Below are 43731 nucleotides of genomic sequence, written 5' to 3'. Positions count from 1 at the left end.
GCGGCCCGGCACGCTCCCCCGTGGCGTGCCGGGCCGCCGTCGTCCAGGTGGACGATGCCAGTGCGCGGGCCGGCCGTGTTGGCGCTGCGTCGACAGGTCGTTGGCAGTGCGTCGACGGGTCGGTCATCCGTCCGTGCCGCCGGCCAGTGCCAGGCGGCGGTACTCGCCGGGCGGCAGCCCGTACGCGGTGCGGAAGGCGCGGCTGAAGTCGGAGGGGCCGGGGATGCCGCAGCGGGCGGCGACGGCGTGGACCGGCAGGGTGCGCAGCGCGGGGTCGGCCAGGTCGCGGTGCGCCCGCTCCAGCCGCCGGCGGCGGATCCAGGCGGCGACCGTCTCGCCCTCGGAGTGCTGGGTGAACAGGCGGTGCAGGTAGCTGACGGAGATGTGGTGGGCGGCGGCGATCGCGGCGGGTGTCAGCTCGGGGTCGTGGAGGTTGCGCCGGATGAAGGCGTGGACGTTCTCCACGAGGGCGCGCCGGCGGGTGTCGTCGGGTAGCGCGGTCTCGGTGTCGAGCTCCCGGGCCAGCCAGGCGGCGATCAGGTCGACCACGACCGTGCCCAGGCGGGGCGCTTCGGCGGGTCCGAGGAGGGCGGCCTGCCGGTCCAGGCCGACGAGGAAGTCCGCGAGCAGCGCGCCGGTGCCCTCCCGGCCGGAGAACCCCCGGCCCCGGACGGTGCGCAGCCGCTGCGGCGGGATCGGCAGCAGGGCGGTGGGGAAGTCGACGCCGACGGCCTCGACTCGGCGTTCGGCCCGGTCGGGGGCGGAGGAGGGTGCGGAGGCGGGGGAGGCGAAGGCCCGCAGGTCGAAGGGGTCCGAGCCGTCGAGCAGGTGCAGGTCGCCGGGGGCGAAGGCCTCCGTGGGGTGCCGGGTGTCGCGGCTCAGGGCCATGTCGCCGTCGAGCAGCAGCGTCAGGTGGTGCACCCCGGCGTCCGAGCGCCGGGCCATGCGCTCGGTCCGCCAGAACCGCGCGGAGGGGAACGAGGTGCGCAGGAGGGTCACCGGACCGAGCTCCAGGCGCCGCATCTCGGCGCGGAAGTCGTCGGCGTGGGCGCTGGCCACCTCGCTGGCCCGGGTGCGCCCGATCAGTTCCCGCCAGTGGTCGAACCGTTCCCTCGCGGTCGCGTTCACCGCCGCTCCTTCGTGTTCCGCCCCGCCGGCGGCGGGGGAGTCCTGCCGATTTTCCTCTCCCGATCATCAGCTGGTAACTTCTTCCTCGTCGGCGGGACAGGATCGCGGAAGCGGTCGAAGACCCGGCCGGACAGGCGTCGGTGGTGCAGCGGTAGCACGCCCACTTTCAGTGGGAGGGGTTCGTTCGATTCGGGCCCGGCGCTCCAACGGGCAGGGGCGGAAGTCGTTTTCGACTTCCGCCCCTGTTGCTTTTCCGGTGACCCCGCTTTTCGGTCCCGCTGTTTCGCCACTTTCTCGGTGACACTCCCTCAGGGCAGCCGGTCGTAGGTGTAGACCGAGGAGATGTCGAGGACGGAGCCCGGGGTCGTGGTGGCGGCGCGCCGCCGGGCTGCGGGCGCCGTCCGTCTTCCAGCGTCGCGCCGCGCGGAGGCCCGTGCAGCTCGGGCTGCCGGGCGGGTACGCAGCGCGACGGGGAAGGCCGGTGAACGGCGGCGGCGCGTACGCACGGTGGCTCCGGGCCGTTCTCGCCGGTCAGCCGGCTGCGCGCCTTGCCGACCGGTTCCTGAGCGCCGGTTCCTGAGCGGTCCTGGGGTGGTGCTCGTCTCACGAAGCCGGCATCTGGGGAAGCGCCGCCTACGGGCCCGCCAGTACAGAGGTTCACCCGAAGAGATGGTTTGCCCTCTCAAAGGGGTGTCCGGACGGCGCACTGCGCTGGGGTGGATACGGCTTCGCCGCTCGCACAAGCAGCGCCCCCTCATCTCAAGGAGAGCAGATGCCCGACCCGAACCCGCCAGGCGTCTTCGTGAAGGAGCTCCCCAGCGGAGTACGCACGATCACCGGGGCGAGCACCTCGGTCCCGGCCTTCCTCGGCTACACCAAGGCCTCCGCCAACGACCCTCGGGATGCGTCCCCCACGCCGTTCACCGACGCCGAGCGTGCCGTCCCGCAGAAGATCGGCAGCTGGCGGGAGTTCGCCGCCCGCTACAGCATCGAGGGAATCGCCAAGGACCTCGCGGACGCGACCGACCCGGCCACGATCCATACGCTGCAACGGTGCCTGCCCCTGGCCGAAGCGGTCCACGGGTTCTTCGCCAACGGCGGGAGCACCTGCTACGTGGTGGGCTTCACCAGCCCGCAGAGCGCCGTCTCGCCCGAGGCCCTCAAGGGGAACGCCGACGCCCGCACCGGCCTCGCCGCACTGGCGAGCGTTCCCGAGGTCACCATGGTCGCCGTGCCCAGCCTCTGGGACATGACCGCGGACGTCTCCTCCGAGAAGGAGGTGCCCGCGCCCGACGACGCCGCGGGCGTCAGCAGGATGGCCGAGGTCGTGAAGCACTGCACCGAGCAGCGCAACCGGCTGGCGATCCTCGACCCGCCGCCCGGCCTGCCCCCGGGCCAGGCGGGCGCCTTCGCCGACACGCTCGCCTCGCCCGACTCCGACGACGCCGCCTTCACCGCCCTGTACTACCCGTGGATCACGGTCCGAGGGGTCGACGCCGTCGAGCGCACCGTGCCGCCCTGCGGCCACATGGCGGGCGTCTGGGCCCGCACCGACGCCGAACGCGGAGTCTTCAAGGCCCCCGCCAACCAGAACCTCCGCGGCGCCCTCAAGCTCCAAACCCTTGTCACGGACGACGAGCACGGTGAGCTGAACGCGAAGGGCGTCAACTGCCTGCGGGCCTTCCCGGACCGGGGCCTGCTCGTCTGGGGCGCCCGCACCAGGTCCACCACCCGCGACTGGCGCTACCTCAACGTCCGCCGCCTGGTGTCCTACCTCTCCGACTCCATCCGCCAGTCCTCGACCTGGGCGGTGTTCGAGCCCAACGACGAGCGGCTGTGGGCGACATTGCGGCACTCCGTCACCTCGTTCCTCACCGACCAGTGGCGACAGGGCGCCCTCGTGGGGCGCACACCGGACGAGGCGTTCTACGTGATCTGCGACGACACCAACAACACACCCGAGACCATGGACGACGGCAAGGTCATCTGCGACATCGGCGTCGCACCCGTGCGCCCCGCCGAGTTCGTCCACTTCACCATCACCCAGATCGCGGGACAGCCCGGAGAGGCAACCAAGGCCACCTGACGGGCCCGCTGTCTGCCCCGCCCGGGCGGGGCAGACAGCTCCCGACGCGAGAACCGACCACGGCCGCCGCGTACGGCCGTCCGCTCGGGAACACCGCCCCCGCCGGCGCCTCGGGTGACACCGGCCGCGGCCGCCCGTCCACCCACGGGCCGGCGAAGCGGTCGTGGTCGAGGACGAGGCGCCGCGGATCGGCCAGGACGGCGTCGACGGCGCACTCGGTCAGGGCGACGCCGTGCTCGGCGGCGGTGGTCGTCGCGGTCTCCCGGAGCGCGGTGACTGCTGCGACGGGCGGGTGCGGGGACCGACGTACGGGCCGGTCCCGACAGTTGGAGCCCGCAGCCCCGGACCCGGACCCCGGACCCCGGGCCCCGGGCCCCGGGCCCCGGGCCCCCGGCCCCCGGCCTCAGTCGGTCAGCAGCGCGCAGACGAAGTCCTCCTCGACGTCCCGCAGGTGTGCCAGCAGGTCCGGGTTGCCGCGCTGGTTGACCTGCGTGGTGACGGAGACGGTCAGGCTGCGGCGGCCGTCCGGGGTGCCCGCGCCGAGCTGGGTGTAGCCCGCGGTGTTGCCCGTGTGCCCGTACACCACGCCGCACCGGGTGCGGTACTCGAAGATCGCCAGTCCGGCGCGGTTGGCCCCCGGGCCGGCCGGCTCGGAGGCGCCCGCGACGAAGTCCCGTTGCTGGCGGCGGGTCGCGTCGTCGATCAGCGGGCCGCCCGCGTACCCGGCCGCGAACGCGCTGAAGTCCCTCGGGGTGGACACCAGGCCGCCCGACGCCCAGGAGCCCGAGGCGCCGAACCGGGTGCTGACGTCCTCCGGCGGGTCGGGCGGCTGGACGTCGTAGCCGTGCAGGTACGGCGCGGGCAGCTGGTAGCCGGAGGGCAGGCTGGTCCGGGTGAGCCCGAGCGGCCGGTAGACCTGCGAGTCCAGCAGGTCCTCGTAGCGCTGGCCGGTCGCGGCCTCGGCCATCAGGGCGACGGCGATGTTGTCGGAGTTGGAGTACTGGTAGCGGGAGCCGGGGGCGAACTCCAGGTCCCGGTCGGCGACGAAGTCCAGCAGGTGCCGGGAGTCGAACACATGGTGCGGGTCGGCGCGGATCACGTCGAGGAAGTCCGGCGCCGCGCTGTAGTCCGGCAGCCCGCTGGTGTGGTTCAGCAGCTGGCGCAGGGTCACCGCGCCCCAGGCGGCGGGCAGCGCGGGCAGCCGGCCGGCGACCGTGTCGTCCAGCCCGAGCAGCCCGCAGTCGACCAGGCGCAGCGCGACCGCGCCGCTGAACGCCTTCGCCGCGCTGGCCAGGCGCATGTGGTCGTCGGTGCGGGGCGGACGGGTGGTGCCGGCCTCGGCGACCCCGGCCCGGAACACCCGCACCCGCTCGCCCTCGCGCAGCACCGCGATCGCGCCGGGCGGCCCGTCCGGACGGTCGACCAGCTCCTGCAGCCGGGCACGCAGCGCGAGGTCACCGTCGTCGTGGGGCGTGACCGCGGCTGCCGATGCCGCGGCGGGCCCGGCGGGCGCCAGCGCCAGCGCGGCGGCGAGCAGGACGGCGGCCGCGCGGCCGGGGCGGCGGGGGTGCGGGGACGGGCGGGGGTGCAGGGACACGGCGGGGCCTCCGGACGACGGCTCGGGGTGCTCAGGGTGACTCGGCGACGGGCGTCGGACCGCCGCTCCGGCCGCAAGGGATCACCCGCCGGCAGCCCGGGGAAACCGCCGCGGGCCCGCCGTGACCCACCCAGCCGAGCACCCCGCCCCGAGCACCCCGTCCGGGCCGGCCCGCCGCGGGTCCTCAGGCGGGCGGGGCGCCCAGGGCCAGGGTGAAGCTGAAGCGGTCGCCGCGGTACAGGGTGCGGACCTGCTCCAGCGGGCGGCCGTCGGCGTCCAGGCTGCGGCGGTGGAGCAGGAGCATCGGCAGGGCGGGCGGGGTGCCGATGAGCAGGGCCTCGCGCGGGGTGGCGAGCACGGTCTCGATGCGTTCCTCGGCGGCCCCCAGGTGCACGCCGTGGTCGCGCAGGTAGCCGTAGAAGGAGTCCTCGGGGACGAAGTCGTCCGCCAGGTCGGGCACCCGGGCGACGGGCACGTAGGTGGACTCCAGCCCGACCCGCTCCTCGTCGGCGCGCAGCACGCGTTCCAGGTGCCACAGCGGCTCGCCCTCGGCCACGTCCAGGCGCCCGGCCATCGCCGGGTCGGCGGGCAGGCGGTCCAGGCCGATCAGGGTGCGGCCGGGGCGCAGGCCCTGGCGGGTGACGCCCTCGGTGTAGCTGGTGAGGGAGAGCGGCTGCTCGATCTTGGGCCCGGCGACGACCGTGCCCCGGCCCTGGCGGCGAAGCCGGCCCTCCAGGAGCAGCTCGCGCAGCGCCTGGCGGACGGTGGCCCGGGCGACGCCGTGACGCTGGGCCAGGTCGGCCTCGGTGGGCAGGCGCCCGCCCGGGCCCAGGTCGCCGATGAGGTCCTCGAGCCGGGACTTGACCAGGTAGTACTTCGGCACCCGGCCGTGCTCGGGGACGCCGGCGCGGGCGGGCTCGGGGCCGGCCGGGGGGATGGGGTGGATCACCGGGCAAGCCTACCGAGCGGGCCCGGACGGGAAGCGGGCGCGGAGGGAGCGGACCCGGAGGTGTGGGCGGGAAGCGGGCCCGGGGGAGCGGACCCAAAGGTCACGGAACGATAACCGGTCTGGACTGAATTTCGGCGGTTGTTCATACAACCGTGGATTCGCCGAGGGCCCGTCCTCGCCCGGCCGCCCCATCCTCGGTGCCGGTGCAACTGCACCGCGCCGCCGCCCCGTTGGGAGCCCCCCTTGCGTACCTCCCGGTCCGCCCGCACCGTCGCCCTCGCCACCGCGACCGCCGCCGCCGCCGCGCTGATCCCGCTGTCCGCCGCGGCCGCCTCCGCGGCCACCGCCACCGCCACCGCTGACGCCACCGCCACCGCCGACGGCTCGTACCAGGGCCTGCCGAACGGCACCAAGCAGGCCAAGACCCTGGTCATCGGCGTCGACGGCACCCGCTACGACAAGCTGCTCACCGCCGACGCGCCCAACCTCAAGGCCCTGATGGCCGGCGGCCTGACCGCCACCAGCAACCTCTACGCCAACCCGCTGGCACCCACCCTGTCCGGCCCCGGCTGGTCGACCATCGCCACCGGCGCCTGGCCCGACAAGCACCAGGTCAAGGACAACGCCTTCACCGGCGCCCGCTTCGACCTGTTCCCCGACTTCGCCACCCGCCTGGAGAACGCCGACCCCACCAACTCCACGCTGGTCATCGGCTCCTGGAACCCGATCACCGCCAACGTCTTCAACGGCCGCGCCGACCTGCGCATCCCGGAGAGCGAGAACGACACCAAGACCGCCACCGACGCCGCCGACTACCTCGCCCACGGCAACCCGGACACCACCTTCCTGCACTTCGACGAGGTCGACGAGGCCGGCCACGCCCACGGCGGCACCAGCCCCGAGTACGCGGCCGCCATCCACTCCGTCGACGCCCTCGTCGGCCAGGTCGTCCAGGCCGTCAAGTCCCGCCCCACGTACGGCTCCGAGGACTGGCTGATCGTCGTCACCACCGACCACGGCCACACCGACGCCGGCGGCCACGGCGGCAACAGCGCCAACGAGCGGCAGACCTTCCTGATCGCCGACGGCACCGGCTACACCCCCGGCTCGCGCCGCTACGACGTCAAGCCGGTCGACATCGCCCCCACCGTCCTCAAGCACCAGGGCGTCCCCGTCGACCCCGCCTGGAAGCTCGACGGGCAGCCGATCGACGAGATCACCCCCGACGCCTTCGACGCGCTGCGCCCGAGCCTGCAGACCCGCGTCGACGAGACCGGCATCCCCGCCGCCGTGAAGGGCTGGACGCACACCCCGCCGGCCGGCTGGAGCATCGACAACTCCCGGATGCCCAGCGGCGGCGTCACCGAGTGGCGCGGCTGGGCCTTCGCCACCGACGAGTTCTGGACCGCCACCCAGCTCGGCCAGTCCCGCGAGACCAACGTGCGCGCCCGCAACGTCTTCGCCGTCGCCGACTCCGACGAGTGGGACGACAAGGCGCACGGCGCCGGCCAGTTCGACTCCACCCTGGTCAGCCCCGCCTACCCGGTGACCGGCCGCAGCCGCGGCACGCTCTCCTTCGCGACGAACTACAAGATCGACGGCCCGCAGACCGGCGACCTGTACGTGGTCTTCGACAACGGCGCCCCGCAGCTGGTGAAGTCCTACCGCAGCGACCTCAACACCGTCGAGCAACTGCCCGTCACCATCCCGGCGTCCGCCACCACCGCCCGCTTCCAGTTCCGCTACACCGGCACCAACAGCGCCTTCTGGACCGTCGACCAGGTCACCTTCACCACCTCCTGACACCGGTCACCAACCACGGGCACGACGGGGCCCCGCACCGGCGTCCGGTGCGGGGCCCCGTCGTCGAGCGTGTGGTGCGGCGGTCCTACAGCAGGCCGTACTCGACGGTCGTCGCGTCCGTGCCGGCGGTCAGCAGCAGGCCGTACTCCGTCGCGGACGCGTCCTGGCTGACCGCGACGGAGGCGGGCCCGGCCTGCGCCGCGGCAGAGGCGGTGCCGGAGGCGCCGCTCCCGGTGCCGGCGGAGAGCAGGATGGCGACGAGCAGACCGGTGCCGAGCATGGCAGAAGTGCGGAGCTTCATCAGTTCCCCCGTGGACGAGTTGGGCTCAGGCTGCGCGAAGTCTATTTCCTGCCAGGAGAGTTGACCACTCATTACTCGGCAGCGCGCGGCCCCCCGTCCGTATGGCGGTGTGACAGAACCGCGACGGACCTGTGCTTCTGGTCGTTCCGAGGCCGCCCCTACCATGATGCATCGTCAATTCCACTGCGCATCACACGCATTCACGTCGATCATCGATCGGAAGTGGGGACCGTGCCGGGGAGTCGGAGTGTCGAGGAGTCGGAACGGCAGATCGCGTCGTGGGACGACCGGGTGGTCGCCGGGATGTGCATCGTCGCCTGCGGCGCGTCGGCCGTGGCGGGGGTGTTCGGGGTCTCGCTGGCCTGGCAGATGCCGTTCCTGTTCCTCGCGATCTACGTGATCATGCGGGCGCTGGTGCCGCTGCGGAAGTCGAAGGACGAGCTCGCCCGGATGCGCGACGAGCTCCGGTCCCTGCGCGAGAGCGTCGACCGGTCGGCGCCGAGCCGGATCGAGCACTACCCCAACGCCGCCGCCTTCTACGGGGCGGCGACCGCCTACCTGCTCCAGCGCGGGGTGCGCAACCTCGACACCTGGTACGTCCGGACCGGCACCCCGGACGACTTCAGCCAGTCGACCCAGGAGTTCGCCGACTACTTCCGCCGAGTGCTGGACTGGGCCCGCGCCGGCGGCTCGGTGCGGCGGCTGTTCTGCTCCGGCTCGTCCGCCGAGTTCGCCGACTGGACCGCCCGGCACCGGGCCGAGACCCGGGACCTGACCCGCTACGAGATCAGGGACGTGCGCTGGTCGATCCGGGCGGACCTGCTGAGCATGGCCATCATGGACGACCGCGCGGTCTTCCTGGCCTTCACCGTCGGCGCCCGGGTGTCCGGCATGCGCCTGGAGGGCCCGGAGGCGGCGAAGTACTTCAAGGAGTACTTCGACCGCCACTGGGAGAACGCCGACGTCGTGCGCTGACGCCGGCGTCCGTCCCGCTTGCCCGGGGCCGTCAGGCCTGGGGCAGGTGGGCGGCGACCAGGGCGGCGAACTCGTCGGGGGTGAGGATGCGGATGCCGAGGTCTTCGGCCTTGGCGCGCTTGGAGCCGGCCTTCTCTCCGGCGACGAGGAGGGTGGTGCGCTTGGAGACGGAGGAGGAGGCCTTGCCGCCGGCGCGTTCGATGAGCTCGTTCACCTCGTTGCGGGAGAGCGCGGCGAGCGGGCCGGTCATGCTGCCGGTGACGACGACGGCCTCGCCGGCGAGCGGGCCGGTGCCCTCTATGGTCGGCTCCTCGGCGCTGGCGGTGGCGGGTGCCTGCGGGGCGGTGACGGCGGTGCCCACGCCGCGGTCGGCGAGGCGGTCCAACAGGGGTGAGAGGTCGGCGAGTTCGGCGACGATGACGCGGGCCTTCTCGGTGCCGATGCCGTCGACCTGCGCCAGCGTCTCGGCGTCGGCGGCGCGGATCGCGGCCATCGAACCGAAGTGGGCCGCGATCCGGCGGGACATGGTGCGCCCGGTGCCGCGCACGCCGAGCGCGCAGAAGACCCGGTTGAGCGGGCGGCTGCGGGCGGTCTCGATCGCGGCGAGCAGGTTGTCGGTGCTGGTGTCGCCCATCCGCTCCAGGGCGAGCAGCTGCTCACGGGTGAGGGTCCACAGGTCGGCGAGGTCGCTCACCAGGCCGGCTTCGACCAACTGGACGGCGCGGGTGCCGCCCAGGCCCTCGATGTCCAGCTGGTCGCGGCCGACGGCGTAGCTGATGGACGCCACGAGCTGGCAGTCACGGCCCCGGACGCAGCGCCAGCGCTGCTCCTCCCGGTCGATGGCGTCGCCGCAGCGCGGGCAGACCTCGGGGAAGGCGATCGGCCGCTCCTCGCCGGTGCGCTCGTCGACCAGCGGCGCCTCGACGCGCGGGATGACGTCACCGGCCCGGTAGACGAAGACCCGGTCGCCGAGCATCAGGCCTCGCCGGGTGATGTCGGCGGGGTTGTGGAGCGTGGCGTAGGTGACGGTGACCCCGTCGATGACCACCGGCTCCAGGACGGCGCGCGGGGCGATGATGCCGGTGCGCCCGACGTTCCACTCCACGTCGAGGAGCCGGGTGACCTTGTGCTCGGCGGCGAGCTTGCGGGCCACGGCCCAGCGCGGCGCGCGCGAGCCGGAGCCGGCCTCCCGTTGGTCGGCCGCGGAGTCGGCCTTGACCACCACGCCGTCGATGCCGAACGGCAGCTCGGAGCGGAGCGCGGCGATCTCGTCGACCCGCTGCTGGGCCTCCTCCAGCGTCGCGCAGCGCAGCGGGTGGGCGGCCGTGGTGGCGGCGGTGTTGGCCCCCAGGGCGGCCAGGCGCTCCAGCAGGGCGCTGTGGGTGAGGCCTTCGCCTTCGCCGGGCCCGTCGCCGATTCCCCCGTCGGGGCTTTCGTCGAGGCCGACCGCGCCGTAGCCGAAGAAGGTCAGCTCGACCCGGTAGGGGCGGTCCTTGGCGCGCAGAGTGCCGGCCGCGCCGTTGCGGGGGTTGGCGAACGGGACGGCGCCGTGGGCGGTGCGCACCTCGTTGGCGTGCTCGAACTGCTCGCGGGTGAGCAGGACTTCACCGCGCAGCTCGACGTCGACCGGCTCGGCGAGCACGGCGGGCAGGCCCAGGACGGCGTCGGCGGCGTGGCTGATGTCCTCGCCGGCCAGGCCGTCGCCGCGGGTGATCAGCTGGTGCAGCCGCCCGGCGCGGTAGCGGGCGGCCACCGCCAGCCCGTCCAGCTTGGGCTCCACGCACCAGGCGTCCACCGGGCGGCCCAGGCGGCGCTCCAGCCCGGCCGCCCAGTCCGCGAGCTCCTCGGCCGAGAAGACGTTGTCCAGCGACAGCATCGGCACGCTGTGCGGCACGTCGCCCCCGACCGCGCCGCCGGCGACCTTCCCGGTGGGGGAGTCCGGCAGCACCTCCTGCGGGTGCGCCTGCTCGTAGGCCGCGACGGCGCGCAGCAGGGCGTCGTACTCGTCGTCGCCCAGCGGGGTGGCGCCGTCGGTGTAGTAGGCGGCGGCGGCCCGTACGGCGGTGGCAACGGCATCGGCGTAGTCGCCGGGGGTGAGCAGAGCGGCGTCGTTCATAGGCAGCATCATCGCCACTGGCACTGACATTCGACCGGTCGGACCGCGCCGGGGTCACGTCGGGGGCCGCGCCGGTCGGGTCCGCCGGGGCGGGGCGGGCGTACCACCGGCGCGCGGGCGGGCGCGCCCCGCTTCCGTCGGGGTGGCGGTGCGCGCGGTCTGCCCCCGGCCGGGGGCGGGCGGCGTTGACGGCCGGTCACGCCGGGGTGGAGCGTGGCCGGTGACGGGGCGCCGCCCGCCGGGCTGGTCCGGTCCGGCCCGTGACGATCAGCGCCCCGTCCTCGTCCTCTCCCCTCTCTCCTGTTCGCGTCCGTGGTCCCGCCCCGAGCATCGAGGAGTCCCCATGCGCTCCAGCGCGTCCGTCCGAAGAACCCCCGTCCTGGCCGCCTGCGCGCTCGCGGCGGCCGCCCTGCTGTGGCCGGCGGCGACCGCGGGTGCGGCCGCCGCCGCGAACCCGCCGTTCGGGACGCAGACCAAGATCGGCCTGTACGCCCCCGTCCCGGCGGGCTGGGCGGCGATCGCCCAGGACCAGGCGGCCGGTCAGAAGACCATCGAGTACCTCGGCGGAGCGCCCTACCTGGCCCGGGTCGGCGTCCTGGCCAACACCACCGTGCCCGCCGGCTGGGTGCTGGTGGGGGTGTCCCTCGACGCCCGGACCTCCTCCGTCGCCTACCTCGGCGGCGCGCCGCACGGCGCCGTGGTCAGGACCGACGTCGGCTGCACGATGCCCGGCGGCCGGGTCTACGGCTACCCCGTGCCGGCCGGCTGGACGATCGCGGGCAGGGGCACCGACTCCTCCTGCTCGTGGCAGGACCTGCGCTTCCCCTGAGACCCGCCCGGGTTCGGTGTGGCGGTTCCGGCTCAGCGGTCCGGCTCAACGGCCTGGCTCGGCGGTCCGGTGGCGGCACCACCGCCGGACCGCCTCCGCTCAGGGGAGGTAGCGCTCCAGTGCGGCGGCGCCCTTCTGCTCGATCTCCTGGCGCGCCCACTCCAGACGCCCGGGGGTGACGTCGCGGCCCGACGCCATCACGAGGTCCTCGGGGTCGAAGGGGCGCTCGCCCCCGCTGTAGAGCTGCCGCCGCATCCCGGACGCCGACTCCGGCACGCCGCCCTCGGTCATCGGTTCGCGCATGTCCATCACCTCATCGCCTGGTGGCCCGTACGCACGGTCCTTCGATGGTCGTTCCGACGGCCGGACCATGACGGGTGGAGTACGACCAAGTTACTCCGTCCGGGTGAATGTGCCTCCTGTTCGCGATGCGTCGCCCGCCGTGTGTCGTCCGGCCGGGCGGGTTGCCGGGGGCGGCTCCGCCCCGCTTTAATAAATGAACAGGCATTTATTAATGGGAGGTGGCGATGGCCGGACGTCCCCGCGGGGTCGACGACCTGGCGATCCTGCGCGCGACGGCACGGGTCATGGGGCAGGTGGGGCCCGCCGGGCTCACCCTGGCCGTGGTGGCGCGCGAGGCCGGCGTCGTACCGGGCACCCTCGTGCAGCGGTTCGGCTCCAAGCGGGGCCTGCTCCTGGCCCTCGCCGACCGGTCCGTCCAGGACGCCGACGAGCTGATCCGACGGGTGCGCCGCGCCCACGACAGCGCCGTCGAGGCCCTGGCGGCACTGCTGACAGAGACGGTGGCGGTGATGGCCACGCCGGAGGCGTTCGCCAACCACCTGGCCTTCCTGTGCGCGGACCTCGCCGACCCGCAGCTCCACGAGCGCGCCCTGGCCGTCCACCGCGCCCAGGCCCGGGCGGTCGCCGAGCTGCTGGCGCAGGCCGCCGACGCCGGCGAACTGCGTGCCGGGACCGACGTCGCCGCGCTGACCCGCACCGTGCAGGCGGTCACCGTCGGAGCGGGCCTGACCTGGGCCCTGGAGCGCGAAGGCGCCCTCGGCGAGCGGCTGCGCGGCGAACTCGACGCGGTGCTCCGCCCCCACCTCCCGCCCGCCGACACCCCGGAGGAACAGCGATGACTGACGTGACGACCGACGCGACCACTGACGCGACCGCCGACGAGCGCCGCCCGCTGGCCGGGAAGGTGGCCCTGGTCGCCGGCGGCACCCGGGGCGGAGGGCGGGGCATCGCCGTCGCGCTCGGCGCCGCCGGTGCCACGGTGTACGTCACCGGCCGCAGCAGCGCCGGCGGCCGCTCCGAGCTGGACCGCCCGGAGACCATCGAGGGCACCGCCGAGCAGGTCACCGCCGCCGGCGGCCGGGGCATCCCCGTCCGCACCGACCACAGCCGCCCCGAGGAGGTCCGGGACCTGGTGGGCAGGATCGCGGCCGAACAGGACGGACGGCTCGACCTCCTGGTCAACTCCGTCTGGGGCGGGGACCCGCTCACCGACTGGGAACACCCCCTGTGGGAACAGGACCTCGACACCGGCCTGCGGCTGCTGCGGCAGGCGGTGGAGACCCACGTGATCACCAGCCGGTACGCGCTGCCGCTCATGGTCGCCCGCGGGAGCGGCCTGGTCGTGGAGGTCACCGACGGCAACACCGCCCGCTACCGCGGCTCCTTCTTCTACGACCTGGCGAAATCGGCGGTCATCCGCCTCGCCGTCGCCCAGGCCGCCGAACTCCGGCCGCACGGCGTCGCCGCCGTCGCGCTCACGCCCGGATTCCTGCGCTCGGAGGCGTTGCTGGAGCACTTCGGCGTCACCGAGGACGACTGGCGCAAGGGCGCCGAACAGGACCCGAACTTCGCCCACTCCGAGAGCCCCGCCTACCTGGGCCGGGCGGTGGCCGCACTGGCCGCGGACCCGGACGTCATGGCCAAGACCGGGCGGGCACTGGCGACCTGGGGCCTGTACCGGGAGTACGGGTTCACCGACGCCGACGGCACCCAGCCGGATTTCGCCGCGCACTGGGCCGCGAACCTGGAGGAGCAGTACGGTCCCCTGGGCGAACCGCTGTCAACTTGACCCGGCCCTGAAGGACCAGGCTTGGAGGTAGGGCGTGGCTGGCTGCCACGTGGCCTCCTCCGTCCGGACACCCTTATGGGGTGGCTGGGACGCGTGACTCACGCCCCGAGGTCCACGCGGTCTCGCCCCTGCGGGCGATGTTGTGGGACGCGTTGTCGTCCGCGTGCAGCAGGGTGCCGCAGGCGCGGCACGCGAACGTTGCCTGATCGACACGGTTCTTCCGGTCGATGTGGTGGCACTGGGAGCATTCCTGGCTGGTGTACGCCGGATCGACGTACACCAGCGGAACCCCGGCGCGCTTCGCCTTGTACTCCACGAAGGTGGCGAGCTGGTGGAAGCTCCACGAGTGCAGAGTGGTCCGCTGGTCCTTGCGGAGCCGTACCCGGCTGCGGATGCCCGTGAGGTCCTCCAGGGCGATCCCGCGTCCGGTGCGTTCAGCGGTCGTGACGATGGTCTTGGAGACGACGTGGTTGACGTTGGCCGTGTGCCGGGCTTCCTTGCGGGCGCGCTTCTTCAGCAGGCGCTTCGCGGACTTGGTTCCCTTGGCCTGCAACTTCTTCCGCAGGTCGAGCTGCCGCTCGCGGTGCCGGTTCAGGCCGCGCCCGGCCGCCCGGTAGCCGGTGGAGGTGGTGGCGATGTTGGCGATGCCCAGGTCCACACCGACGAACCCGGCAGGCTCGTACACCTGCGGCTCGGGGATGTCGCAGGTGGCGATCAGGTAGAACACGCCGTCACGTTCGATCAGGTCGCTCTCGCCCTTGCGGTCCTCGCGGAGCATCGTGAGCGCGTCCGGCGAGCACGCGAACCGCACACCCTTGAGCCGCCCGGCGACGGTCCAGATCGACACCGTCCGCTGGTCGTACTGCCAGGACAGGCAGCGGTCGTCGTACGGCTGCGCGGCATCCAGCCGGAAGGCGACGGGCCTGGACTCGGCCCTGGCCCGGCGCTTCGAACCCGGCTTGCCCAGATTCCCGGCCTTGAGGTTGCCCTTGAGCGTGGTGTAAGCATCGCGGACCTTCTTGATGACGTGCTGCGCGGCCTGCGCCCCCAGTCCGCGCGCCTTCAACTCGGCGTAGGTGTGCTTGCGCAACTCGTACTCACGCGGAACCCCGCGCTCGAACGCCACCACTGATACCCAGTTCGCCGACTTGTTGACCGTGCGCAGGGTCGCCCGGAGCGCGGCGGCCTGGTCGGCCTCCGGCATCAGCTTCACCTGCGTCACGAGCTTCACACCACCGACGCTACAGCGGGGGTCTGACAACGCACTTGGCTCCGGCGCTCCGCCCCTCCTGGCCAAGGACGCGATTCCTCCCGGGCGTAAACGCCCGGGGCTCCTCGCAAGATCATGCTGACGCCTGCTCGGGCGCCCGGTCTGGCGCCTGGTCGGGGCAGGTGGGCGGGCCCGCCGGGTGGTCAGCGGGGCCGGTGGGCGACGGCCGCGAACATCGTCACCGACAGGTGGAACGCGCCCCGCCCGGCGGCCTCGTCGAGACCGGCCAGGAGCCGGTCGCGCTGCTCCTCGGTGATCAGGTCCTTGGCGCGGGCCGCGGCGGCGATCCCCTGCACGATCGGTCGGCTGACGGTGCGCGGGTCGTGCAGCAGGACGTCGGAGCCGAGCTCGTCGACGCTCAGACCGGCCCCGGCCAGCCAGCCCGTCAGCCGGCGCCCGGCGTCCGGGGTGGCGGCGGCGGCCCGGACGGCGGTGGACAGTGCGGGGCGGATCTCCGGGTCGGCCGGGTGCAGGACGAAGGTGGCCCAGTCGGTGTCGAGCAGGGCGACCCGGCCGCCCGGGCACAGCACCCGGGCGATCTCGGCGACGGCCCGCGCCGGGTCGTCCAGGTGCTGGAGGACGCGCTCGCACCAGACCACGTCGACGCCGGCGTCGGGCAGCGGCAGCGCGAGTGCGTCGCCGTCCAGGAACCGGGCCGGGCTGCCGGCCTCGGCGGCGCGCCGTTCGGCCACGGCGCGCAGCCCCGGGTGGGGTTCGACGCCGGTCGCACTGCCGTCCGGGGCCACCGCGTTGGCGAGCACCCGGGTCTCCGAGCCGGTGCCGCAGCCGACGTCCAGCGCCCGCTCGCCGGGGCGCGCGGCCAGCCGCTCGTGCGCCCACGCGCGCAGCCGCCGCACACCCGGATTGGCGGCCTGGACGTCCAGCGCGGCGGTCAGCCGCTCGGTGGCCGCGAGGTCGACGTTGGCCGTGTGGAAGGCCGAGGTGGGGCGCGGGTCGCTCATGGCGCCCCACTATAGGCAGCGGTTCGGGCACCGCCGGTCACCGGTTGCGGGGCGTGGTGGCCGACTGACCGTCAACTCTGCTGTTTGGTATGGCGGTTGTCGCTCCAGGGCGGGAGGTGACGCAACGTCAGGGTCGGTGGGCGGTCAGGCCGGGACGAAGGTGCGGCGCAGGTGGGCGACCAGGCGGGCCGGGTCGGTGGCGGGCAGGCGGGCGGCGAGGTGGCCGTCGGGGCGGATGAGCAGGGCCTCGCCGTCGCCGGGCCGGTAGGCGGCGCGGAAGGCGGCGCCGGTGTCGCGGAGGACGGGCAGGCGTAGGCCGTCGGTGGCTGTGGGGGAGCCGGCGGATTCCGGGGGGAGGACGGCGTACGCGTCGAGCAGGCCGTGGGCGGCGGCGTGGGCGGCCGCCGCGCAGGCGTGCAGGGTCGGCGCGTCGGTGGCGGGGCCCGCGGCCAGCAGCAGGACGTGGTGGGTGCCGCGCAGCAGCTCGTGCAGGCGCTGCGGGTAGGCGGTCAGGGGCCGGGTGAGGCCGGGGCAGTCGGGGGCGCGGTCGCCGGGGGCCGGGCCGGTGCCCGGGGCGGGCTCGGTCAGCGGGCCGTCGCGGTAGCCGACCAGGAGCTGGGCCTCGCGCAGCAGCGGGGTGGCCGGGTCCGCGGGGTCGGTGCCGAAGCCCGCGCGGGCGTGGCGCACGGTGCGGGAGACGACCTCCTCGCCGACCGGGTGGCGTTCGGCGTGGTAGCTGTCGAGCAGGTCCGCGGTGGCGGCGCCGTGCACGGTGAGGGCGAGCTTCCAGGCGAGGTTCCAGGCGTCCTGGATGCCGGTGTTCATGCCCTGGGCGCCGGTCGGCGGGTGGATGTGGGCGGCGTCGCCGGCCAGCAGCAGCCGGCCGGCGCGGTAGTGCTCGGCGAGGCGGTGGCTGATCCGGAAGACCGAGGACCAGCGCAGCGCGGACGCGGTGACGGGCCGGGGCGACAGCCGGTCCAGGGCCTGCTGGAGGTGCCGCAGTTCGGGGGCGCGGCCGCCCTCCAGGCCGTGCGCGACCCCGCGCACCGGGTCGGCGTCGGTGGCGAGTTCGGGCGGGACGGTCATGGACACCCGGTAGCGGCGCCGCCCCGGCAGCGGCACGCACACCAGCGTCTCCCCGGGGGTGCCGGCGGCCCCGTCGGCGCCGCCGCGGGTTCCGTCGCGGGCTCCGCGGGCCCCGTCGCGCGTTCCGCCGCGGGTGGCCCGCACCGCGTAGCCGGGCGGCAGGTCCCAGTCCAGCTCGACGTCCCCGAGCATGAACTGCTCGGGGAAGGCGGAGCCGCCGAAGCCGATCCCGGCGGCGTGGCGCACCGTGCTGTGGGCGCCGTCGCAGCCCACCACCCAGCGGGCGGACAGCTCGCGCGGACCCCCGGGGGTGGCCAGGGTGACGCGCACGCCGTCCTCGTCCTGCGTCAGGCCGAGCACCTCGGTGCCGCGCTCCACGACGGCGCCGCGGCCGGCCAGGTGCTCGGCGAGCAGCCGTTCGGTGGCGTTCTGGGGCAGCGCGGCGAAGCGGTACGGCACCTCGGCGGGCAGGTCGAGTCCGAGCGTCGGTCCGGGGGCGCCGTCGACGAAGGAGAGCTGGCCGAGCAGGGGCACCGCCTCGTCCAGGACCCGGCGCACCAGCCCCATGGCGTCCCAGATCTCCAGGGTGCGGGGCTGGATCCCGACCGCCTTGGCGTACGGCTGCGGGGCGTCCAGCCGGTCGACGATCCGGCACCGCACGCCGCGGCGGCACAGCTCGGCGGCGGCGGTCAGGCCCACCGGTCCGGCCCCCACGACCAGGACGTCGGTGTCGGTGTCGCCCATGCCCGCTCCTCGGTCGACCGGCACCGGCGGTGCCGCCGTACTCCCAGGCTGCCCTCCGCTGCCCCGTACCGCCCGGCGGGGAATGGCGTACGGTGTCGGCTTCAGAGGGTGGTGTCAACGGTCGGCGTCAAGGGTTCGCGGGCTGGTCCCTCGTCCGGGGCGCTAGTGTTTGCGACCGGCTGACCCCGGGCACGCCTGCTCCATTGATCCGCAGCTTCCACCTCACCACCCGTTAACCCAGCAGCCTTGTGCGGTCCCTACATTCGGGCCACTGCCGGTGGTCGGCCGCCGTCGGTGCGTGCCCGTCCGGTCCGCCCGGTCCGCCCGGCCCGTCCGCACCTGAGCGAAAGGCCCCCGATGGCCCCCCGCCTGTCCGTCGTCGTCCCGATCTACAACGTCGAGCGCTACCTCCGGGAGTGCCTGGACTCGATCGCGGCCCAGACCTTCGAGGACTTCGAATGCGTCCTGGTCGACGACGGCTCGACCGACGACGGCCCCGTCATCGCCAAGGAGTACGCCGCCCGGGACCGGCGCTTCCGGCTGGTCCAGCAGGAGAACAAGGGCCTCGGCGCCGCCCGTAACACCGGCTGGCGCCACCTCACCCCCGGCACCGAGTACCTGGCCTTCGTCGACAGCGACGACACCCTGCCCGCGCACGCCTACCAGCTGATGATCAGCACGCTGGACGAGACCGGATCCGACTTCTGCACCGGCAACGCGCTGCGCCTGCGCACCACCGGCCTCACCCCCTCGCACGGCCACCGCCGCGCCTTCCGCGAGACCCGGCTGCGCACCCACGTCAGCGAACTGCCCGCCCTGGTCACCGACCGCACCGCCTGGAACAAGGTCTACCGGCGCTCCTTCTTCGACACCGCCGGCATCCTCTACCCCGAGGGCATCCTGTACGAGGACGCCCCGGTCAGCGTGCCCCACCACTTCCTCGCCGAACGGGTGGACGTGCTCTCCGAGCCCGTCTACCACTGGCGGGTGCGCGAGGACGGCAACCTGTCCATCACCCAGAAGAAGACCGACCCGCGCGGCCTGGTCGACCGGGTCCGCTCGATGGAGCTCGTCCGGGAATGGCTGCTCGCCCGCCCCGAGCCGGTGTTCGCCGACCACCTGAGCGCCTACGACCGCAACTGCCTGGTCGAAGAGATCCCGATGTTCTTCTGGTCCGTCCCGGACGGCGACCGCGCCTACCGCGAGGCCTACCAGCAGCACGTCAGCCGGCTGCTGACGGCCATCGGCCCCCAGCGGATCGCCGGGCTGAGCAGCCAGCTGCGGCTCAAGTACCGCCTGACACTGGCCGACCGGATGCACCGCTTCGTCGCCGTCCAGCGCCTGCACCGCCTCGCCCGCCGCACCCGCCAGGCCGCCGCCCGCGGCTGAGCCCGGGGCCGGGGAGCGGCGAGGACCCGGGAGACGGGCCGGGGCGGGCGGGGCGGCGCATCATGGAGGCATGACCGACCACGACGACTTCCTGCGCTGGGTCGGGACCGACCTGCGCGCGGCGGAGGTGGCCCTGCACAACGGTGACGCGGGCCCGCGCCGGGCCCTGTGGTCCCGCAGGGAACCGGTGAGCCTGTTCGGGGCGTGGCGCAACGCCACCGGCCGGCAGGAGGTCGACGACCTCTTCACTTTCCTGGAGGAGAGCTTCTCCCACTGCACCTCGTACGCCTTCGACCTGCTGGCGGCCGACGTGGTGGGCGACATGGCCCACACCGTCGCCCTGGAGCACGTCACGGTGTCCGTCGACGGGCGCCCGCGCAGCTACACGCTGCGGGCCACCCAGGTCTACCGCCGCGAGGACGGGCAGTGGCGGGTGGTGCACCGCCACGGGGACACCGTGACGCCCTGAGGCGCTTTGAGGACGGGCCCTAGCGGGAGGCGAGGCCGTCGATCATCAGGCCGAGGGTGAAGTCGAAGCGGTCGTGGCCCTCGCCCGCGGTGAGTTCGGCGGCGAGGCGGGTGGTGTGGGGGAAGGCCGCGGCGGGCAGCGCGGTGACGCGGCGCAGCAGTTCGTCGCGGTCGACGACCCAGGCGGTGTCCTCGTGCGCCGCGCGCTGGTGCGCGATCGACAGTTCGAGGCAGTAGGCGGCCACGTACAGCAGGAGGGCGTCGACGGCCCAGGCGGCGGCCTGCGGGGCGACGCCGCCGGTGAGCAGGATCGCCAGCAGGCCCTCGCCGACGCGCAGGATCTCGACGTCGGTGGGCGCCGCGGCGAGCGTGGCGCGGGAGATGCCGGGATACCGGAGGTACTGGTCGCGCATCCCGGCGCACACGTCGCGCAGCTGTTCGCGCCAGGCCGCCGGGTCGGGTTCGGGCAGGGCGAGTTCGGCGAACAGCCGTCCGATGAGCAGCTCGTCGAGGTCGGCCTTGTTGACCACGTGGGCGTAGAGCGAGGCGGGGCCGGTGTCGAGCTCGCCGGCCAGTCGGCGCATGGTCAGCGCCTCGTAGCCCTCGGTGGCGATGACGCCGAGTGCGGTGTCGACGACCTGTTCCACGGTGATCGGGGCCTTGCGGCGGCGTGGCCTGGGGGCGGTTCCGGCGTCGGGGTTCGGTGGCTGGTGGCGGGCCTCGCGTCGCTCTCTCGGGTTCACCCGGCCATCATAGCTCGATGCGAACGCCGTTCGTTTATGGAACACTGTTCGTTATGGATGTGGACCAGGACGTGGAGCAGGGCGTGGACGTGGCGGAGACGAACGCGGACGTGACGGTGGTCGGGGCCGGACCGGTGGGCCTCGTGCTCGCCGCGGAACTGGCGCTCTGCGGCGTACGGGTGCAGGTGCTCGAACGGCTGACCGAGCCGGAGGCGGGGATGAAGGCGGGCGGGATCAACGTGCCGACGGCCGAGGCGCTCGACCGCCGAGGCCTGCTGCCGGCCGCCGAACGGGTGCAGCGGGACCTGCTGGAGCGGTTCGGGCCCCTCGTCCGCACCCCCGAGGACCGCCAAGGCGACCGGCCGGCGCGCGAATCGCGCTTCACCGGGCACTTCGCCGGGATGGTCCTCGACCCCGCCCTGGTCGACTGGTCCGACCCCGACCTCGCCGCCCACACCGCCGTCGACGGAGCGCGGATGGTGCCGCAGCGCGAACTGGAGGAACTGCTCGCCGCCCACGTCGCGCGGCTCGGCGTACCGGTGCGCCGCGGGGTGGAGGTCACCGGGCTCCGGGACACCGGCGACGGCGTGCTCGTCGACACCACCGCCGGCCCGCTGCGCACCGGCTGGCTGGTCGGCTGCGACGGCGGACGCAGCACCGTGCGCCGCCTCGCGGGCATCGGCTTCCCCGGCACCGACCCCGAACTCACCGGGCGCATGGCCGTCGCCGACATCGCCGAACCGCACAAACTCGCCGACGGATGGACCTGGACGACCGGCGGGGCCTACCGCTGCGGGCCGCAGCCCGGCCGGGTGGTCACCGTCGAGTTCGACGGCGCCCCCGCCGACCGCTCGACACCCGTCACCCTCGACGAGGTGCAGGCCAGCCTGCGCCGGGTCTCGGGCACCGACGTCACCCTGACCGCGCTGCGCGCCCCCGCGAGCCGCTGGAGCGACAACGCCCGCCAGGCCGCGGCCTACCGCGCCGGCCGGGTGCTGCTGGCCGGCGACGCCGCGCACGTGCACTCGCCGTTCGGCGGCCAGGGGCTCAACCTCGGCGTCGGCGACGCGATGAACCTCGGCTGGAAGCTCGGCGCAGTGGTCGCCGGGTGGGCGCCCGAAGGACTGCTCGACACCTACGACGCCGAACGCCGCCCCCTCGGCGCCTGGGTGCTGGACTGGACCCGGGCCCAGACCGGGGTGCTGCGCGGGGACGCCAAGACGGCCGCGCTGCGCGAGGTCCTCGCCGACCTGCTGGCCACCCGGGACGGCGCGACCCACGCGGTCAAGAAGATCTCCGGCGTCACCCAGCGCCTCGACCTGCCCGGCGACCACCCGCTGACCGGCCGCGCCGCCCCCGACCTGCCGCTCGCCGACGGCTCCCGCCTGGCCGACCACGGCCACGACGGCGGCTTCCTGCTCCTCGACCGCACCCCGGACGGCGCCTTCGCCCGCCTCGCCGCGCCCTGGGGCGGGCGGGTGCGCGCCGTGACCGACGCCGGCCGGGCGACCCCGGCGGGGGTGCTGGTCCGCCCGGACGGCGTGGTCGCGTGGGCCTGCGACAGTGCCGACACCGCCGGCCTCGAAGACGCGCTGCGCTGCTGGGCCGGTGCGCCCTCATCCCTGTACCAGCCGGCAGGCTGACCCCCCGGCCCGCCCGTCGGCCTCAGCCCGCCCGTCGGCCTCAGCCGGCCCGTCGGCCTCGGCCCGCCCGTCGGCCTCAGCCGGCGCCCGGCCGGACGGCCTGTGGCCCGGCGCCGTCGAGCGCGGCGAGCAGGCGGGCGCGGACGTCGGCGGCGGCCTCGCGGGTTACCTGGTCCGCGCTCTCCAGCTGCGGGGCGATCAGTTCCACGGCCGCGGCCAGGAGCGGGAGGGGCACCTCCACGGTCCGCAGGTGGAGGAGCTGCGACGCCGCCCGCTCACCGGGTGTGGCGGTGGTGGGGGCGCTGGGAATCAGGGCGGTGATGCCTCGGGGAAGCTGACTGCCGGTCACCCGTCCATTCTCCCGCGTCCGGACCGTGGTGATCACCACGGCTGTCCGTCGGAGGAGGTTTCCCCCGGGCGGCCCGAGGCGGAAGGATGGCCGTCATGAGTGCGATCATCAGCTTGGACCTGGCCGGTTTCGTCCCGCGAGAGGACGAGGACGGCGCCGGGAGCGCGGACCGGGTGTGGGACGACGAGCGGGGAGTCGTCCTGTCCGTCCACGACTTCGCGATCGTCCCGGACCTGGTGGCCCCGCTCGACGCGGGCGAGCGGCTGCTGCGCGAACTGGCCCGCTACACCGCGCGGAGCGGGGCCGCCCTGATCGAGGCCGAGGTGCGCGAACTGGGCGGCGTGCCGGGACTGTGGCAGCTCATCAAGATCCCCAGGCCGTCCGGCCCCGGGCAGATCTTCGTCGGAGCATGGACGGTGCCGCGCGACCGGTGCAGCGTCGTCCTGAAGGTGCAGGCCGCCGAGGGAGCGGTCAGCGGCATGCGGGAGGCGGTCGTCGCCGACCGGGTCGGCTTCGACACCTACTTCCGCCCCCACCCCTACGACCCGCAACTGAGCGCCCCGCACCCGTACCACGTCGCCGACCTCCCCGAATGGGACGCCCACTTCCCCACCCACCCGCTGACCCTGGTACGGCAGACCCTCGCCCGGGTCGGCGCGACCGCCGTCCTGGACGACCGCTTCCGTGCCCTGCCCCCCTTCACCGGCCCCGCACCCGACGGCACGGCCCCGGCCGAGGCACCGCGCCGCCGGTGGTGGCAGAAGCGCTGACCGGACGTCGGCCCCGTCAGCCCTGTCGGCCCCGTCGGCCCCGTGGTGCCCGGCCGGGCCGGGGGCAACAGTCGCACCCGGTTACCGCGTTGGCTGGGCAGTGGGCAGTGGGCAGTGGGCAGTGGGCAGTGGGCAGTGGGCAGTGGGCGGCGGGCCAGTACACGGACGCGCAGGGCCCGGGATCGACGGGGGAGCCGTCGCCGGGCAGCGTGCGCCGGCACCAGCCACACCGGACGGCGGCCGGCACGCCGGCCATGGGCACGCCGTCCACCGGAGGGTCGTCCACGGGCACGCCATCCAGCAGCTGCCGGCTGCGCCACAGGCTCAGCCCGGTGTCGGCGCGGACGGCCTTGAGCGCTTCCGCGCCGCCGGGGGAGGGGGTGGGCAGCAGGACGGTGAACTGCGGGTCCTCCACGGGATCCTCCCCGTCGGGTCGGCGCCGTGTCCGCCGCTCGCCGCCGGTCAAGCCTCCCGGCGGGACGGCGGCCATCGGTTCTCGCGGCCCGTCCCCTGACCGGCCGGGGGCGACGGCACCCGGCCGGGCCGCCGGTCCCACCGCGTCAATCCCGAGCGATCCGAAGGAGCGGACCCATACGCGTCGTCGGCAAGACGGGCGTCCTGGTGGCCACCTACCGCCGCCGCTCCGGCGCCTGACGACCCGCCGGAGCCGCGCGGTCCGCGCAGCCCGCGCAGGGAGTCGGCCCGTCCGACTTTCCGTGCGGCGGCCAGTGGGCCCGGTTACACGGGGGCGGCGTGCGCGCAGTCCGCGCAGCCCGTCCGGTGGGCGGCGAGCACGGCCTCGATCCGGGCCCGCGTCCGCTCCAGCCGGGCGGCTCCGTCGGTCGTCGCGTAGCCGGCCAGGCTGTCCAGGACGATCCGTTCGCCGCCCTCCGTCGTGAGGGCCAGGGTGGTCGAGGGGGCGGCGGACCCGGCGCGGGCCGGCTCGACCGAGGCGATGTCGCACCAGGGGATCCGCCGGGTGCGTTCCAGCGAGCGGTTGGTGATCCCACCGTCGTCGACGACCACCCCCAGCCGCGGCGACCGGTAGATCATCACCACCGAGGGCACCCCGATCGCCACACCGAGGATCCTGGCGCCCCACGCCCCGATGGTGAGCTCGACGACCGCGAGGAGGAGGAAGACCGCCCCGACCACGGTCAGGATGACACGCTGCCAGAAGCCGGTGGGGATGCGGATCACAGAGCCGGGGCCATCAGTCACCTCGCGATGCTGGCACCGGCGCCGCCCGGCCGTCAACCGTCGCACCATCAACCGTCATACCGTCCTACCGTCATGCCGTCATGCCGTCATGCCGTCACATCGTGCGGACGCCGACCGGCCCGTCCCGCGGCGTACGACAGGCGCCGCACGCCTGACGACCCGCCGGGCCCGCGCACAGGAAGTCGGCCCGTCCGACTTCCCGCGCGCGGACCCGGGCGGGCCGGCCGGAACCCGGACCGGGGGAGTGGCGTTCGGGTGGGAGAACGCCGCGTCCCCGGCTCGGGAAGGAACCGTGTGACCACCATGTGCGCAGCCCCGTCCGACCACGCCCCGCAGGGGCTGCTCGGATGAGGCGGGAACCGGTCACCGCCGAGACGGTCGCCCGCTGCCGGGAGGCGGCGCGCACCGACCCGGCCACGGGGCTGCCCGCGCTGGCACGGGCGCTGCGGGGCCTGGCGGTCCGCCCCGGAGTCCGCCCCGGGCGGGCCGTCCGCCTCATGGAGGAGGCCGCCGACATCTACCGCGCCTTGGTCGCCGACGGCGCGGTCGAACACCTGGGCCCCGCCTCCTCCGCCGTGTCCTCCCTCGCCCACGCGTACTCCCGCACCGGCGCCCACGACCTCGCCCTCGCCGCCCGGTACGAGGCGTCCGACCTGGCCCGGCGCGCCGAGGAGGCCCGGCCGGTGGCGGACCTCGGCTGGGCCGCCGTCCTGCGCGCCGAGCTCTCCCACGCCCTCGCCGAGGCAGGACGGTTCGACGAGGCCGTGGACGCCGCCCGCGCGGTGGCCGACCGCTCCCGGGCCGTGACCGGGGAAGGCGGAAGCGACCTGATGTGGCGGCTGCTCGACCTCACGGTGCTGCTCCGCCTCGCCGGCCGCGCCGAGGAAGCCATGGCCGTCGAACACGCGGCCCTCGAAGGCGAGTTCCTTGAAGGCGAGTTCCTCGAACGGGAGGCCTTCGCCCGCCGGCGCGGCGGGCAGGCGCGGCGCGCCCCCAGCCCCGTCACGGCCCTGCGGACGGCCGGTGCCGCGCTGTGGTTCGACGACCTCGGCCACCCCGCGCGGGTCCACCCCCTGCTCGCGGAGGCCGCACGGGCCGCCGAGAACCTGCCCGCCCGGGGGGAGAGCGGCGACTTCGGTTTCCACGAAGCCGTCCGGGCCGCGCTGTTCGCCCGTTCCGGGGGACGGGACGAGCAGGCGGCGGCCGACTCGCCGGAACCGCTCGGCGTCGACCCGGGCCAACGCCTCCAGCCGCTGCTGGGTGTGAGCATCCACCACTGGTCGTTCGGCCCACGCACCTCCTTCGAGGCGGGACTGGGCGCCCTCGTCGGGGCCGTCGAGGCCATCACCGGCAGGTCCGAGCGCACCGCCGCCGCGCGCACGCCGCTGCCGCAGGACCGTGACCTGCTCGCCGCCCTCGGCACCCTCACCCGGCGGTGCGACCTGCGCCGCGCCGTCCTGGGCGAGCGCCCGCACGCCTACACCCGCACCACGATCCCCCGGCTGCGGCGCAGCGTCGACATCGAACGGCGCCTCCACGCGACGGACCCCGCGGCCGGTACCCGTCGCCTGGTCAGGGCCCTCACCGACCTGGCCATGGCAGAGCTCGTCGACAACGACAACGCCGCCGCGGCCGGCACCCTGCACGAGGCCCACGCGCTCTCCGTGACCGCCCCGGACGTCCTCCCGCAGCGGAGTCCGGCGGAGCACGTGGCCGAGGGCCGGGGCCGTCAGACGCCGAGGCTCGACCACGCCGCCCCCGTGTAACCGGGCCCACTGGCCGGCGCACGGAAAGTCGGACGGGCCGACTTCCTGCGCGGGCTGCGCGGACCGCGCGGCTCCGGCGGGTCGTCAGGCGCCGGAGCGGCTGCGCCTCGCCCAGCCGGGCGTCCGCCGCGTCGAGGGTGGGGGAGGGCTCGCCCGCCAACTCCCAGTAGCCGGATGGCGGGCGGGCGGTTCGCGCCGGCGGTGGGAGCGCGAGTGCGCCGCGACGAAGCAGTCGAGCGCCGTTCCCCCCGACGGCGGGCGGTGCCCCGCGGCGAGGGCCGGGGCGGCCGGCGCGTACGCCTCGCGCAGACCGTCGCAGAGCAACTCCGGCCTGGCGATGGCCGGTCGGTGCACGGCCGGGCACCCGGTCGTCCGCCGCACGGGTCAGTTCGTGCTTCCGGTCGGCGCCGGCGCCAGCGGGGGCCGGGTGGACCGGGAGGTCCGGAGGTGGCCGGGGCAGTGGACGGGTTCCTGGCCGCCGCACGGACGCACGGACGCACGGCACGCCGGTGCGGCTGGTCGACATGCCGCAGGGCGTCCACGGCTTCGACCGCGACGAGCCGACCGAGGGGGCCCGTGCCGTCCGCGGGCATGAGGCGATCGCGGCTTCGTCCCGGGTGTTCTGCCCTGCCGATCGGCAGGGCAGAACACCCGGGAGAGCAGGACTTTTATGCCGATCGGCACATGTGCGGGAGGGGGCGCGACGGCCACTCTTGGGGCATCGAGACGGCGGCCGCCCGGGCCGCCGGGAGGAGGGAAGCCCACCATGTTCCGCATCCGTACCAGTGCCCGCGTCAGCGTCCGTGCCGCCCGGGGTGCCGCCGCTGCCGGGCTGGCCCTCGCGGCGCTCACGGCGCTCACGGGGATCGCCCCGGCCTCGGCCACCGACACCTCCGGTACCTCCGGCCCTTCCGCACAGCAGGACGGGCGTCCGGGGCGTCCGGCGAGCGTCAGCGGCACCGCCCGGATCTCGTACGCCTTCTCCCCGAACGATGAGATCTGGTTCACCGTCGACGCCCAGGCGGTCCCGTACACCCACCGCTTCCCGGGCACCAAGGCGGCCGAGGGGCTGCCCACCGACGCCCGGGGCTCGGTCCGCTACTCCCACCGCGACAGCAGCACGGGGAAGACCTACAGCGCCGAGGCGGAGGTGGACTGCCTGAGCACCGGCGGCCCGGTCGCCACGCTGACGGCCGTCGTCACCAGGTCGGACGTGGGCAACGTCGGCGAGCGAATAGGCCTGAGCGTCTACCAGGGCGGTGGGCGCGAAGGCGGCCGGCTCGGGTTCTCCTGGGGCGTGGGCAACCTGGACGTGGGCGCCGACGGCAAGCTGTACCAGCCGGTGGTCGGCACCTGCATGGCGCCGGCCCCGTTCGCCCCGGTCCTGCGGGGCGGCTTCACCGTCCACCACACCGAGCTGGAGGTGCCGAAGACGGCCGGCCAGTAGGGGGCGCGGCCTGCCCCGCCCTGCCGTTCCCCGCCCTGCCCGGCCAGCCTGCTCGGTGCGCCGCCGACGCGCCGTCCGGCACGGTCTCGTCTCGGGCCTGTCCGCTCGGTGCGCCCGGTGCGCCGCCGTGCCGTCGTCGGGGCGCATCCTGGCCCGGGCGCGGCGGGGGCCGCCGTGCGACGGTGAATGCAGGACCGGATGCGGGACCGGACACAGGACCGCGGCTCCGGGCGGGTGTGCCGTCACCGTGTGCCGTCATCGGTGTGACGGGCCCGGTCGGCCGCGAGTCCGCGCGGTCATCGGAGGATGCACCATGCGCGCGAGGGACAGGACACCGGGAGAGCCGGACGATGGGCACGGCGCCGAGCCCGAGCCCGCGGCCGGGCCCGGAGCGGAACGCCCGGAGTCGGCCGGCCGGGCGGGTGGGAGGGCGCCCGGGCGGGCGGGCGGGCGGCGGGCCCGGCGGGCGGCCGAGTGGGGGCAGGCCAGGTACTCCGGCTCCTGGGCCGAGAACCTGTGGCGCCGGCTGGACGCGGTGGACTTCCTCAGCCAGGCCATGGTGCTGGCCGCCACGCTGCTGCTGTGCGCGGTCCCGTTCCTGCTCGTCGTGTCCGCCCTGGCCGGGCGGTCGGCGGTGGCCGGGCTGACGCAGCGGCTGGGGCTGAGCCCGCAGGCGGCCGCCGACATCGGGCACCTGTTCGCCTCCTCCGCGACGACCTCGTCGGCGGTCACCGGCCTGTCGTGGGTCTTCTTCGTCCTGGGCGGCCTGGCCACCGCCGTCTCGATCCAGCAGCTGTACCAGCGGGTGTTCCAGCTGCCCGGGCAGCCCTGGGACCGGCTGCGGGCGCTGGTCTGGCTGGCCCTGGTGGTGGGCTGGATCGCCCTGGGCACCGTCGCGAGGCGCCGGTTCCACGCGAACCTGCCGGTGCTGTGGTGGATCACCACCGTCGTCGCGTGCGTCGGCTTCTGGTGGTTCACCATGTGGTTCCTGCTGGCCGGGCGGGTCGCCTGGCGCCGGCTGGTGCCGTGCGCGGTCGCCACCGCCGCGTTCTGGACCGGCATGCTGGTCGTCTTCCACTTCACCTTCTCCGACATGGTCGTCGGCAACGAGGACGAGTACGGGCCGATCGGGGTGGTCTTCTCCCTGATGTCGTTCTTCATCGCGATCGGCGTGGTGATCATCCTGGGCGCGTCCACGGGCATGATGTGGCGCGACCGAGGCATGTCCTTCAGGGCGGCGCTCCGGAGGCTGAGCCGGCCACGCGGGGCGCGGTAGCCCCCGGCCCTCAGCCCTCAGCCCTCAGCTCACCCCTTGCTCCCGGCTTCCCCTCCCGCCCCTCCCCTCCCCTCCGTCTGCCTCCGGGCGCTTATAGTCGGCCTTTGCATTAGTCTGCGCATGCAAGTACTGTCGTGTGCAAGCAAGGCTGCGCAAAGGCGTGGGGGGAGACGCCGAGCGGCTCACCACACCGCACGAAAGGGAGCTCCTAATGAGCCTCCACCACCTGCTTCCCGGCCGGCTCGGCTTCGGTACCGCTCCGCTCGGCAACATGTTCCGCGCGATCCCCGACGTCGAGGCCCTCGCCACCGTCGAGGCCGCCTGGGACCACGGGATCCGCTACTACGACACCGCCCCCTTCTACGGGGCCGGCCTCGCCGAGGAGCGTCTGGGCGAGGTGCTCTCCGCCAAGCCCCGCGACTCCTACGTGCTGTCCACCAAGGTCGGCCGGGTCGTCCTCGACGAGCACGAGACCGCCGCCCGCGAACTCGGCGAGAAGGGCGGCCTGTTCGAGCACGGCAACCCGAACAGGATGATCCACGAGTGGACCGCCGAGGCCACCGAGCGCTCCGTCGAGGACAGCCTCAAACGGCTGGGCACCGACCGCCTGGACATCGTCTGGGTCCACGACATCGCCCAGGACTTCCACGGCGACGCGTGGCTGCAGAAGTTCGAGGAGGCCCGCACCGGCGCCTTCCGCGTCCTGTCCCGGCTGCGCGAGGAGGGCGTCATCAAGGCCTGGGGCCTGGGCGTCAACAAGACCGAGCCGATCGAGCTGACCCTGGCCCTGGACGAGCCGCGCCCCGACGGCTTCCTGCTCGCCGGCCGCTACACCCTCCTCGACCACGAGCACGCCCTGCAGCGCCTGCTGCCGACGGCCCGGGAGCAGGGCGTCGACATGGTCGTCGGCGGCCCCTACAGCTCCGGCGTCCTCGCCGGCGGCGCCCACTTCGAGTACCAGCAGGCCCCGGCGCACATCGTCGAGCGGGTCGGCAGGATCAAGGCCCTGGCCGCGCGGCACGGCGTCTCCACCAAGGCCGCCGCGCTGCAGTTCTCCCTCGCCCACCCGGCCGCCGTCGCGGTCGTCCCCGGCGCCACCCGTCCGAGCCGGATCGCCGAGGACACCGCCGCGCTGAACGAGGCCGTCCCGGCCGCGTTCTGGCAGGATCTGCGCGCGGCCGGCCTGGTCAGCCCGGCCGCCCCGCTCCCCGACGGCGCCTGAGCACCGCCCCGCCCTCACCCGCGGAAGAACCCGGGAGACCGGGCGCGACTACGGCTACGCCATCCTCCGGGCCCCGTTCCCGGTGGCGGGCTACGTCTCCACCCTGCGGGTCCACACCGTCCCCGGCCGCGGCGGCGTCGCCGAGGTCCAGTGGTCCGGCCGCGTCAACCCCGAGGGCGCCACTGAGCAGGAGGTCGTCGACTTGTTCACCGGCATCTACGCCGACGGCCTCGACGCCCTGCACGAGACGCTGTCCGCCTGACGGCGCGGACTGCGGCCGCAGGGGCCCCGCTACCCGCCTCCCGTGCGGGCGGTGACCAGGCCGGACTCGTAGGCGGCGATGACCGCCTGGGCGCGGTCCCGGACGTCGAGCTTGCCGAAGATGCTGGTGATGTAGTTCTTCACCGTCGACAGGCTGATGTCCAGGGCCTGGGCGATCTCGGTGTTGTCGAGGCCGGTGGCCATCAGCCGCCACACCTCGACCTCCCGGGGCGTCAGCCCGCCGGTGTCGGTGACCGGCGGCGGGGCGCCGAGCGGGGCCCGGACGTAGGTGGAGATCAGCCGGGTGAGCAGGCGCGGGGCGACCACCGCCTCGCCGGCGTGGACGGTGCGGATCGCCGCGCCCAGTTCCTCGGGCGAGACGTCCTTGGGCAGGAACCCGTGGGCGCCGGCGCGCAGCGCGGCCACCACGTACTCGTCCATGTCGAAGGTGCTGAGGGCGAGGACCCGGCAGGAGGGGAGGGCGCGGGCCAGCTCCAGGGTCGCGTCGACCCCGTCGAGCACGGGCATCCGGATGTCCATCACCACGACGTCGGGGCGCAGCAGGCGGGCGGCGGTGACGGCCTGCTCCCCGTTCTCGGCCTCGCCCACCACCTCGATGGACGGGTCGGGGGAGAGGATCAGGGACAGGCCGCGCCGCACCAGCGGCTGGTCGTCCGCGATGAGGACCCGGATGCCCGGTGCCACCCCGCCCGCCGGGCCACCGTCGTTCCGGCTGTACGCGCTCACCGGGCCGCCGCCGTTCCGTGCTGGACGGCCGCGTCGGCCGTCTCCTCCGGGGCCAGCGGCAGGTCGGCCAGGACGGCGAAGCCGCCCTCCGGGCGCGGTCCGGTCCGCAGGGTGCCGCCGTGCAGGGCGACGCGCTCGCGCATGCCGATCAGGCCGTACCCGCTGCGGCCGCCGGCCGGCGCCGCCTCCTGCGGCGCGGTGGCGCCCGTGCCCGCCGTACCCCCGTCGTCGCGCACCTCGACGGTGACCCGGTCCGGACCGTACGTCAGGGTGACGGCCGCGCGGGCGGGCCCGGCGTGCTTGCGGGCGTTGGTGAGGCCCTCCTGGACGATCCGGAACACGGTGAGGCCGACGGTGGGCGGCAGCGGGCGGCGGGGCCCGTGGACGCCGAAGTCGGTCGGCAGGCCGGCCACCCGGGACTCGTCCACCAGCCGCCCGAGGTCCTCGGCCCCGGGCTGGGGCGAGGGCGGGGCGGTGTCCGGTTCGTCGCCGACCCGCAGGACGTCCAGGAGCTGGCGCATCTCCCGCAGGGCCAGTCGCCCGGAGGACTCCAGGGTGACCAGGGCCTCCCGGACCACCTCCGGGTGGGCGAGGTTGGCCCGGGCGCCGCCGGCCATCAGCTGCATGGTGGTGATGTGGTGCGCCACGATGTCGTGCAACTCCCGTGCGATGCGCCGGCGTTCGTCGGCCACCGCGCGGTCGGCCAGCAGTGTGCGGTTGGCCGCCACCTCCCGCTGCCAGCGCGCCACGGCGAGCCCGGCGCCGGCCACGAGCAGGGCGGAGACGGGGGCGCTGACGGCCGCCTGCCAGGCGGGCATCCGCAGGTGGCTCTGGCTCAGCAGGGTCAGCACCGACGTCACCGCCGAGGCCGCCGCCGTCTCCGGGACGGTGCGGGCCCTGGCCACCGAGTACAGGGCGACCACCAGCGCGGCGCCGAAGTGGGGGCTCGCCGGCGCGGACAGGTCGGCCGCCGACTGGAGCGCCAGGACGCCGGCCAGCGTCGCGACCGGGCGGCTGCGCCGGGCGAGCAGCGGCAGGGCCGACAGCGTGACCAGGAGGAAGCCCGTCAGGCTCGCCCCGTGGTCACCGGCCTCCCCGGTGAACACCAGGTAGCCGAGCAGGTCGATGGTGCAGGCGCCGACGGCCAGCAGCGCGTCGGCGCGCGTCCACGGCGCACCCTCGGCGTCCGCCGGGTCCTCCGGGGCCGTCGCCTCCGCCCCGAGTGCCGCGTCCGCCACGGGATGCTGACGCCCGCCCATGTCCGTTCCCCTCTGTGCCCGGCTCCGCGCCGCGCCCCACCGATGAGCCCGGATGAGCCCCGATGAGCCCCGATCAGGCCCCGATCAACCGTCATCGGCCCTGAACAGGCCTGATGACTCCATTCTGGCATCGGCCCGCCCCGCCCCGGCATGGTCCCCGCGGCCGATCGCAGCGGCCCGGACCAGGACCACGGTCCCGGGTCCGGGCCCCGGCCGAGGAGCAGGGGCCCCGGTGCGGATCGTCCGTCGCAGGGACGTCCGCGGCCCACCCCGGGTGATGGTCTGGAACCCGGCCGGGAACCCCCGGTCCGGAACCCGGCCGGGAACCCCCGGAGCCGAGACCGACCTTGCGGACGCTCGCGTCCACCGCCGGAGGAAACGTGATCCGCGCACTGACCGGATACTCCACCAGGAACCCGTGGAAGGTGATCGCCCTCTGGGTGGTCCTGGGGATGTCCCTGGCCGTGCTGAGCCCGATGCTGCTCTCCCGCGTCACCCAGTCCCAGAGCGGGGACTTCCTGCCCAGGAGCTACGACTCGGCCGCCGCGCTGCGGATCGCCGAGGAGAACTTCGGGATGAGGCCCGACGCCACCACGGTCACGGTGCTGGTCGCCAGGACCGACGGCCAGGCGCTCACCGCCGCCGACCAGCAGCGGGTCGAGGCCGAGGCGGCGAAGCTCGCCCAGCGCCGGGTGGCCATGCCCAGGAAGGACGACGCGCCGGCCTTCCTCGTCCCCGACCGGTCCCAGACCCCCCGGGTCGCCCCGGCCATGGTGGCGCCCGACCGGAGCTTCGAACTGCTCTCCGTCGAACTGACCGGCAGCGCCGCGGACGAGGGCGTCCAGGGCGTCTACCGGACGTTCCGGGACGCCACCCGGGTCCAGTTCGCCGAGGCCGGGATGCGCACCGGGTTCACCGGGGGACTGGCCGACGCCGTGGACACCGCCGACTCCCACCACACCGCCGCGACGGTCGGCAACGCGCTCGTCATGGGGCTGATCGTCCTGCTCAACGTGCTGGTGTTCCGCAGCGTGGCGGCGGCCCTGCTGCCGCTGCTCGCCGTCGCCGTGATCGGCGGCGCGGCCGGCGGAGCCGTGGCCGTCGCCGCGACGCTGACCGGCCTCAAGCTCGACGCCGGCACCCCCGGGCTGGTCTCCGTCGTCCTGCTCGGCATCGGCGTCGACTACCTGCTCTTCCTGCTCTTCCGCTTCCGCGAACACCTGCGGGCCCGGCCCGAGCAGCCCGCCCGCGAGGCCGCCGCCCAGGTGACCGCCCGGGTCGGCACCGCGATCACCTCGGCCGCGCTGACCATCGTCGCCGCCTTCGCCACCCTGGGCGTGGCCAGCTTCGGCCAGTTCCGCTCGCTCGGCCCGGCCATCGCCGTCGCCGTCCTGGTCATGCTGCTGGGCAGCCTCACCCTGATGCCCGCCCTGCTCGCCGCCTGCGGCCGCGGCATGTTCTGGCCCTCCCGCAGCCTGCGCCGCCAGCCGCGCGAGGGCTTCGCCGCCCGCTTCGGCGCGCTCGTCGCCCGCCGGCCGCTGCCGATGCTGCTCGCCGCCGTCGCCCTGCTCGGCGCCCTGGCCGCCGGGATGACCGGGATCCGGATGGACTACGGCCGGGGCGGCGCCGACGACCGGACCCCGGCCGCCGCCACCGCCGCCGAGATCTCCCGCACCCTGCCGGCCGGCGTCTCCGACCCGACGAGCGTCTACGTCGTCACCACGGACGGCACCACCCTCACCCCCGGCCGGCTCGACGGCCTCTCCCACGCCCTCGCCCAGGTCGACGGCGTCGGCAAGACGGGCGCCACCGTCCTCGACGGGGACCGGCGCGCCGCCCGGATCGACCTCTACCTGACCGCCGACCCGCAGAGTCAGCGGGCCCGCGACCTGGCCTCCGGCCCGGTCCGTGCCGCAGTCGCCGCCCACACGCCCGCCGGGACCAGCGCCCACGTGGGCGGCACGGCGGCGATCTTCGCCGACATCTCCACCGCCGTCGACCACGACCTGGCGATCGTCTTCCCGGTCGCGGCCGCCCTGATCGCCCTGATCCTGCTGCTGCTCCTGCGCAGCCTGCTCGCCCCGCTGGTCCTGATGCTCTCGGTCGGGCTCGGCTTCGCCGCCACCCTCGGCGCCGCGACCCTGCTGTTCCAGCACGGGCTGGGCGAACCGGGCGTCAGCTTCACCCTCCCGCTGGTGCTGTTCCTGTTCGTCGTGGCACTGGGCACCGACTACAACATCCTGATCACCGACCGGATCCGCGAGGAGATGCACCGCCCCGGCCCGCCCCGCGCCGCCGTCGCCCGCGCCGTGCGGCACACCATGCCCGCCGTCGCCACGGCCGGCCTGGTCCTCGCCGGGTCCTTCGCGACGCTCGCCGCCACCCCGGGCAGCGAACAGGTCGCCTTCGCGCTGACGCTCGGCATCCTGCTCTCCGCCGTCGTCCTGTCCCTGGTCCTGGTGCCCGCCGTCGCCGCCCTGCTCGGCCGCGCCCTCTGGTGGCCGCTCCGCCCGGCCCGCCACCACCACCGGGCCGAACCGACGGCCCCGGAGCCGTACCGCGTCCCGGTGCCCTGACCCGGCGAACGGGGGGCGGGCCCGGCGCCCGCCCCGCCGCCGGGGCGGCCGAACCCGCCCCGGCGGCCTGGCAGTTCAGCCCACGGCCGTTTCAGTCCATGGCCGTTCAGGCGACGGCGCGCTTGACCAGGTCGGCGATGCGCTCCTCCACGTCCGCCGTGATCTCGGCCAGCGCGAAGTAGGTCGGCCACATCGGGCCCTCGTCCAGCCGCGCCTGGTCGCTGAAACCCAGCATGGCGTAGCGGGACTTGAACTTCTCGGCGCTCTGGAAGAAGCAGACGACCTTGCCGTCCAGCGCGTAGGCGGGCATCCCGTACCAGAGCTTGGGTTCGAGAACCGGGGCGGCGGCGGTCACCACGGCGTGCACCCGCTCCGCCGGCACCCGGTCGCCGTCCTGCATCTCGGCGATCTTCGCCAGTACGTCCCGCAGCGCCTCGGCGGCCTTCTCCTCCTTGGAGGCCTTGCGCGCGGCGGCCTTCAACTCCTGCGCGTGGTCCTTCATCGCGGCCCGCTCCTCGGCGGAGAAGCCCTCGTGTCTGGTGCCCGTGCTGCCGGTCATGGTCCGCCCCTGTCGTCCTGAGTCCCGATCGGCCCCGGCCTGCGCGGCCGGCCCCGATCGCCGTGGTCACATCGTGCCCCACCCGCCCCACGCGCCGCTTCCGTATCGACCACGGAAGCACCACGGATCACGGACCCGGGGTCACGAACTCCGCACCCCGCACCCCGGATCACTGACCCCGGATCATGGACCCCGACTCCGGGGCGGATAGCCTCGCCCGATGACAGCCACCCTGAACGACGCCGTCCGCGCCCTGCTCGACGCGCCCATTCCCGCCGTCCTCGCCACCCTCAACCCGGACGGCGGCCCGCAGACCTCGGTGGTCTGGGTCGGCCGCGACGGGGACGACGTGCTCCTGTCCACCGCCGCGGGCCGCCGCAAGGAACGCAACCTGCACCGCGACCCCCGCGCCAGCCTCACCGTGTACGACCCCGCCGACCCGCTGCGCTACGTCGAGATCCGCGGCCTCGCCACCGTCACCGAGGACGCCGGCCGCGCCTTCGCGGCCGCCCTCGCCGAGCAGTACGAGGGCCCCGGCGCCGGCCAGGAGTACCTCGACCTGCCCCCCGAGGTCACCCGCGTCGTCGTCCGGATCACCCCCACCCGCGTGATCGGCACCGCGGCGGCCTGACCCCCCCGCCACCGGAGGCACCGTCACCACCCCGCCCGCCGTGCACCGCCAGCCCCCGGTCAGGCGACCAGGGCGGCGCGGGTGGTGCGGTAGCGGCCCGGGGTGGTGCCGAACTGGCGGGCGAAGGCGTGCGAGAGCGCGTACGGGCTGGCGTAGCCGACCTTGCGGGCGACGGCCTCCAGCGGGTCGGCGGTGCTGCGCAGCAGGCCCGCGGCCCGGGTCATCCGCCACCAGGTGAGGTAGGCCATCGGGGGTCGACCGGTGAGGGCGGTGAAGCGGCGGGTGAGGGTGGCGCGGGAGACTCCGGCGCGGGCGGCCAGGGTCTCGGCCGTCCAGGGGTGGGCCGGGTCCTCGTGGACGGCGGCGAGGGCGGTGGCCACCACCGGGTCGGTCAGGGCGGCGCCCCAGCCGTCGGCGCCGCGCCGGGTGGTCCAGGCCCGGACCAGGTAGACCAGCAGCAGGTCGATCAGTCCGGGTACGGCGAGTTCGCCGCCGGGGCGTTCGGCGGCCAGTTCGGCGCTCAACAGGTCGACGGCGGCGCGCAGTTCGGGATGCTCGCCGGTCCGGGTGGGCAGGTGGACGACCTGGGGCAGCTCGCGCATGAGCGGGTGGCCGAGCCCGTGGTCGAGGCGGTACTTGCCGCACAGCAGGTCGGCCGTGCCCGAGGCGCCCACGTCCACGGCCGCGTCGACGGCGGCGGCCGGGCGCCGGTGCGCGCCGAGCAGGGCGTCGAGGTCGGGCAGGCGCGCCGCCCGGGAGGCCGTCAGCTCCCCGTCGGACAGGGCGTGTCCGCTGCCGTGCGGCAGCAGCACCGCGTCGCCGACCGTCAGGCGCAGCGGTTCGCCGCCGTCGGCGAGCAGCCAGCAGCCGCCGGCGAGCACCACGTGGAAGCCGGCGCCCGCGTAGGAGGGGATCCGGGCGCCCCAACGCCCCGTCACCCGCAGCCGGTTGGAGGAGGGCCGGCCCGCCCGTACGGCGGCGATCGCGTCGCTGACCACGTCCATCCGGCCATCGTAGCCTTCCGGTACGACGACGCCGGAGCGCTGCCGCCGTACCGGGCCCAACGCCGCGGGTGAGCCGTTCGCGTATCCAGACGAGCTGTCGGCGCATTGGACGGCTCACTTCCGCCTCCTACGATCAAGGAGCGGACAGCGAAGCGACGGACGAGCGAGTGGGAGGACGAACCGTGGAGCGGATCGTGCTGGGGGACGTGGAGATCATCCGGGTCGTGGAGTACCAGGGGCCGTTCGTGCCGGCCGAGAGGATCGTGCCCGGCCTGGCGGAGTCGGCCTGGACCGGCGCCGGCGCCGACGGCGCCCCGGCCCTGGCGCCCGAGCACTACGACCCGGACTCCGGCGCCTACATCGGGGCGCTGCAGACCTGGGTGGTGCGCAGCGGCGGCCGGACGGTACTGGTGGACACCGGCGTGGGCAACGGCCGCGAGCGGCCCTCGACCCCGATGTTCCACCGCCGCGAGGGGCGCTTCCCGGAGCTGCTGGCGGCGGCGGGGGTGCGGCCGGAGGAGGTGGACGTGGTGGTCAACACCCACCTGCACGCCGACCACGTGGGGTGGAACACCACGGAGCGGGACGGCGGTTGGGTGCCGATGTTCCCGAACGCGGAGTACCACCTGCCGGCGGCGGACCGGGCCTTCTTCGACCCGGCCGCCGAGCACCCGGCCCGCGACGGCGGCGCGGTGGACCCGCAGCGCTGGGCGGAGTGGGACCTGGTCTTCGAGGACAGCGTGGCCCCGGTGCTGGCGGCCGGGCAGGCGGTGGAGTGGTCGGGCTCGCTGCGCCTGGACTCGGCGCTGGTGCTGGAGGAGGCGCCGGGCCACACCCCGGGCTCGTCGGTGCTGCGGGTCGACTCCGGCGGTGAACGGGCGGTGTTCGTGGGGGACTTGATGCACTCGCCGGTCCAGCTGGCGCACCCCTCGTGCAGCAGCTGCTTCTGCCTGGACCAGGCGCAGGCGGCGGCGAGCCGGCTGCGGATCCTGGAACGGGCGGCGGCGGAGCGGGAGTTGGTGATCCCGGCGCACTTCGCGGGGGCGGGGGCGGCACGGGTCAGCCGGCGGGGCGCGGGGTTCGCCGCCGACTGGGTGCGGTGAGGAAGCTCCGCCCCGCCCCTCCCGCGCCGGGAGGAGGCGGGGCGGGGCGGGGGCCGGCTATGACGACCGGGGGCCGAGTGCGCTCAGTCCAGGCGCAGATAGGAGGCGCTGAACACCGGTGCCACGGTGACCAGGCCGTCGGCGCCCGTCACGCTTCGATCGCGCGGGCCAGCTGCGGTGGGGGGAATCCGGTGACGAGGTGGTTGGCGACGGCGACGGCCAGGGCGCGCAACTCGATGACGTCCACTCCGTCCCGTGCCACTGAAGATTCCGAACTGCATGGTTTCCTCCGGATGACGGGTGGTTCGGTGGCTCTCGATCGGTAGGAGTCCGCCGCGCGGCCGGGATGACGGTGCGTCCACGGGACGTGGTGGTCCCGCGCACCGGGGCCGCGGTTCGGGGCCGCGGCCCGGGCGCGGGCGTGCCTCAGGCGCGGACCAGCGGGGTGTCGACCAGGTGCTCGGCCAGGAACCACGCCTGCCGTTCGCCGGCCCGGATCACCTGGGAGACCAGCAGGTCGTTGGTGCCGTCGTCACCGAGCTCCGCGGTCCGGGCGGCGGCGTCGTGGGCGTCGATGAGGATGGTCTCGTGGGCCGCCAGCAGCCGGGACAGCATGGCGGGCACCTCCTCCACCCCGTCCGGGGGCCGCGGGATCGAGGTGATCTCGGCGACGTGCCGGGGGTCGCCCACCGCCACGCCGCCCAGCGACTGGACGCGTTCGGCGATGGTGTCGATGATCTCGAGCTGTTCGCCCGCGTGCTTGTCCAGGACCAGGTGCAGCTGGTAGAAGGTCGCGCCGCGCATCAGCCAGTGGTGCTTCTTGTAGAGGCCGTAGAGGATCTGGGTGTCCGCGAGGGCCCTGTTCAGGCGCTGGCAGGAGTACATCCGCGCCTCGAAGGACAGGGCGACCGGGAACTGCTTGACGGTCCCGAACTCCTGGATCACCTCGCCCTTCTGGTGCAGCCAGGGCTGGCTGCTGTGGCTGTGGCTGCTGCCGTGGGCGGACGGGGGGTTGGCGGTCATGACGGCCTCCTGGGGTGCCGGGTCGTGCGTACTGCGGCGACGCTAGGCGCCCGGTCGGGGCACCGCTTGACCCGCAGTGCATGCGCCGCTGCCCGCCAGCGCACGGGGGCCGCCGCCCGTACCGGGTGTTCGCTCTCGGTCAAGTCCCCGTGCACGGGCGGACTCGGGCCGCTCCCCGGCAGCCCTAGCGTCGCGGGGACCGGCCGCGCCCCGAGCGCCGGCACAACGGCGCCGGCACCACGAGGAGAGGTATGAGGACCAACGAACGGACGCCCCCGGGCGCCGGGCGCCGCCGCACCATGGTGGGCCGCAACCCCGGCGAGCCGCACCGGTCCGCCACCGCGCTGGAGCTGTTCCTCGACCGCCCCTGAGGATGTGCGGCACCGCGTCGACCGGCCGGCGGCCCGTGGCGACGAGGTGGCCGGCGGCCTCCCGGTGCAGGGCCTTGCGGGCCGACGGCGGGATGTCGACGTAGACGGCCTGGCGCAGCAGGTCGTGCCGGAAGACCAGCTCCTCGCCGTCGTCGTCCAGGAGCCCGGCGCGCACCGCCTCCTCCAGCGCCGGGACCAGCGCGGCGGGCGGCCGGCCGGACAGCGCGGCCGCGTCGTGGAAGCCGAACCTGCGTCCCAGCACGGCCCCCATCTGCAGGAAGCGCAGGGTGTCGGGCCGCAGGGACCCGAGCCTGCCGCGCACGCCCACCACGAGCGTGGCGGGCACCGGGTCGCCCGGGGCCCCGGCGCCGCCCAGTCCGGCGAGCATCTCGACCGCGAGGAACGGGTTCCCCCCGGCGCCGTCGAGCAGCTCCCGCACCCGCTCGTCGACGGCCGGCCCCAGGGTGTCGTCGGCCAGTCGGCCGATGGCGGCGCCGGACAGCGGCCCCAGGGGCACGGTGACCGTCGGGAGCTCGCCGGCCGCGGCCGCGACGATCTCCTCGGCCGGCCCGGCGGGGTCCGGCCGTCCGGCCAGCAGCCACAGGACCGGCGAGGTCCGCAGGCGTACGGGCAGCTGCTGCAGGGCGAACCGGCTCAGCGGGTCGGCCCACTGCACGTCGTCCAGGGCGATCAGCACCGGTGTGCGGCCGGCTCGGTCCTCGATCGCCTCCGCGAGGCGCTCCACCAGCCAGATCCGCTGGTCCTGGTTCCGGGCGAGAGCGGCGAAGGCGTCGCCGGACAGCAGCGGCCGGTCGCCGTGCAGGACGCTGGTCGCCAACGAGGACAGCGGCACGACGTGGTGCAGCTCGTCGGCCTTGCCGAGGCCGACCGAGAATCCCGCCGTCCTGGCCCGGGAGACGGCCTCGGTGAGCAGCGTGGTCTTGCCGATGCCCGGTTCCCCCCGGAGCAGGGCCAGGGCGCCGCTCCCGGTGCGGGCCACCGAGGTGATCAGCGCCCGGAGTCCTTCGAGTTCGGCTTCCCGCCCCCGCAGACCGCAACGGGTCAGCGGTTCGCCAGGCCCCGCCACTTCTGCCCCTTCCCGCAGTGGACCGACGGTGAGCGTACGGTCCCGTCGGCGGGGAACCGCACGGGGCGGGGGCGTGGTCCCACAGGTCGCGGTTCCCGGTGGGAACACCGTGCGTGGCCGCCCCGCCCAGGTCAAGCCTCCCTCTTCGGGCGGTTTCGCACCCCCGCGCGGCGGTGCGCCGGGACGCTTCCCCTCCTGACGCTTCCAGGCAAGAAGCGATGCGCTGGGGGACAACAGGCGGCGGGACGTCCGTCCTAGCGTGACGACATCCAGTGCCGCGCATCCGCCGCGTCAGCCACTCCGGACGAAGGAACGACACCATGCCGTACATCACCGTGGGCCAGGAGAACTCCACCCCCATCGACCTCTACTACGAGGACCACGGCACCGGGCAGCCGGTCGTCCTGATCCACGGTTTCCCGCTGGACGGGCACTCCTGGGAGCGGCAGAGCGCCGTGCTGCTCGACGCCGGCTACCGGGTGATCACCTATGACCGCCGGGGCTTCGGCCAGTCGTCCCAGCCGACGACCGGCTACGACTACGACACCTTCGCGGCCGACCTGAACACGGTGCTGGAGACCCTGGACCTGCGGGACGCGGTGCTGGTCGGCTTCTCGATGGGCACCGGCGAGGTCGCCCGCTACGTGTCCGCCTACGGCTCGGCCCGGATCGCCAAGGTCGCGTTCCTGGCCTCGCTGGAGCCCTGCCTGCTGAAGAGCGACGACAACCCGGACGGGGTCGCGCCGAAGGAGTTCTTCGACGGCATCGTCGCGGCGGTGAAGGCGGACCGCTACGCGTACTACACCGAGTTCTACAAGGACTTCTACAACCTGGACGAGAACCTGGGCACCCGGATCAGCGAGGAGGCCGTCCGCAACAGCTGGAGCGTCGCGGCGGGCGGCGGCTTCTTCGCCGCGGCGGCCGCGCCGTCCACCTGGTACACCGACTTCCGGGCCGACATCCCGGCCGTCGACGTGCCGGCCCTGATCCTGCACGGAACGGGCGACCGCATCCTGCCCGTCGACAACACCGCCCGGCCGTTCCACAAGGCCCTGCCCGCCGCCGACTACGTGGAGATCGAGGGCGCCCCGCACGGCCTGCTGTGGACCCACGCGGAGGAGGTCAACACGGCGCTCCTCGCCTTCCTGGCGAAGTGACCTCCCGGCCGCGGCCCCGCCCGCCGGGCCCGCGGACCGAGGCCCCGGGCGGCCGCTGACCGGCTGCCCGGGGCCTCCCCGCGCCTCAGCCCACTTTTTGCTCGCCCAAGCAAGTTCTTGCTTGGGCGAGCAAAACGCTCTACAGTTTTGCTCAGGCAAGCAAGAAACTGCTTGAGCGAGCAAGGAGGCGTGGGGATGGGGCGGACGTTCACCGAATCGGGGCGCCGGGCGCAGATCGTCCGGGCCGCCATCGAGGTGGTCGCCGAACTGGGGTACGCGAAGGCCTCGTTCAGCCGGATCGCGAAGCAGGCCGGGCTGAGCAGCACCGGGATGATCTCGTACCACTTCGCCGGCAAGGACGACCTGATGCACGAGGTCGTCGCCGAGGTGACCAGGGTGACCGGCGCGTTCATGGCGCCCAGGGTGGGCGCGGCCGAGGGCGCGCGCGCCCGGCTGCGGGTGTTCATCGAGTCCAACATCGAGCTGCTCGCGCTCTGGCCCGGGCACCTGAAGGCGCTGATCGAGGTGCTGCCCAACCTCGGCGGGGACGACCCGGCGACGGTCGGCTACCAGGCCTCCATGCAGGCGCTGATGGAGGGCCAGGAGCAGGCGGTCCGCGCGGCGCAGGAGGCGGGCGAGTTCCGGGAGTTCGACGCCCGGCTGATGCTCGTCGCGCTGCGCGGGGCGATCGACGCCGTGGTGATGCGCTGGGTGGGCGACCCGGACTTCGACGTCGCCGAGGCCGGCCGCGAGCTGGCCGACATCTTCGACCGGGCGACCCGGGCCGAATCGTAGCGGGGCCGCCCGGCGGCGGCGGGGCGCACAGGACAGGGGAGAGGCAGTCATGCGAGGGGCGAGTGTGATGGGGGAGACCATGGGCGAGCAGGCCGGGCGGGTCGCGGGACAGGACACCGGGCGGGAGAGCGGTCAGGAGAACGGTCAGGAGAGCGGTCTCGACACCGGGCCGCAGGGCGGGGCCGCGCCGGGCGAGCGGCAGAAGGCCCGCGCCGCCAAGCGGGCGCTGGTGAAGTCGCTGGTCTTCGAACTGGCGCTGCCGCTCGGCGGGTTCTACCTGCTGCACGGCCTGGGGATGAGCCAGTGGGCGGCGCTGCTGATCAGCGGTCTGCTGCTGGTGCCGTGGCTGGTGCTGGGGATGGTGCGCAGCCGCCGGATCGAGGCGATGCCGGCCTTCACCCTGCTGATGGTCGCCGTCGGCGCGCTGATGTCGATGGTCAGCGGCAGCCCCCGGGTGCTGCTGGTGCGCGACAGCTGGGTGTTCGGCGCGCTCGGGATCTGGGTGCTGGGCACCCTGGCGACGCGGCGCCCGTTCATGCTGACCGCGGCGCGCTCGATCGTCGCCGCCAAGGTCGGTGAGGCGGGAGCCGCGGAGTGGGTGGGGCGCTGGGACCACGACGCGGTCTTCCGCCGCCACCTGCGCCTGCTCACCGCCGTGTGGGGCCTCGGGTTCGCCGTGGACGCCGGGATCCGGGTCACGCTGGCCTGCACCCTGCCGGTGGACCTGGTGCCGCTGGTGAACTCGCTGCAGTGGCTGGCCGTGCTGGGCGGGCTGTTCGGCTTCCACTACTGGTACGTCAGCCGCCACGGCCTGAAGGTCTGACACCACGGCGGCCACGATCGCCACGACCGCCACGGCACCCCCCGCTACGGGGGTACGGGGGGCTGGACGGGGGCGGGGACGGCGGGAGGCGGCGCGCGGATTC

39 protein-coding genes and 1 tRNA gene are annotated in these 43731 nt (G+C 74.7%); 22 read left to right on the top strand and 18 right to left on the bottom strand.

The window, feature by feature from the left end; all coding sequences use genetic code 11:
- Positions 1 to 123: 123 nt before the first annotated feature.
- On the bottom strand, positions 124 to 1128 hold the full coding sequence (locus IE332_RS39075; protein ID WP_189926312.1) for a helix-turn-helix domain-containing protein: 1005 nt from the start codon (positions 1126 to 1128) through the stop codon (positions 124 to 126).
- Positions 1129 to 1262: 134 nt separating this feature from the next.
- On the opposite strand from IE332_RS39075, the gene IE332_RS39070 reads away from it, so the two are divergent.
- Both IE332_RS39070 and IE332_RS39065 read left to right on the top strand, forming a co-directional pair.
- Positions 1263 to 1334: transfer RNA gene (locus IE332_RS39070), tRNA-Glu, on the top strand.
- 566 nt (positions 1335 to 1900) lie between these two features.
- Positions 1901 to 3214, top strand: a complete 1314-nt coding sequence (locus IE332_RS39065; protein WP_189926310.1) for a phage tail sheath family protein — start codon at positions 1901 to 1903, stop codon at positions 3212 to 3214.
- A 403-nt stretch (positions 3215 to 3617) separates the two neighbouring features.
- Here IE332_RS39065 and IE332_RS39060 read toward each other — a convergent pair whose 3' ends face one another.
- Together IE332_RS39060 and IE332_RS39055 are read right to left on the bottom strand one after the other, a co-directional pair.
- Positions 3618 to 4811, bottom strand: coding sequence for a serine hydrolase domain-containing protein (locus tag IE332_RS39060; protein WP_229929280.1), 1194 nt, complete (start codon positions 4809 to 4811; stop codon positions 3618 to 3620).
- Between the two features lie 184 nt (positions 4812 to 4995).
- Positions 4996 to 5760, bottom strand: a complete 765-nt coding sequence (locus IE332_RS39055) for a GntR family transcriptional regulator (protein WP_189926308.1) — start codon at positions 5758 to 5760, stop codon at positions 4996 to 4998.
- A 243-nt stretch (positions 5761 to 6003) separates the two neighbouring features.
- On the opposite strand from IE332_RS39055, the gene IE332_RS39050 reads away from it, so the two are divergent.
- Complete coding sequence (locus IE332_RS39050; protein WP_189926306.1) at positions 6004 to 7563, top strand: alkaline phosphatase family protein; 1560 nt, start codon at positions 6004 to 6006, stop codon at positions 7561 to 7563.
- Between the two features lie 85 nt (positions 7564 to 7648).
- Here IE332_RS39050 and IE332_RS39045 read toward each other — a convergent pair whose 3' ends face one another.
- Positions 7649 to 7864: a hypothetical protein gene (locus IE332_RS39045; RefSeq protein ID WP_189926298.1), complete on the bottom strand. Its 216-nt coding sequence runs from the start codon at positions 7862 to 7864 to the stop codon at positions 7649 to 7651.
- 231 nt (positions 7865 to 8095) lie between these two features.
- On the opposite strand from IE332_RS39045, the gene IE332_RS39040 reads away from it, so the two are divergent.
- Positions 8096 to 8839 (top strand): hypothetical protein, encoded by a 744-nt coding sequence (locus IE332_RS39040; RefSeq protein WP_189926296.1) that lies wholly within the window; start codon positions 8096 to 8098, stop codon positions 8837 to 8839.
- 31 nt (positions 8840 to 8870) lie between these two features.
- Here IE332_RS39040 and ligA read toward each other — a convergent pair whose 3' ends face one another.
- Positions 8871 to 10964, bottom strand: a complete 2094-nt coding sequence (gene ligA / locus IE332_RS39035; protein ID WP_373313957.1) for an NAD-dependent DNA ligase LigA — start codon at positions 10962 to 10964, stop codon at positions 8871 to 8873.
- 334 nt (positions 10965 to 11298) lie between these two features.
- Here ligA and IE332_RS39030 point away from each other — a divergent pair, with 334 nt between their 5' ends.
- Positions 11299 to 11784: a hypothetical protein gene (locus IE332_RS39030; protein WP_189926293.1), complete on the top strand. Its 486-nt coding sequence runs from the start codon at positions 11299 to 11301 to the stop codon at positions 11782 to 11784.
- A gap of 99 nt (positions 11785 to 11883) precedes the next feature.
- On the opposite strand, the gene IE332_RS39025 is transcribed toward IE332_RS39030, so the two are convergent.
- On the bottom strand, positions 11884 to 12087 hold the full coding sequence (locus IE332_RS39025; protein WP_373313956.1) for a hypothetical protein: 204 nt from the start codon (positions 12085 to 12087) through the stop codon (positions 11884 to 11886).
- Positions 12088 to 12311: 224 nt separating this feature from the next.
- Between IE332_RS39025 and IE332_RS39020 the strand changes: the two genes are divergently transcribed.
- Both IE332_RS39020 and IE332_RS39015 read left to right on the top strand, forming a co-directional pair.
- Positions 12312 to 12926: a TetR/AcrR family transcriptional regulator gene (locus IE332_RS39020; RefSeq protein WP_229929278.1), complete on the top strand. Its 615-nt coding sequence runs from the start codon at positions 12312 to 12314 to the stop codon at positions 12924 to 12926.
- Positions 12923 to 13876 carry an SDR family oxidoreductase gene (locus IE332_RS39015; protein ID WP_189926289.1) on the top strand — a complete coding sequence of 318 codons (954 nt, stop codon included), beginning with the start codon at positions 12923 to 12925 and terminating at the stop codon, positions 13874 to 13876. The genes IE332_RS39020 and IE332_RS39015 overlap by 4 nt, the downstream gene beginning before the upstream one ends.
- 73 nt (positions 13877 to 13949) lie before the next feature.
- On the opposite strand, the gene IE332_RS39010 is transcribed toward IE332_RS39015, so the two are convergent.
- From IE332_RS39010 to IE332_RS39000, 3 genes are all read right to left on the bottom strand, one after another.
- Complete coding sequence (locus IE332_RS39010; protein ID WP_229929277.1) at positions 13950 to 15107, bottom strand: RNA-guided endonuclease InsQ/TnpB family protein; 1158 nt, start codon at positions 15105 to 15107, stop codon at positions 13950 to 13952.
- Between the two features lie 182 nt (positions 15108 to 15289).
- A complete protein-coding gene (locus IE332_RS39005) occupies positions 15290 to 16108 on the bottom strand; it encodes a methyltransferase domain-containing protein (RefSeq protein ID WP_189926287.1) in 819 nt (272 codons plus the stop codon).
- 144 nt (positions 16109 to 16252) lie between these two features.
- Positions 16253 to 17938 carry an FAD-dependent monooxygenase gene (locus tag IE332_RS39000; RefSeq protein WP_189926284.1) on the bottom strand — a complete coding sequence of 562 codons (1686 nt, stop codon included), beginning with the start codon at positions 17936 to 17938 and terminating at the stop codon, positions 16253 to 16255.
- Between the two features lie 357 nt (positions 17939 to 18295).
- On the opposite strand from IE332_RS39000, the gene IE332_RS38995 reads away from it, so the two are divergent.
- Positions 18296 to 19327: a glycosyltransferase family 2 protein gene (locus tag IE332_RS38995; protein ID WP_189926282.1), complete on the top strand. Its 1032-nt coding sequence runs from the start codon at positions 18296 to 18298 to the stop codon at positions 19325 to 19327.
- Between the two features lie 70 nt (positions 19328 to 19397).
- The gene (locus tag IE332_RS38990; protein WP_189926280.1) at positions 19398 to 19796 is read left to right on the top strand and encodes a nuclear transport factor 2 family protein; all 399 of its coding nucleotides are present in this window, start codon (positions 19398 to 19400) and stop codon (positions 19794 to 19796) included.
- Positions 19797 to 19815: 19 nt separating this feature from the next.
- On the opposite strand, the gene IE332_RS38985 is transcribed toward IE332_RS38990, so the two are convergent.
- Complete coding sequence (locus IE332_RS38985; protein ID WP_189926278.1) at positions 19816 to 20538, bottom strand: TetR/AcrR family transcriptional regulator; 723 nt, start codon at positions 20536 to 20538, stop codon at positions 19816 to 19818.
- Between the two features lie 53 nt (positions 20539 to 20591).
- Here IE332_RS38985 and IE332_RS38980 point away from each other — a divergent pair, with 53 nt between their 5' ends.
- Positions 20592 to 22181, top strand: coding sequence for an FAD-dependent monooxygenase (locus tag IE332_RS38980; RefSeq protein ID WP_189926276.1), 1590 nt, complete (start codon positions 20592 to 20594; stop codon positions 22179 to 22181).
- Between the two features lie 76 nt (positions 22182 to 22257).
- Here IE332_RS38980 and IE332_RS38975 read toward each other — a convergent pair whose 3' ends face one another.
- Positions 22258 to 22530 carry a hypothetical protein gene (locus IE332_RS38975; protein WP_189926274.1) on the bottom strand — a complete coding sequence of 91 codons (273 nt, stop codon included), beginning with the start codon at positions 22528 to 22530 and terminating at the stop codon, positions 22258 to 22260.
- 95 nt (positions 22531 to 22625) lie between these two features.
- Between IE332_RS38975 and IE332_RS38970 the strand changes: the two genes are divergently transcribed.
- Complete coding sequence (locus tag IE332_RS38970) at positions 22626 to 23300, top strand: hypothetical protein (RefSeq protein WP_189926273.1); 675 nt, start codon at positions 22626 to 22628, stop codon at positions 23298 to 23300.
- 738 nt (positions 23301 to 24038) lie between these two features.
- Here IE332_RS38970 and IE332_RS38965 read toward each other — a convergent pair.
- Entirely contained in the window at positions 24039 to 24521 is a 483-nt protein-coding gene (locus IE332_RS38965) for a PH domain-containing protein (protein ID WP_189926271.1), read from the bottom strand.
- Between the two features lie 347 nt (positions 24522 to 24868).
- Here IE332_RS38965 and IE332_RS38960 point away from each other — a divergent pair, with 347 nt between their 5' ends.
- The 5 genes from IE332_RS38960 (at position 24869) to IE332_RS38940 (ending at position 30494) form a co-directional block, all read left to right on the top strand.
- On the top strand, positions 24869 to 26287 hold the full coding sequence (locus IE332_RS38960; RefSeq protein WP_189926268.1) for a hypothetical protein: 1419 nt from the start codon (positions 24869 to 24871) through the stop codon (positions 26285 to 26287).
- Positions 26288 to 27053: 766 nt separating this feature from the next.
- On the top strand, positions 27054 to 27734 hold the full coding sequence (locus IE332_RS38955; protein WP_229929276.1) for a hypothetical protein: 681 nt from the start codon (positions 27054 to 27056) through the stop codon (positions 27732 to 27734).
- 313 nt (positions 27735 to 28047) lie between these two features.
- Positions 28048 to 29010, top strand: coding sequence for a YhjD/YihY/BrkB family envelope integrity protein (locus IE332_RS38950; RefSeq protein ID WP_189926265.1), 963 nt, complete (start codon positions 28048 to 28050; stop codon positions 29008 to 29010).
- A 211-nt stretch (positions 29011 to 29221) separates the two neighbouring features.
- A complete protein-coding gene (locus IE332_RS38945) occupies positions 29222 to 30232 on the top strand; it encodes an aldo/keto reductase (protein WP_189926262.1) in 1011 nt (336 codons plus the stop codon).
- Entirely contained in the window at positions 30177 to 30494 is a 318-nt protein-coding gene (locus IE332_RS38940) for an SRPBCC family protein (RefSeq protein ID WP_189926316.1), read from the top strand. The genes IE332_RS38945 and IE332_RS38940 overlap by 56 nt, the downstream gene beginning before the upstream one ends.
- Before the next feature lie 29 nt (positions 30495 to 30523).
- Here IE332_RS38940 and IE332_RS38935 read toward each other — a convergent pair whose 3' ends face one another.
- The gene (locus IE332_RS38935; protein WP_229929275.1) at positions 30524 to 31240 is read right to left on the bottom strand and encodes a response regulator transcription factor; all 717 of its coding nucleotides are present in this window, start codon (positions 31238 to 31240) and stop codon (positions 30524 to 30526) included.
- Positions 31237 to 32499, bottom strand: a complete 1263-nt coding sequence (locus IE332_RS38930) for a sensor histidine kinase (protein ID WP_189926260.1) — start codon at positions 32497 to 32499, stop codon at positions 31237 to 31239. Before IE332_RS38930 ends, IE332_RS38935 begins: the two co-directional genes overlap by 4 nt.
- A gap of 380 nt (positions 32500 to 32879) precedes the next feature.
- Here IE332_RS38930 and IE332_RS38925 point away from each other — a divergent pair, with 380 nt between their 5' ends.
- Entirely contained in the window at positions 32880 to 35075 is a 2196-nt protein-coding gene (locus IE332_RS38925) for an MMPL family transporter (protein WP_189926258.1), read from the top strand.
- Positions 35076 to 35181: 106 nt separating this feature from the next.
- Here IE332_RS38925 and IE332_RS38920 read toward each other — a convergent pair whose 3' ends face one another.
- Positions 35182 to 35634 carry an iron chaperone gene (locus IE332_RS38920; protein WP_189926256.1) on the bottom strand — a complete coding sequence of 151 codons (453 nt, stop codon included), beginning with the start codon at positions 35632 to 35634 and terminating at the stop codon, positions 35182 to 35184.
- A 220-nt stretch (positions 35635 to 35854) separates the two neighbouring features.
- Between IE332_RS38920 and IE332_RS38915 the strand changes: the two genes are divergently transcribed.
- Complete coding sequence (locus IE332_RS38915; protein WP_189926254.1) at positions 35855 to 36265, top strand: PPOX class F420-dependent oxidoreductase; 411 nt, start codon at positions 35855 to 35857, stop codon at positions 36263 to 36265.
- 59 nt (positions 36266 to 36324) lie between these two features.
- Here IE332_RS38915 and IE332_RS38910 read toward each other — a convergent pair whose 3' ends face one another.
- Positions 36325 to 37269, bottom strand: coding sequence for an AraC family transcriptional regulator (locus tag IE332_RS38910; RefSeq protein WP_189926252.1), 945 nt, complete (start codon positions 37267 to 37269; stop codon positions 36325 to 36327).
- A gap of 182 nt (positions 37270 to 37451) precedes the next feature.
- On the opposite strand from IE332_RS38910, the gene IE332_RS38905 reads away from it, so the two are divergent.
- Positions 37452 to 38372 carry an MBL fold metallo-hydrolase gene (locus tag IE332_RS38905; RefSeq protein WP_229929274.1) on the top strand — a complete coding sequence of 307 codons (921 nt, stop codon included), beginning with the start codon at positions 37452 to 37454 and terminating at the stop codon, positions 38370 to 38372.
- A 426-nt stretch (positions 38373 to 38798) separates the two neighbouring features.
- Here IE332_RS38905 and IE332_RS38895 read toward each other — a convergent pair whose 3' ends face one another.
- Both IE332_RS38895 and IE332_RS38890 read right to left on the bottom strand, forming a co-directional pair.
- Positions 38799 to 39395, bottom strand: a complete 597-nt coding sequence (locus tag IE332_RS38895; RefSeq protein WP_189926247.1) for a Dps family protein — start codon at positions 39393 to 39395, stop codon at positions 38799 to 38801.
- A 42-nt stretch (positions 39396 to 39437) separates the two neighbouring features.
- The gene (locus IE332_RS38890; protein WP_229929273.1) at positions 39438 to 40853 is read right to left on the bottom strand and encodes an ATP-binding protein; all 1416 of its coding nucleotides are present in this window, start codon (positions 40851 to 40853) and stop codon (positions 39438 to 39440) included.
- Between the two features lie 320 nt (positions 40854 to 41173).
- On the opposite strand from IE332_RS38890, the gene IE332_RS38885 reads away from it, so the two are divergent.
- From IE332_RS38885 to IE332_RS38875, 3 genes are all read left to right on the top strand, one after another.
- Positions 41174 to 42010, top strand: a complete 837-nt coding sequence (locus tag IE332_RS38885) for an alpha/beta fold hydrolase (protein ID WP_189926245.1) — start codon at positions 41174 to 41176, stop codon at positions 42008 to 42010.
- 195 nt (positions 42011 to 42205) lie between these two features.
- The gene (locus IE332_RS38880) at positions 42206 to 42805 is read left to right on the top strand and encodes a TetR/AcrR family transcriptional regulator (protein ID WP_189926243.1); all 600 of its coding nucleotides are present in this window, start codon (positions 42206 to 42208) and stop codon (positions 42803 to 42805) included.
- Between the two features lie 49 nt (positions 42806 to 42854).
- Positions 42855 to 43628, top strand: a complete 774-nt coding sequence (locus IE332_RS38875; protein ID WP_189926241.1) for a VC0807 family protein — start codon at positions 42855 to 42857, stop codon at positions 43626 to 43628.
- Positions 43629 to 43731: the final 103 nt, after the last annotated feature.

Source organism: Kitasatospora xanthocidica, assembly GCF_014656195.1.
GTDB lineage: Bacteria > Actinomycetota > Actinomycetes > Streptomycetales > Streptomycetaceae > Kitasatospora > Kitasatospora xanthocidica.
Note: the sequence above shows the minus strand (reverse complement) of the source record. Positions and strands in the feature narration are given on the sequence as shown.

Bases quoted from the DNA above. Each gene is read 5' to 3' on its own strand.
- IE332_RS38930 (WP_189926260.1), bottom strand. From the start codon at position 32,499: ATGGGCGGGCGTCAGCATCCCGTGGCGGACGCGGCACTCGGGGCGGAG.
- IE332_RS38895 (WP_189926247.1), bottom strand. From the start codon at position 39,395: ATGACCGCCAACCCCCCGTCCGCCCACGGCAGCAGCCACAGCCACAGC.
- IE332_RS38880 (WP_189926243.1), top strand. From the start codon at position 42,206: ATGGGGCGGACGTTCACCGAATCGGGGCGCCGGGCGCAGATCGTCCGG.
- IE332_RS39015 (WP_189926289.1), top strand. From the start codon at position 12,923: ATGACTGACGTGACGACCGACGCGACCACTGACGCGACCGCCGACGAG.
- IE332_RS38920 (WP_189926256.1), bottom strand. From the start codon at position 35,634: ATGACCGGCAGCACGGGCACCAGACACGAGGGCTTCTCCGCCGAGGAG.
- ligA (WP_373313957.1), bottom strand. From the start codon at position 10,964: ATGCTGCCTATGAACGACGCCGCTCTGCTCACCCCCGGCGACTACGCC.
- IE332_RS39005 (WP_189926287.1), bottom strand. From the start codon at position 16,108: ATGAGCGACCCGCGCCCCACCTCGGCCTTCCACACGGCCAACGTCGAC.
- IE332_RS38970 (WP_189926273.1), top strand. From the start codon at position 22,626: ATGAGTGCGATCATCAGCTTGGACCTGGCCGGTTTCGTCCCGCGAGAG.
- IE332_RS38950 (WP_189926265.1), top strand. From the start codon at position 28,048: ATGCGCGCGAGGGACAGGACACCGGGAGAGCCGGACGATGGGCACGGC.
- IE332_RS38945 (WP_189926262.1), top strand. From the start codon at position 29,222: ATGAGCCTCCACCACCTGCTTCCCGGCCGGCTCGGCTTCGGTACCGCT.
- IE332_RS39045 (WP_189926298.1), bottom strand. From the start codon at position 7,864: ATGAAGCTCCGCACTTCTGCCATGCTCGGCACCGGTCTGCTCGTCGCC.
- IE332_RS38995 (WP_189926282.1), top strand. From the start codon at position 18,296: ATGGCCCCCCGCCTGTCCGTCGTCGTCCCGATCTACAACGTCGAGCGC.
- IE332_RS38990 (WP_189926280.1), top strand. From the start codon at position 19,398: ATGACCGACCACGACGACTTCCTGCGCTGGGTCGGGACCGACCTGCGC.
- IE332_RS38915 (WP_189926254.1), top strand. From the start codon at position 35,855: ATGACAGCCACCCTGAACGACGCCGTCCGCGCCCTGCTCGACGCGCCC.
- IE332_RS38980 (WP_189926276.1), top strand. From the start codon at position 20,592: ATGGATGTGGACCAGGACGTGGAGCAGGGCGTGGACGTGGCGGAGACG.
- IE332_RS38885 (WP_189926245.1), top strand. From the start codon at position 41,174: ATGCCGTACATCACCGTGGGCCAGGAGAACTCCACCCCCATCGACCTC.
- IE332_RS38960 (WP_189926268.1), top strand. From the start codon at position 24,869: ATGAGGCGGGAACCGGTCACCGCCGAGACGGTCGCCCGCTGCCGGGAG.
- IE332_RS39030 (WP_189926293.1), top strand. From the start codon at position 11,299: ATGCGCTCCAGCGCGTCCGTCCGAAGAACCCCCGTCCTGGCCGCCTGC.
- IE332_RS39025 (WP_373313956.1), bottom strand. From the start codon at position 12,087: ATGCGCGAACCGATGACCGAGGGCGGCGTGCCGGAGTCGGCGTCCGGG.
- IE332_RS38910 (WP_189926252.1), bottom strand. From the start codon at position 37,269: ATGGACGTGGTCAGCGACGCGATCGCCGCCGTACGGGCGGGCCGGCCC.
- IE332_RS38955 (WP_229929276.1), top strand. From the start codon at position 27,054: ATGTTCCGCATCCGTACCAGTGCCCGCGTCAGCGTCCGTGCCGCCCGG.
- IE332_RS39020 (WP_229929278.1), top strand. From the start codon at position 12,312: ATGGCCGGACGTCCCCGCGGGGTCGACGACCTGGCGATCCTGCGCGCG.
- IE332_RS38875 (WP_189926241.1), top strand. From the start codon at position 42,855: ATGCGAGGGGCGAGTGTGATGGGGGAGACCATGGGCGAGCAGGCCGGG.
- IE332_RS39000 (WP_189926284.1), bottom strand. From the start codon at position 17,938: ATGGGCGACACCGACACCGACGTCCTGGTCGTGGGGGCCGGACCGGTG.
- IE332_RS39065 (WP_189926310.1), top strand. From the start codon at position 1,901: ATGCCCGACCCGAACCCGCCAGGCGTCTTCGTGAAGGAGCTCCCCAGC.